Source organism: Bradyrhizobium sp. SZCCHNR1002, from assembly GCF_032381435.1.
Classification (GTDB): Bacteria; Pseudomonadota; Alphaproteobacteria; order Rhizobiales; family Xanthobacteraceae; genus Bradyrhizobium; species Bradyrhizobium aeschynomenes.
On sequence record NZ_JAUHIS010000011.1, the window covers coordinates 112,559 to 170,229 of the forward strand.

At 64.1% G+C, this 57,671-nt stretch carries 41 protein-coding genes, 3 tRNA genes and 3 pseudogenes (2 of these 47 running past the window's edge); 32 read left to right on the forward strand and 15 right to left on the reverse strand.

The window, feature by feature from the left end; all coding sequences use genetic code 11:
- A protein-coding gene (locus tag QX108_RS33025) for a S10 family serine carboxypeptidase-like protein (protein WP_315786497.1) crosses the window boundary here: on the forward strand, window positions 1-1,080 show its 3' portion. Its footprint begins 492 nt before the window's first position; 1,080 of the gene's 1,572 nt are visible here — the last part of the coding sequence; the start codon falls outside the window, past its left edge; it ends in the stop codon at window positions 1,078-1,080.
- A 58-nt stretch (window positions 1,081-1,138) separates the two neighbouring features.
- Here the strand turns inward: QX108_RS33025 and QX108_RS33030 are convergent, their stop codons facing one another.
- Together QX108_RS33030 and QX108_RS33035 are read right to left on the reverse strand one after the other, a co-directional pair.
- The gene (locus QX108_RS33030; RefSeq protein ID WP_315786499.1) at window positions 1,139-2,527 is read right to left on the reverse strand and encodes a serine hydrolase domain-containing protein; all 1,389 of its coding nucleotides are present in this window, start codon (window positions 2,525-2,527) and stop codon (window positions 1,139-1,141) included.
- A 171-nt stretch (window positions 2,528-2,698) separates the two neighbouring features.
- Window positions 2,699-3,241 (reverse strand): tetratricopeptide repeat protein, encoded by a 543-nt coding sequence (locus tag QX108_RS33035; RefSeq protein WP_172107946.1) that lies wholly within the window; start codon window positions 3,239-3,241, stop codon window positions 2,699-2,701.
- A gap of 291 nt (window positions 3,242-3,532) precedes the next feature.
- Here QX108_RS33035 and QX108_RS33040 point away from each other — a divergent pair, with 291 nt between their 5' ends.
- The 4 genes from QX108_RS33040 (at window position 3,533) to QX108_RS33055 (ending at window position 6,030) form a co-directional block, all read left to right on the forward strand.
- Window positions 3,533-3,934: a hypothetical protein gene (locus QX108_RS33040; protein ID WP_315786502.1), complete on the forward strand. Its 402-nt coding sequence runs from the start codon at window positions 3,533-3,535 to the stop codon at window positions 3,932-3,934.
- 202 nt (window positions 3,935-4,136) lie between these two features.
- Window positions 4,137-4,577 carry a hypothetical protein gene (locus tag QX108_RS33045; RefSeq protein WP_315726110.1) on the forward strand — a complete coding sequence of 147 codons (441 nt, stop codon included), beginning with the start codon at window positions 4,137-4,139 and terminating at the stop codon, window positions 4,575-4,577.
- Window positions 4,578-4,867: 290 nt separating this feature from the next.
- Window positions 4,868-5,596, forward strand: coding sequence for a porin family protein (locus QX108_RS33050; protein ID WP_315719513.1), 729 nt, complete (start codon window positions 4,868-4,870; stop codon window positions 5,594-5,596).
- Window positions 5,597-5,790: 194 nt separating this feature from the next.
- Entirely contained in the window at window positions 5,791-6,030 is a 240-nt protein-coding gene (locus QX108_RS33055) for a DUF6719 family protein (RefSeq protein WP_172107952.1), read from the forward strand.
- Between the two features lie 274 nt (window positions 6,031-6,304).
- Here QX108_RS33055 and QX108_RS33060 read toward each other — a convergent pair whose 3' ends face one another.
- Both QX108_RS33060 and QX108_RS33065 read right to left on the reverse strand, forming a co-directional pair.
- Window positions 6,305-6,553, reverse strand: coding sequence for a hypothetical protein (locus QX108_RS33060; protein WP_315719514.1), 249 nt, complete (start codon window positions 6,551-6,553; stop codon window positions 6,305-6,307).
- Between the two features lie 343 nt (window positions 6,554-6,896).
- On the reverse strand, window positions 6,897-7,334 hold the full coding sequence (locus QX108_RS33065; RefSeq protein ID WP_315786600.1) for a hypothetical protein: 438 nt from the start codon (window positions 7,332-7,334) through the stop codon (window positions 6,897-6,899).
- Between the two features lie 318 nt (window positions 7,335-7,652).
- Between QX108_RS33065 and QX108_RS33070 the strand changes: the two genes are divergently transcribed.
- The 3 genes from QX108_RS33070 (at window position 7,653) to QX108_RS33080 (ending at window position 9,862) form a co-directional block, all read left to right on the forward strand.
- Window positions 7,653-8,225, forward strand: coding sequence for a TetR/AcrR family transcriptional regulator (locus QX108_RS33070; protein WP_315786504.1), 573 nt, complete (start codon window positions 7,653-7,655; stop codon window positions 8,223-8,225).
- Between the two features lie 205 nt (window positions 8,226-8,430).
- The gene (locus tag QX108_RS33075; RefSeq protein WP_315786506.1) at window positions 8,431-9,093 is read left to right on the forward strand and encodes a DUF3313 domain-containing protein; all 663 of its coding nucleotides are present in this window, start codon (window positions 8,431-8,433) and stop codon (window positions 9,091-9,093) included.
- 178 nt (window positions 9,094-9,271) lie between these two features.
- Window positions 9,272-9,862 (forward strand): DUF2147 domain-containing protein, encoded by a 591-nt coding sequence (locus QX108_RS33080; protein ID WP_315786508.1) that lies wholly within the window; start codon window positions 9,272-9,274, stop codon window positions 9,860-9,862.
- Between the two features lie 66 nt (window positions 9,863-9,928).
- On the opposite strand, the gene QX108_RS33085 is transcribed toward QX108_RS33080, so the two are convergent.
- Window positions 9,929-10,003 (reverse strand) — tRNA-Thr (locus QX108_RS33085).
- Window positions 10,004-10,172: 169 nt separating this feature from the next.
- Window positions 10,173-10,637, reverse strand: a complete 465-nt coding sequence (locus QX108_RS33090) for a hypothetical protein (RefSeq protein ID WP_315719519.1) — start codon at window positions 10,635-10,637, stop codon at window positions 10,173-10,175.
- A gap of 165 nt (window positions 10,638-10,802) precedes the next feature.
- Between QX108_RS33090 and QX108_RS33095 the strand changes: the two genes are divergently transcribed.
- The 3 genes from QX108_RS33095 to QX108_RS33105 all read left to right on the forward strand — a co-directional run bounded on the left by QX108_RS33095 (window position 10,803) and on the right by QX108_RS33105 (window position 12,628).
- Window positions 10,803-11,498, forward strand: coding sequence for an urease accessory protein (locus QX108_RS33095; RefSeq protein ID WP_315786510.1), 696 nt, complete (start codon window positions 10,803-10,805; stop codon window positions 11,496-11,498).
- Window positions 11,499-11,652: 154 nt separating this feature from the next.
- Window positions 11,653-12,111 (forward strand): hypothetical protein, encoded by a 459-nt coding sequence (locus QX108_RS33100; protein WP_315719521.1) that lies wholly within the window; start codon window positions 11,653-11,655, stop codon window positions 12,109-12,111.
- A gap of 55 nt (window positions 12,112-12,166) precedes the next feature.
- Window positions 12,167-12,628 carry a hypothetical protein gene (locus QX108_RS33105; protein WP_315786512.1) on the forward strand — a complete coding sequence of 154 codons (462 nt, stop codon included), beginning with the start codon at window positions 12,167-12,169 and terminating at the stop codon, window positions 12,626-12,628.
- Between the two features lie 57 nt (window positions 12,629-12,685).
- Here QX108_RS33105 and rlmB read toward each other — a convergent pair whose 3' ends face one another.
- Window positions 12,686-13,528, reverse strand: a complete 843-nt coding sequence (gene rlmB, locus QX108_RS33110; protein ID WP_315719523.1) for a 23S rRNA (guanosine(2251)-2'-O)-methyltransferase RlmB — start codon at window positions 13,526-13,528, stop codon at window positions 12,686-12,688.
- A 218-nt stretch (window positions 13,529-13,746) separates the two neighbouring features.
- Here rlmB and QX108_RS33115 point away from each other — a divergent pair.
- From QX108_RS33115 to QX108_RS33145, 7 genes are all read left to right on the forward strand, one after another.
- Window positions 13,747-13,832, forward strand: a tRNA-Tyr gene (locus QX108_RS33115).
- A gap of 202 nt (window positions 13,833-14,034) precedes the next feature.
- Entirely contained in the window at window positions 14,035-15,558 is a 1,524-nt protein-coding gene (locus QX108_RS33120) for a TolC family outer membrane protein (RefSeq protein WP_315786515.1), read from the forward strand.
- 140 nt (window positions 15,559-15,698) lie between these two features.
- On the forward strand, window positions 15,699-17,996 hold the full coding sequence (locus QX108_RS33125) for a type I secretion system permease/ATPase (protein WP_315786517.1): 2,298 nt from the start codon (window positions 15,699-15,701) through the stop codon (window positions 17,994-17,996).
- A 1-nt stretch (window position 17,997) separates the two neighbouring features.
- Window positions 17,998-19,332: an HlyD family type I secretion periplasmic adaptor subunit gene (locus QX108_RS33130; protein WP_172130871.1), complete on the forward strand. Its 1,335-nt coding sequence runs from the start codon at window positions 17,998-18,000 to the stop codon at window positions 19,330-19,332.
- A gap of 309 nt (window positions 19,333-19,641) precedes the next feature.
- Complete coding sequence (locus QX108_RS33135) at window positions 19,642-20,625, forward strand: transglutaminase-like cysteine peptidase (protein ID WP_315786520.1); 984 nt, start codon at window positions 19,642-19,644, stop codon at window positions 20,623-20,625.
- Window positions 20,626-20,705: 80 nt separating this feature from the next.
- The gene (locus QX108_RS33140) at window positions 20,706-21,056 is read left to right on the forward strand and encodes a hypothetical protein (protein ID WP_315719527.1); all 351 of its coding nucleotides are present in this window, start codon (window positions 20,706-20,708) and stop codon (window positions 21,054-21,056) included.
- 410 nt (window positions 21,057-21,466) lie between these two features.
- Window positions 21,467-37,075: a VCBS domain-containing protein gene (locus tag QX108_RS33145; protein WP_315786522.1), complete on the forward strand. Its 15,609-nt coding sequence runs from the start codon at window positions 21,467-21,469 to the stop codon at window positions 37,073-37,075.
- 95 nt (window positions 37,076-37,170) lie between these two features.
- On the opposite strand, the gene QX108_RS33150 is transcribed toward QX108_RS33145, so the two are convergent.
- Window positions 37,171-37,647 carry a hypothetical protein gene (locus QX108_RS33150; protein WP_315786524.1) on the reverse strand — a complete coding sequence of 159 codons (477 nt, stop codon included), beginning with the start codon at window positions 37,645-37,647 and terminating at the stop codon, window positions 37,171-37,173.
- Window positions 37,648-37,908: 261 nt separating this feature from the next.
- Between QX108_RS33150 and QX108_RS33155 the strand changes: the two genes are divergently transcribed.
- Complete coding sequence (locus QX108_RS33155) at window positions 37,909-39,813, forward strand: acyltransferase family protein (protein ID WP_315786603.1); 1,905 nt, start codon at window positions 37,909-37,911, stop codon at window positions 39,811-39,813.
- A gap of 162 nt (window positions 39,814-39,975) precedes the next feature.
- Window positions 39,976-41,874, forward strand: a complete 1,899-nt coding sequence (locus QX108_RS33160) for an acyltransferase family protein (RefSeq protein ID WP_315786606.1) — start codon at window positions 39,976-39,978, stop codon at window positions 41,872-41,874.
- Window positions 41,875-41,889: 15 nt separating this feature from the next.
- Here the strand turns inward: QX108_RS33160 and QX108_RS33165 are convergent, their stop codons facing one another.
- Entirely contained in the window at window positions 41,890-43,773 is a 1,884-nt protein-coding gene (locus QX108_RS33165) for an acyltransferase family protein (protein ID WP_315786526.1), read from the reverse strand.
- Between the two features lie 312 nt (window positions 43,774-44,085).
- Between QX108_RS33165 and QX108_RS33170 the strand changes: the two genes are divergently transcribed.
- The 3 genes from QX108_RS33170 to QX108_RS33180 all read left to right on the forward strand — a co-directional run bounded on the left by QX108_RS33170 (window position 44,086) and on the right by QX108_RS33180 (window position 46,257).
- Entirely contained in the window at window positions 44,086-45,012 is a 927-nt protein-coding gene (locus QX108_RS33170; protein ID WP_315786528.1) for a hypothetical protein, read from the forward strand.
- A gap of 125 nt (window positions 45,013-45,137) precedes the next feature.
- Complete coding sequence (locus tag QX108_RS33175) at window positions 45,138-45,740, forward strand: TMEM175 family protein (RefSeq protein ID WP_172107985.1); 603 nt, start codon at window positions 45,138-45,140, stop codon at window positions 45,738-45,740.
- A 443-nt stretch (window positions 45,741-46,183) separates the two neighbouring features.
- A tRNA-Gly gene (locus QX108_RS33180) sits at window positions 46,184-46,257 on the forward strand.
- Window positions 46,258-46,314: 57 nt separating this feature from the next.
- On the opposite strand, the gene QX108_RS33185 is transcribed toward QX108_RS33180, so the two are convergent.
- From QX108_RS33185 to QX108_RS33195, 3 genes are all read right to left on the reverse strand, one after another.
- On the reverse strand, window positions 46,315-47,568 hold the full coding sequence (locus tag QX108_RS33185) for a hypothetical protein (RefSeq protein ID WP_315786530.1): 1,254 nt from the start codon (window positions 47,566-47,568) through the stop codon (window positions 46,315-46,317).
- A gap of 576 nt (window positions 47,569-48,144) precedes the next feature.
- Window positions 48,145-48,525, reverse strand: a complete 381-nt coding sequence (locus QX108_RS33190; protein ID WP_315786532.1) for a hypothetical protein — start codon at window positions 48,523-48,525, stop codon at window positions 48,145-48,147.
- Between the two features lie 93 nt (window positions 48,526-48,618).
- Window positions 48,619-48,810 carry a hypothetical protein gene (locus QX108_RS33195; RefSeq protein ID WP_315786534.1) on the reverse strand — a complete coding sequence of 64 codons (192 nt, stop codon included), beginning with the start codon at window positions 48,808-48,810 and terminating at the stop codon, window positions 48,619-48,621.
- A gap of 85 nt (window positions 48,811-48,895) precedes the next feature.
- Between QX108_RS33195 and QX108_RS33200 the strand changes: the two genes are divergently transcribed.
- The 4 genes from QX108_RS33200 (at window position 48,896) to QX108_RS33215 (ending at window position 51,117) form a co-directional block, all read left to right on the forward strand.
- The gene (locus QX108_RS33200; RefSeq protein ID WP_315786536.1) at window positions 48,896-49,165 is read left to right on the forward strand and encodes a hypothetical protein; all 270 of its coding nucleotides are present in this window, start codon (window positions 48,896-48,898) and stop codon (window positions 49,163-49,165) included.
- 7 nt (window positions 49,166-49,172) lie between these two features.
- Window positions 49,173-49,508 (forward strand): HigA family addiction module antitoxin, encoded by a 336-nt coding sequence (locus QX108_RS33205; protein WP_315786539.1) that lies wholly within the window; start codon window positions 49,173-49,175, stop codon window positions 49,506-49,508.
- 245 nt (window positions 49,509-49,753) lie between these two features.
- The gene (locus QX108_RS33210) at window positions 49,754-49,927 is read left to right on the forward strand and encodes a hypothetical protein (protein WP_315786541.1); all 174 of its coding nucleotides are present in this window, start codon (window positions 49,754-49,756) and stop codon (window positions 49,925-49,927) included.
- The gene (locus QX108_RS33215; RefSeq protein WP_315786544.1) at window positions 49,924-51,117 is read left to right on the forward strand and encodes a cupin domain-containing protein; all 1,194 of its coding nucleotides are present in this window, start codon (window positions 49,924-49,926) and stop codon (window positions 51,115-51,117) included. The genes QX108_RS33210 and QX108_RS33215 overlap by 4 nt, the downstream gene beginning before the upstream one ends.
- A gap of 566 nt (window positions 51,118-51,683) precedes the next feature.
- Here QX108_RS33215 and QX108_RS33220 read toward each other — a convergent pair.
- Window positions 51,684-52,424: pseudogene (locus QX108_RS33220) on the reverse strand (transposase); the annotation flags it as partial.
- 318 nt (window positions 52,425-52,742) lie between these two features.
- Between QX108_RS33220 and QX108_RS33225 the strand changes: the two are divergent.
- Window positions 52,743-53,243 carry a hypothetical protein gene (locus tag QX108_RS33225; RefSeq protein WP_315786547.1) on the forward strand — a complete coding sequence of 167 codons (501 nt, stop codon included), beginning with the start codon at window positions 52,743-52,745 and terminating at the stop codon, window positions 53,241-53,243.
- A 317-nt stretch (window positions 53,244-53,560) separates the two neighbouring features.
- On the opposite strand, the pseudogene QX108_RS33230 reads toward QX108_RS33225, so the two are convergent.
- Window positions 53,561-53,773 (reverse strand): annotated as a pseudogene (locus tag QX108_RS33230) (DNA-directed RNA polymerase subunit alpha C-terminal domain-containing protein); the annotation flags it as partial.
- A gap of 93 nt (window positions 53,774-53,866) precedes the next feature.
- A pseudogene (locus QX108_RS33235) lies at window positions 53,867-54,517 on the reverse strand (DNA-directed RNA polymerase subunit alpha C-terminal domain-containing protein); the annotation flags it as partial.
- Between the two features lie 5 nt (window positions 54,518-54,522).
- Here QX108_RS33235 and QX108_RS33240 point away from each other — a divergent pair.
- The 4 genes from QX108_RS33240 to QX108_RS33255 form a co-directional block, all read left to right on the forward strand.
- Window positions 54,523-54,663, forward strand: a complete 141-nt coding sequence (locus QX108_RS33240) for a hypothetical protein (protein WP_315786550.1) — start codon at window positions 54,523-54,525, stop codon at window positions 54,661-54,663.
- A 134-nt stretch (window positions 54,664-54,797) separates the two neighbouring features.
- Entirely contained in the window at window positions 54,798-54,971 is a 174-nt protein-coding gene (locus QX108_RS33245) for a hypothetical protein (RefSeq protein WP_315786553.1), read from the forward strand.
- Between the two features lie 591 nt (window positions 54,972-55,562).
- A complete protein-coding gene (locus QX108_RS33250) occupies window positions 55,563-57,308 on the forward strand; it encodes a hypothetical protein (protein WP_315786556.1) in 1,746 nt (581 codons plus the stop codon).
- A 301-nt stretch (window positions 57,309-57,609) separates the two neighbouring features.
- On the forward strand, window positions 57,610-57,671 hold the start of the coding sequence (locus QX108_RS33255; protein ID WP_315786559.1) for a hypothetical protein. The gene runs 1,249 nt beyond the window's last position; 62 of the gene's 1,311 nt are visible here — the first part of the coding sequence; its start codon is at window positions 57,610-57,612; the stop codon falls past the right edge of the window.

The window sequence follows — 57,671 nt, forward strand, 5'->3', positions numbered from 1 at the left end:
CTGTTGCCCAACGCTGACACCTGGCTCGACTTCACCGATCTCGTGTTCGTCGATCCCGTCGGCACCGGATACAGCCGCTTCGTGGCGTCGGGCGACGAGGTCCGCAAGCGGTTCTTTTCGGTCGACGGCGATGTGCGGTCACTGTCGCTGGTGGTGCGGCGCTGGCTGGAGAAGCACGATCGCCTGGCGTCACCCAAATACATCGCGGCCGAAAGCTATGGCGGCATCCGTGGGCCGAAGATCATCCGCAATCTGCAGCACGACCAGGGCATCGGCGTGAGCGGCCTGATCCTGCTGTCGCCGCTGATGGACTTCCGCGACTATTCCGGCTCGAGCCTGATGCAATATGTCGCGAGCCTGCCGAGCTATGCCGCCGTCGCCAGGCAGACGAAGGGGCCGGTGACGCGGGCCGACCTCGCGGACGTCGAGCGCTACGCGAGCGGCGACTTCCTGCTCGATCTGGTGAAGGGCGAGGCCGATGTGGAAGCGACCAACCGGCTGGCCGACAAGGTCGCGAGCCTGACCGGGATCGATCAGGCGGTCAGCCGGCGACTCGCCGGCCGCTTCGACGTCTCCGAGTTTCGTCGCGAGTTCGACCGCAAGAACGGCCGCGTCACCGGCCGCTACGACGGCTCGGTGCTCGGGATCGATCCCTATCCGGATTCGAGCCATTCACGCAGCTCCGATCCGTCGGGCGAGGTGCTGAATGCGCCGCTCACCAGCGCCGCGGTCGAGCTCACGACGCGCAAGCTGAATTGGCGCCCCGACGGCTCCTATCAGTTGCTGAGCGGGGCCGTGAACATGAGCTGGGATTTCGGCCGCGGCATTACTCCACCGGAATCGGCCAACGACATCCGCCAGATCCTCGCGCTCGATCCCAAGCTGAAGCTGCTGGTCGGGCACGGCCTGTTCGATCTCGCCACGCCGTATTACGGCTCGAAGATCCTGCTCGACCAGTTGCCGGCTTTCGCGCGGCCGCCGCGGGTGAAGCTGGTGGTCTATCCGGGCGGGCACATGTTCTATTCCCGCGATGATGCCCGCAAGGCGTTCCGCAGCGAGGCCGAGGCGCTGATGAAGTAGGGCCGCGCGGCGCGATTTCTGCACGCGTCGTTGCGATCAGGTCGCGGCTACTTACTGTCTATGCGTCCTTCCTCCGGCGCCCCTTCGGATATTTCCGTTCCATCTCCGCCCTGACCACGCGTTCCGGGCGCACGCGTGCTCCGGCGAGCCAGATCTCGCTGACACCGGATTTGGTCCGGACGCGCCTGACGGCTTCGCCATGACTGGCGTAGCCTGCTGCCTGCACGATGTTGCCGGTGTCGCGCCCGGTCACCTCGATGCGGGCGGCATCGATGAAGGGGTTGAGGAAGACGGGATTGGCGACCATGACCTGCTCGCCGAACGGGACGAGATCGACGGCGCCCCACAGCGTCCACCAACGCCCGGTCCAGTCACGCGTCCGGCGTGACGGCGCGCCATGGGTGGCGAAGGCCTGCAGGATGAACTTGATGCCGTTGGCCCAGCCCGGCGCCCAGCCATCGACGGCGTTGGTCAGCACGGTGATGGTAATCTCGCGCGCCGGAATCACCGACGTCCGCGAGATGTAGCCCTGGAAGCCGCCGCCGTGGCCGAACCAGTCGAAGCCGGCGGTCGTGCCGCTCATCAGCGCCAGACCGTAATGGGCTTCTTCGGCGTCCTGGGGGACGCGCCACTGCCGGCGGATCATCTCGCGTCGGCTCGCGACCGTCAGCAGACTCTTTTTGGCATTCGGCGCGAGCTGCGCGAAGAACCGTGCGGTGTCGGCTGCGGTCGCGACCACGCCGGCCGCAGCCATGATGGCGTTGGTCGGGTTGTCGCCGGGAATCACGACGCGGTGTCCCACCGGCACGATGCGGGAATGGCCGCGCGCGAACGGCACCGACTTGCCGAGCAGCGTCATGTCCGGCGCACTCTCGCGCAGGGACAGCGGCGTCATGATCTCGCGCTGCAGCCAGGACGGGTAGGGCTCACCGGTAATGGACTCGATGACCAGGCCGAGCAGGCCGTAGCCGTGGTTGGAGTATTTGAAGCGGCTGTTCGGCGTGATCGCCGGCGGCAGCTTCAATTCGGCCAGCAACTCGTCCTTCCCCAGATAGGGCCGGCCATCGGTGAACTGGCCGGAATCCTTGCCGTCGCGGATCAGGCCCGCCGTGTGCGAGAGCAATTGCCCGAGGGTGGCCGCGGCGACGTCCGGATGCAAATCCGCGACATGATCGCCGACGGGATCGTCGAGCTTCAACCGCTTCTGCTCGCGCAGACGCATGATGCCGGCGGCCGTGAATGCCTTGGTGTGAGAGGCGATGCGGAAGCGATGCCGCGGCGTCAGCTTCTCGCCGCTGTCGAGATTGGCATGACCATAGGCCGCCTCCAGGACGATCTCGCCGCGATGGGCGATCGCGACGATGCAGCCGGGCTGTCCGGAGACCTCGACCTGGAACGCCAGCCAGTCCTTGATGTAACCAATCGCTGCGCCAAGCCAGGGCTCCACGATGCCGTCTCCATCTGGTGGCGCGAACGGTCGTGCGCCGATGCATCATCATGACCGGAGCACCGGCGCTGGACAAGGAGGGCTACGAGATCGACGAGATCGGCGCAACGAAAATGGCGCAACCCTTTCGGGTTGCGCCACTGTCGAGATCGGATCTGATCCGATCGCGCGTCAGTAGACGAGGCCGGTGCCCGGCTGCTTCTCGAGCGCGTCGGCCAGCGAGCGATATTCGGCGCTGTTGGTGCCGGCGAGCTGCGCCACCTTGTCGAGGTGGTACTTGGCCTGCTCGCGGTTGCCCTGCTCGAGCTGCCACAGGCCGTAATACTGCCAGGTGCGCACGTGGTTCGGATCATCCGCCAGGGCCTGCTCGTAGTACTGCTTCGAGGCCTGGTAGTTGCCGAGCTTGCGGTAGGAGTAGCCGATCAGGTTGGCAACGTCGGCAACGTCCTCGCGGTTCAGCGCCTTCAACTGCTGGATCGCAGTGGCATAGTCGCCGCGATCATAGATCGAGGTGTAGGCCGTGCGATAGGCGGCGAGGAACTTCGGATCTTCGATGCTCGAGCTCTTGTCCTTCTTCTTCTTCGAATCCGAGGCGGGCGGCGCTGACGGGGTCTCGCTGCCAGCCGCGTAGGCCTTCGACAGAAGCAGCGGCCCGGAGGCCACGGCCATGGAGAACAGTGCCAGCGTGGCGATCCTGAGCGCAGACTTTTTCATTCGTATCTCCCGAGTTGTCGATCCAACAGGTGACTGCATGCGGAGAAGAACTTCCGCAGCTGCGAAATATTCCCGGCCCTTTGCGCGGATTTTGCGCCGCGATCGGTGCATTATACTGGCCACATAATGACAGGCTAGTCATCTCGATGACTATCCCTTCATCTCAATGAACCGAAAGCCCCGCTTTACTTCAGAGGGGGTTCAGTCCCGGTTCCTTATGGTCGTCGTCATGATCACGAGCCCATCCACTCTGGATGGTGCCTCGCAGATCCTCTCACCACGGAGACGACCATGCTGAAGTCAATGTCCGTTGCGCTGCTCGCCGCGTCGATCCTGGCTGCGCCCGCTTTCGCCGCGGGCCCTGCGAAAACCGAGACGCCGGCGAAGCCGAACCAGATCACCGGCTCGACCACGGGGACCGGGAAGGCTGATGCGACGAAGACCGATGCGACCAAGACCGATGCGACCAAGTCGGATGCGACGAAGCCGGGCGGCATGCAGTCGGGCAACAAGGCCAACGAGATGAAGCCGGCCGACGGCAAGGGGAAGGGCAAGCCCCACGCCTCGCTGCTCCGCCACACGCACCGGCATACCGCGCATCTCCGCCATCACGACAAGGTGAAGGTCTCGCATGCGATCAGCCACAAGAAGGTGAGCTTCAAGCGCGTCACTCCGGCGACCCGCCGCGGGTGAGCTCGCGTCGCCTGCGATCGCCGACGCCTCGGCGCGTCGGCGATCGCGACACGCTGTCCCTTGCCGCAGTCACCGGTCGTCGCATCCGCCATTGTCCTTCGCAGCTTCCACGTCCGCTCCTGCGGGCCGATTTCCCTCATTGGCCGCTTTGAGCTAGAAGCCGGGTGACGCGAGAGGGATCGGGCGAGACGGGCGCGTGGCGATGGGGACGAAGAGCTGGTGGCCGGCAGTTGCGCTGGTGCTGTTGCTGGCAGGTTGTGCCAGCGGAGGGCCGGCGGCCTTCGTGAGCGAGGACAATCGCAGCATTTCCTATACGGGTGATCGCGGAGTGTCGGGCCAGCCGTTCCCCGCGAACTACCGCAGCGAGGTCTTGGCCTATCTGCGCACCTACCTGAACAATCCGGTCGGCGTGCGCGACGGCGTCATGGCCGAGCCGGTGCAGCGGACGGTCGGTGGCCGGCTGCGCTATGTCAGCTGCCTGCGCTACGCGGCCCGTGATTCCGACGGCAGCTACCCACCGGCAAAGGACCGGGCGGCGATCTATGTCGACGGCCGGTTTGACCGGCTCATCGAGGACGCCGGCGAGCTGTGCGCCGGCTCGACCTATGCGCCGTTTCCCGAGCTGGCCAGCCTGACGCGGTAGGTGTCGGGCCCTGCTTTCCGCACACCTGCCACGACGTCGCAGCGGGTTGCGGAGGCGTCGCGGCGATCACAAGTCAGGGATGGGTTCAAACGCTTTGCCGCCTCACTGCGACCAAATGTCGGGCGATGCGTGCAGCTTCACGAAATCTTCGGGAAGCCTATGGAACAAAAGGCCTTTGTTGCTCGCTGGTGACACGCATTGGTTAATCACAGCTGCGTCACCGCCATCGGGCAACCCAAATGCGGCCACGATGTTCGATAGATGTCGCAAATGAATAACGGGGACGTCCCATGAAACGCGTTTTCTCGAGTGCAGTCGCTTTGAGCGCTCTCGCTTTGACGGCGGGCGCCGTTCCGGCTTTCGCCGCCGACATGCCCGCGCGCACCTACACCAAGGCGCCGCCCATGACGCCGCCGCAGGCGATCTATAACTGGACCGGCTTCTATGTCGGTGGCCATCTCGGCGGCGCCTTTGCCGGCGGCAACGGTCTCGAAGGCAACGACGGCCGATTCCTCGGCGGCGTTCAGGGCGGTTTCGACTACCAGTTCGCGCCGAACTGGGTGCTGGGCATCGAGGCCCAGTACAGCTGGATGGACCGCAACACGACCAATTTCGGCTTCCCTGGCGCGACGACCGTGACCTCGACCGGCGCCAACCAGCTCGGCTCGGTGACCGGCCGTCTCGGCTACACCTGGGGCCCGGCGATGGTCTATGCCAAGGGCGGTTATGCCTGGCGCGACGGCAACGCACTGGGCGTGAACGTCGCAGGCGTTCCGGCTGGCTTCACCACATCGGGCAATGCCAAGGACGGCTATACTGTCGGTGCCGGCCTTGAATACATGTTCGCGCCCAACTGGTCGGCCAAGGCCGAGTACCAGTACTACAATTTCGGCAACACCACCTTCACGGGTGGCCCGGCTCCGGTCGTGGGCAGCCGCTTCAACAACGAAGACCATACGGTCAAGGTCGGTGTGAACTACCGCTTCGGCTGGGGTGGTCCCGTCGCCAGCAAGTACTGAGCAGTCGGCCGGTCTGGCCGGCGAACGACAGTTTGTCACACGCCCGCGCCTCGGTGCGGGCGTTTTGCTTTGAGCGCGGTGAGGACGGAGTGGTTTCGAGACCGCTCACGCAGTGCAAAAAAATTTTCAAACCTTCGTGAAACTTTCGCCATCAGTCGTTATTATGAGTCCGCCGGTTTGATGGATCATCCCACATGCGTATCTTGTTGTCCGTGCTGTTGTTGTCGGCGGCTGTTTTGCCGTGCTCCGCCCAGACCGTTCTGAAGTCCGAACCGTTGATGCTTGCCCCTTACGAGGTTGCGCTGGTGCAGACCGCGTCCTGCCCGTCGGGAAAGGTGCTGAAGGTGACCGGCGCGATCCGCGGCGTCAGCCGCAAGCGCGCTTGTGTCGCACTTCCGTCCGAAACCGCCTCGCTGGCGACGGCAACGCCGTAAGTCAACTCGGACTTCATGACCAGGCTACAGCGAGCAGCCTCCGGCTGCCCGCTGAGCGCCGTCCGTCGCTAGATCATGTCGTCAAGAGCCTGCCGCAGGGGCCTGCCTTGGGCCATGGCAAGGCCTCGGTCGCAGTCGCGCAGACAGACAGCGAGTCTGGTGATCGACCGCATCCCGGATGACCTCGCCCTCCAATTGAAGCGATCGCCCACGGTTTTTCGATCGCGACCGCTGCGCGAAATCCCAGGCAAAGGCCCGCGGCCTGCTTCTGCGATCACGACGCGAACGGGATGTTGAACTCCTGCTCGGCTTCCGCACGGTTCCGCCAGGGATCTTCCTCAGGCTCGGCGGCGCAGGGGCGAATCTCATAGTCGTTGTCGAGCTGTAGATACCCGGCCGAGCGCCGCGCATTGATCATCACGTCCACCACCAGCCCGCTTTGCCGCGCCAAGCGCCAGACATCACCCTCGGTCGGATAGGCCTTGCTCAACTTGGCCTCATTGCAAAACAGGGCATAGGGCATTCCAAGCAGCTCCAGAGAAGCGAAGGATGAACCGACGATGAACAGGGGTTGTAGCGAGACACAGGCGGGTTCGCGGCCGGAAAGCGGCCTTTTCGGATCGGTCGAGTCGTAAACGAGTCCTAAATTTTTGGAAAAAGAATCCGTGGGACTCCGGGGCTAGAATCGCCAGATGGTTAAGTCATGGGAACCGATCTCCACATCTTTTGCGGGCGGATCCAGCTGACACTCACCTGTGGATTGCTGCTCGCTTTCGTTGCCAATGTGGCGCTGCTGTGCGCCTGGCTGTGAGCCGGCATGTCGACTTGCCAAGACACTCGACCATCCGCGGTGGCGCTCCGGGCCTTCAGTCCTCGGGGAGCACCGTACCCTCGGCAGAGGCCTTCAGACGGGCCAGCGTTGCGCTGAAATATTCCTGGCGCTCACGGTTGAAGCGCTCCTGATGGGCGCGGAAGCGGGCGACGCGGGCGCGAATCTCGGCCTGCATGTCGCGCTGCAGATCGAGCTGGGAGGCGATGCTGGTGAAGCGCTCAGGGGCGACCGGGCCGGCTCCGGCGACAGCGGTTTCTGGCATTGCAGGCGCTCGCGGTCTGTCGGCCACGGTCGGGGACGCGATTTCCGGTGGCGCCGTTCCTCCGCGCGCGAACGCCGTTTGCTGGGCCGGAGTCACGGCCGGAACGGCAGGCAGCTCGAACTGGGAGAAATCCGCCGGCTTCCCGGTGACCGACTGCACGAAGGCCATGGTCTGCGCGATCAGCGCATCACGCTCTTCCTTCCACGTCATGGCCAGCATCCCCCAGAAGCCGCAATTGCAACAAATGCTCGTTGTGAAATCAAGCTGTAAGACCAGTGACTTCTGGGGATAAGTGAGAGTCCTGGTTGAGATGTGGCAACAATATTGCCACAGTCTGGGCCTGTTTCGTCCCGCCCCCGGAAATCGATACCGTCAATCCGCAGCCGCGGAGAACGTTCCCAGGGCAGGTCGACCGAGCCCGGCTTGACAGCGCGGGGTAGCTCCCGCCTATGACGCCACGGCAGCGTCGGCGTCCGGCCTTCACTGCTTGCAGCCCCTGTACCGCCCCGCGAAATCTCGCAGCTTCTGATGGACAATCCCTCGCGCTCCGAGCGGTCCCGCAAGGCCGCCCTCACTGCCGCCCTTGCCATCATTGCCAGGGATGGTCCGGGGCGGTTGACACTCGACGCCATCGCGCGCGAGAGCGGACTCAGCAAGGGCGGGCTGATGCACCAGTTTCCCAACAAGGAAGCGGTGCTCAAGGCTCTGCTCGAGCAGCAATTCACGCATTTCGACGAATTCGCCAACAGCTTCAGGGTCGAGGCGGGCAGGGCAACAAGCCAGCCTGAGCTCGCCACCCAGATTGCGATCTCGCGCGAGCTGATTGCGCAGCAGAATTCGGTCGCGCAGGCGATGCTCGGCGCACTCGCTCAGGAGCCTGGCCTGCTGGCCGATGCCCGCGCCAAGGACGCCGAACGGGTGCTCGAGATTCGCGATCAAGCCGTCGACGCCGATCTCGCCGTCTTGCGCTGGGCCGCCGCGCGCGGATTGGCGCTGATGACCCTGCTGCGCGTCTCGCCGCTGGAGCAGGGGGAGATGGATCGCCTGTTCGCGCGTCTGCTCGACGATCGCCAGTGGACCGGGTTCGAGCACAAGACCTGAGCCCGAAATTGGCCCGGGGCCGCCGTCCCTTTCTCGAGCCGCGCTCGCCCATCGTCTCGTCTGAAGCTCTCGCCTGAAGCGCCACTCCCGCGGCGCCGCTCGGCGTTAACCGCACCTTCATCAAACCTATTTACAAACCGTCCGGTCGGTTTTATTTAGGGCTGCTTGTGGCTCGCAACAACCAAGGACAAGCGAGGAGAAGGTGATGACGGTCCGATTTCGGGCGGTAGGCTGTTTGGTGATCGTTGCGGCCGGGCTTTGCGCCGGCTGCAACACGGTGACGCCTGTCGCCTATTCCGAGGTGGCCTCGGCGCGCTATCTGGCCCCCAACACGTCCGACGCGTCCGGACGGATGCCCTACCGTTATGCTGCCGTCGCGGAGTGGCGCAGCTACGACAGGATCATGCTCGATCCGGTCGTGGTCTACCGTGGCAGGGATCACCAGTTCGCCGACATGTCCGATGAGGACAAGGCAAGGCTCGCGCTCTACATGCGCTCGCGCTTTCTGGAAAGCCTGTCGGCGCGCTTTCAAATCGTCAATCAGCGCGGGCCGAACACCTTGCGCGTGCGGCTTACGTTGACGGGGGCCGTCGCCAACACCCCGGTGCTCGGCACCGCCTCGCGCTTCGATCTTGCCGGGGCCGTCTACAACGGCGTGCAGACTGCGCGCGACGGCGAGGGGCTGCTGACGGGCTCGGTGTTCTATGCCGCCGAGATATTCGATGCCGCCAGCGGCCGGCTGCTGAAGGCCTTCGTCAGCAAGCAATATCCCGCGCCCTACGACATCAAGGCCAGCGTCGGTGCGCTCGCGGCTGCCGAAGCGGGGATCGACAAGGGCGCCGACGCGCTGGTCGCACAGCTCCAGTGAGCAGGCGGTGCGGATCCTCGCGACGGGGTCGCGGCCGCCACGGCGGGGCACCGCCCTTGCTCGTTCGCTTCGGAATCGAGGGCACCGGCGAGCGCCGGGTTGCCGTCACCGCCGTCATCCCCGTCGCGCGAGCGCCTGGCTCGAGGCCGTCGAGACAACGAGGTCCCTGGACATGACAATGAGATTCGTTCTGCGCGTCGGCTTGCGCATCGTGGTCAGCCTGGTGCTGACGATCACCGAAGGCCGCGGTCACGCCGCTCCCCTCGGCGATCCGCTCGGCACCTGGCTGACCGAGGACGGCCGCGCCCGCATCCGGATCGAGCGCTGCGGCGCGACGCCCGACCGCATCTGCGGCTACGTCGTGTGGATGAAGGAGACCGCCGACGCCAAGGGGCAGCCGTTCCGCGACCGGCTCAACCCCGACGCGAGCAAGCGGGGCCGCGTCCTGCTCGGACATCAGATGCTGCTTGGTCTGAAGCTGAACACCGACGGCCGCCATGCGGGCGAGGTCTACAATGCCGAGGACGGCAAGACCTATGGCGTCTCGATCTGGCGCGAGGGACCGAGGATGCTCGCCGTCAAAGGCTGCCTGATGGGATTGTTCTGCGCCACCCAGGGCTGGGTGCAGGTCACGGATCTGTTGCCCGGCCAGCTCGTGGGGGCAACCGGCCAGGGGGGTGGGCCGGTGCCGGATCCCGAATGGGCCGCGCCCAAGCCGGCAGCCGGGGCCGAGGCGCCGGCGGCGGGAATCAAGACGAGGGCAAGATGAGCAGCGATGCGCGCCGCCGCGACGGCTCGAAGCGCTGCGATCGAGAAAGAGCAACTTGACGGTCGATGGTGCCGGCTGAGGGGATTGAACCCCCGACCTTCGGTTTACAAAACCGCTGCTCTACCGCTGAGCTAAGCCGGCGAATGCCCCGCGAGTGGCGGCGGAGCGCGGCGAGTTGCTCCGAGGCGCGGTGTTCCTACCAGAGTTGATGCGGTGAGGCTACTACCGTCGCAGCTCCCGGCCGACAACTCTGCAGGCGCAAAAAGGGCGGCCGTGGGGCCGCCCTTGTCGACGCGATCGAGGTCCGAGCTTACTGGCAGATGTGCATTGCGCCGTCGCTGCCCTTGAACATGGTGCCGGGGCGGCAGACCAGGCCGTTACGGGTGGCGTAGCTGTTCCAGTCGCCGTAGTAGCCGAGCTGACCACGATCATAGGTCGGCTGGCCATAGCGGTAGGGACCGGGATCGTAGGCATAAGCATCGGCCGTGCGGAACGGTGCGGTCGCGATCGCGCCGGCGGTGCCGATCGCGGCGCCAGCGACGCCCGCGGCAGCGCCGACCGCGCCGGCGGCAACGTCGGCTGGCCAGAAGCCGGTGCCGCGGCGGTTCCAATCATTGTTCCAGCCGTTGTTGTTCCAGCCGCCGTCCGCGCGGTGCTGCATCATCGCGGCGTCCTGGCGGGCCATGTGGTGGCGGTGGTGCATGTCGCGCGCCATGGCCGGGCCGGCCAGCGCGGTTGCGAGCACGGCAGCCCCGAGAATTGCAGATCTGATCATGAATCACTCCGTCGTTGCGCCCCGAATCTTAAGTTCATCCAGCCCGTGGCGTTCCGCCGCGCCTCGGATGTTTTTCCGCGCGCATGGGCTTGGGCAGCTCATCTGGCCTGCCGCTTGCTGTGGCCGCGAAGACTGGTAGGCTCGCGAGCAGGGCAGGCGGGGTTGATGCTGGCAATATTGTTTCTGGGTTTTCTGTCGGGCTTGCAGCATGCGCTGGAGGCCGATCACATCGCAGCGGTGTCGAGCATCGCAGCCCGCCGCAGCAACGTGGGTGACATCGTCAGGCACGGTCTCACCTGGGGCCTCGGCCACACGCTGACGCTGTTCGGCTTCGCCGGTGCCGCATTGCTGCTCGGTCATGTCATCCCGGAGGAGCTGTCGCGCCGGTTCGAGGGCGCGGTCGGCGTGATGCTGGTCGGGCTCGGCGCTCACCTGCTGTGGCGGTTGTGGCGTGAGCGCATCCATTTTCACCGCCACAGCCATCGCGACGGCTCGGCTCATTTCCACGCCCACAGCCATGCCGGCGAGCGGGGATCGCATGGGCGTGCGCCGCACGACCATGTCCACGGGTTTCGCTGGCGCAGCCTGCTGGTCGGCCTGATGCATGGCATGGCCGGTTCTGCGGCGCTGCTGCTGCTGGTTGTCGCAGAGGCGCCGACGCCAGCCGCGGGTCTCGCCTATATCCTCCTGTTCGGCATCGGCTCGATGATCGGCATGGGTGCGCTCTCGACCCTGATCGCAGTGCCGATTGCGATCTCCGCGCGGGGGCTGACGATGGCCAATCGCGCACTGCAGGGCGGCGTTGGGCTCGTCACCGTCGCGATCGGGCTGCGCACCATCGCTGCCACCACGCTCGGATGATGAGCAGGCGTTAACTGTCCCGTGTGAACCCGTCCGGCGTCTTAACCCGAACGAACGACCTGCGCGTTAGCCTTACCGTCAGATTGACCCGCGCGCTTAACCCATGGCGGGACGCGTTGCGGTATTAGTAGGTTGGCAACCGGGGCGTGAATTCATGCGTTTTGCAACAGCTCTCGCGATTCTGATCGGGTCGACGTCGGCCGCGCTGGCTGCCGAAGGCTTCGAAATCGTGATCCCGCAGCGGCCCGGCGTGCCCGTCGTTATCAACGGCATCGATGCCTCCTATGCCGTCGTGGAGGGGCAGTACGGACTCGGCAAGGGGCACCATATCCAGCCCAGGGTCTATGGCGGTCGCCCGGTCGAGCCCGAGCTCTATGTCGGTCACTACTATCCCACGCTCGGCGCCAAGCCCGGCTATGGCCGCATGGAGATCGAGCCGCCGCCCGATCGCAAGCTGCCGAAGCCTGCCGAGAGCTTTTCCCGTTCTTGGGGCGCTCAGTCCATGATGCAGCCAGCCGAACCCGAGGTGCCGATGTATCCGCCGGCGGTGATCGTCGCACCGCGGGACGGCGGTCCCCGCAACTATGTCAGTCCGCCGCCGGCCTATCGCTAGCGGCCATCCTCGCCAACGAGACCACAATAAAAAACCAGATCATCAGGAGAGAGTAATGCGTGGAGTGATTTCAGGACTTGTCGCCATTGCCGGCCTCGCCATCGCGGGCAGTGCGCCCGCCGCGGCCTGTGGCGCGACGGCCTGCGCGCCTTGCGGCTATGCCAGCCCATGCGCGCCGACTGTGACCTATCAGCCGGCCTATACCTATCAGCCCGGCTACAGCTACGGTCACGCCGGATGCGGCGGCTGCAGCGCCCATTATGAGCGGCTGCCCGAGCCGACCCGGCAGTACTACTACGTCAACCAGGGCCCGACCTACAGCGGTCCCGGCGCGTTCGCGCCGTACCCGGCCTATGAGGAGCGCGCGCTCCCGGTCTATCGCTATCACCATCGCCACCACGCCTATGAGGCGACCCGTGTCGCCCCCGAAGTGGTCTACGCCCAGCCGCACGGCGGCTATCGCTGGGGCGCTTCGTCCTATTATCACGGCCGCCGCGTGCTGCGCCGCTACTACTGATCGATCGAGCCAGCCATCGTCGCGAACGCCCGTGCGCATCAGCGCGCGGGCGTTTCATCATCTGGACATCAGCCCGAGCCGGCTCGCGCCGACATAGAGCGCGAGCACTGCGGCGTTGGAGACGTTGAGGCTCTTGATCGCGCCGGGCATGTCGAGCCGGGCCACCACGCTGCAGGTCTCCCGGGTCAGCTGGCGCAGACCCTTGCCCTCGGCGCCGAGCACGAGCGCCAGCGGCTCGCGGAGGGTGACGGCGGCGATGTCCTCAGCACCGGCGCTGTCGAGTCCGACCGTCTGGAAACCGCGCTCGTCGAGCCGGGTCAGCGCGCGGGCGAGGTTCTGCACCGTGATGATCGGCACCAGCTCCAGCGCGCCCGAGGCGGACTTGGCCAGCACGCCGGTGGCCTCCGGGCTGTGGCGGGCCGTGGTCACGATCGCCTTGACGTCGAACGCGGCCGCCGAGCGCAGGATGGCGCCGACATTGTGCGGATCGGTGATCTGGTCGAGCACCAGGATCATGCCCTCCGGTTCGAGCGTGTCGATGTCCGGTGAGGGCAGGGGATCAGCCTCCGCCAGCAGGCCCTGATGCACCGCATCGGGACCGAGCCGCTGGTCGATCTGGCCAGGGCGGACGATCTCCGGTGTCACCTTGGTTTCGATCCGCTCGTCAGCGAGCCGGCGCGCGGCGTTCTCGGTGACGTAGAGCTTGCGAATCCTGCGCTTCGGATTGGCGAGCGCCAGGGTGACCGTATGCCAGCCATAGAGAATGACGGGACCGTCGGGACCGGACTCGCGCTCGCGCCACGCCTGCTGCCGCTCGAAGCCGCGCGGCTTGCCGGAGAATTTGCCGGGAGATTTGCCGCCTTGGCGGCGAAAAGGGGGCTTACGGTCGCGTTCGCTCATGCACGAGCTTCTGTCACGCCTTCCGGATTCTGGCAATTTGGCACCGCCGAGAGGGGAAAATTCGTCGTCCCTTGGTTGACTTTGAGGGGCCGGTTCGATCATAAGGGCCCCGGTCGCGCGCGCCCCTTCATCCGGGCCCCCGCGGTCTTACCGTCTCAATGGCGCCGCTGGTCGCTCAACCGCTGTTCTCGCGGCCGATCGTCGACTGCCATCGATACGGGGGAGTGTCCCGAGTGGCAAAGGGAGCTGACTGTAAATCAGCCGCCTCATGGCTTCGCAGGTTCGAGTCCTGCCTCCCCCACCATCGGCTTCCCGCGATCTTCTCCCTACTTTCTTGATCGAGTTTATGAATTTTCCGGAATGTGGCAGGGAGTCGCCATTCTGCAACATCGGGTCGATTTTTCGCCGGAAGTGTGGCGAGCTCCATTGCGAGCTGATCGCGGCTTTGTTACCGATACTGTATGTTGAAGATCATACATTCACTCGGTTTCATTTGTGTCGTGGGAATGGGCTTTAGCCCGGCGTTTGCGGCGGAACCCTTCACGATTCAGGACGCCATCAATCAGGCGGTGAAAACCAATCCGGGCGTGGGCGAGGCGGCAGCCAACCGTCGCGCGACGGAATCGGAGCTTCGCCAGCAGCAGGGAACCCTGCTCCCGCAGGTCCGTCTCGATGCGAGCGCCGGCCCTGAAATGCTCAAGCAATATGTCACGCCTGCGCCGAACAATAATGGCCGGTACCTGCGCGGCCGTGAGGCCAGCGTGGTCGTGCGCCAGCTGCTGTTCGATGGATTTTCCTCCATCAACGAGGTGTGGAGACAGGCTGCGCGCGTGGATGCGGCTGCATTCCGCGTGCTCGAGCGCACCGAGCTGATCGGGCTCGATGCCGCCGAGGCCTATGTGGACGTGGTGCGCTACACGACGCTGGTCGGCCTCGCCGAGAAGAATCTCAAGGTCCATCTCGAGCTGCGCAAGAACGTGCTGGCGCGCTTCCAGGGCGGCCGGGCCGGCGAGGGTGATACCCAGCAGGCGGAAGAGCGCGTCGCTGCAGCCCAGGCCGTGCTCGAGGAATTCCGCCTCAGCCTGGAAGTCGCGCGGGCGAAATATCGCAAGGTCGTCGGCGTCGAGCCGTACAACCTGCGTTTCCCTGGCCGTCTGCCGGACCTGCCGCGTGACAAGGCGGAATCGCTCGACATCGCCTACAAGTTCAATCCGACGCTGCGTGCGGCCGCGGCGGACGTGACCGCCGCCAAGCGCGGCTTCGACGCCACCACCGGCACCTTCCTGCCGACGGTCTCGCTCGAAGGCCGCGCGACCACCGGCAAGGAGTCGATCACCTACAACAACCGCTACGACGAGGTGAGCGGCAAGGTCGTGGCCTCCTGGGATATTTTCAACGGCGGCCAGAATTCGTGGCGCCGTGAAGAAGCCGCGCAGCGGATGATCCAGGAGCAGCAGAAGCACGCGCGGTTGCAGCGCGATGCGCTGGAGTCGATCGACAAGGCCTGGGCGGCCCGCATCATCACCGCCGATCGGGTTGCGGCCCTGGTGCGCGACGTCGAGGCGGCACGCCGCACCTTCATCGCCTACAACAAGGAATATGAGCTCGGCCAGCGCACGCTGATCGACCTGCTGAACTCGCAGAACCAGTACTTCAATGCCAACGTGTCGCTGGTGTCGGCGCGCGGAGTCGTGGTGTTCGCGGACTATCAGCTGCTCGCCGCGATGGGGCAGATGCTGGCCTATCTGAAGACCGGCCATCCGCCGGAGACCGTACCGCTCGACGCCTCTGGCGGCTTCGTCGGGTACCGTCTGCCGCCGCTGCGGCTGAGCGCACCCTCGCCAGGTCCGGCACCGCTGAGCGCCGCAGGTCCGGTGCCGCTGTTCGGCCTGGAAGACGGTGGATCTAAGCAACCTACGCCGATCACCTTCGGTGATCGCTGGGCCTCGAGCGATCCGGCTGATACGTCGCTGTTCGTCGTGTCCGGAAAGTATGGCGGCATCGGATCGGGCGGGCCGGCACCGAAATGAACCTCACGAAAAGCTGGCGCATACCGCGCCAGCTTTTTCGCATTTACTCTGCGACGATATTGTCACCCTGCTACCGGCAAAGACCCCGAAAAACACGGGTCCCGGCCACAGAATTGGGCTAAACGAAAATCATTAGCAGAATGCGCTGGGTGCAGCCCCGTGTTGCCTGGTTGGCCCGCTGGATTTCCGAGGCATCGTTGAATATTCGTCCGACCAGGTTCGAGCTGGAAGAGGCGCCCGTGCTGCCACAGGCGAGCGCGGCCCCCCCGGCATCCGATCCGCTCAGCGACAGTCTGCTCTACCTTGCAGCTCATCATGGCCGCGCTCTCAGTCGCAGCGCGCTCTTGTCGGGTCTGCCGCTGGAAAGCGGCATGCTCAGCATCGGCCTGTATGATCGGGCCGCGCGCCGGGCAGGGCTCGAGGCGCAACTGGTCGAACGACCGCTGAGCGAGATTCCCGCGCTGGTGCTGCCCTGCGTGCTGATGTTTCACGACGGCACCACGCGCATCCTGCTGACGATCGACGAGGCGGCCGGCCGTCTCACCATCGTCGATCCATCGCACCGCGAAGCGCCGGCGATCGAGCGCATCGAGACGGTCGCGGCGCAATATGTCGGCTTTGCCTATCTGGTGCGGCCGGCTGCGATCGCCGATGCCCGTGTCGATGCGGCGGGCGAGCTGCCGAAGACGCACTGGTTCTGGTCCGTCGTCAGCCGCTTCGGCGCCAATTACAGCCATGTCGCGATCGCAGCCTTCATCGTCAACATCCTGGCGCTGGCGGCGCCCTTGTTCACGATGAGCGTCTACGACCGTGTCATTCCGAACGGCGCCATCCCGTCGCTCGTTGCGCTCGGCGTCGGGCTGGCGCTGGCGATCGGATTCGACTTCCTGCTCAAGGTGGTCCGAAGCCGCATCATCGACATGACCGGCAAGAAGATCGACGTGGTGCTCGCCGCCAACATCTTCGAGCACGTCATGGCGCTGAAGATGGACAAGCGGCCGCCCTCGGTCGGCATCCTCGCCAACCAGCTTCGCGATTTCGATTCGGTGCGCGAGTTCTTCACCTCGGGCACCGTGGTGTCGGCGACGGACATGCTCTTCGCCGTCGTGTTCATCATCGTGCTGTTCATCATTGCCGGTCCCGTCGCCTGGATTCCGCTGCTGATGCTGCCCGTCATGATCGCAGTCGGGCTGTTGATCCAGCGCCCGCTCGATCGCGCGATGCGCAAGATGCAGGCGCAATCGGCGGCCCGGCACGGCATCCTGGTGGAATCGCTGAACGGGATGGAGACGGTCCGCGCGGTGGCCGGCGAGAGCCGGGTGCAGACGGTGTGGGAGCGCTCGGTGGCGGCGCAGGCGCGCTCCAGCGAGGACGTGCAGTTCTGGGCGTCGATGGCGATGACCGCGGCGAGCGTCGCCAGCCAGTTCTGCAGCCTGCTGCTGGTGGTGGTCGGCGTGTTCCTGATCCTCGACGGCAAGCTCTCGGTCGGCGCGCTGGTCGCGGCCAACATGCTGTCCGGCCGCGTGCTCGGTCCGATCGCCGGCATCGCGGGCCTGATGACGCGTTTCACCCAGACGACATCGGCGTTGCGTTCGATCGACCGGCTGATGTCGCTCGATCGTGAGCGCCCGCCGGAGAAGATCTATGTCGCGCGCGAGATCAAGCAGGGCCGGATTCAGTTCAAGAATGTCAGCTTCGCCTATCCGGGAAGCCAGGCCAAGGCGCTCGACAACGTCTCCTTCGACATCAAGCCGGGCGAGAAGATCGGCATCATCGGGCGCGTCGGCTCGGGCAAGACGACGGTCGGCCGCCTCGCCACCGCGTTCTATCCGCCGACTGAAGGCAGCATCCTGATCGACGGCATCGACATCGCGCAATACGACCCGGCGGATTTGCGCGCCGGCATCGGCTTCGTGCTGCAGGACACCGACCTGTTCTACGGCAAGCTGCGCGACAACATCACGCTCGGCCGTCCGGCCGCGACCGACGAGGAGGTGCTGGAAGCGGCGCGGCTCGCCGGTGTCGAGACCTTCATCGCCGGCCATCCGCAGGGCTACGAGATGATGATCGCCGAGGGCGGCCGCAGCCTGTCGGGCGGACAGAAGCAGGCGATCGGGCTCGCCCGCGTCCTGATCCGCAAGCCGCGCGTGCTGTTCCTCGACGAGCCGACCGCGCATTTCGACGTGCGCAGCGAGGGCGAATTCCTCGAGCGGCTGAAGGTCCTGGCCAAGGGCGACAGGGCCGGCGAGATGTCCATCATCGTCTCGACCCACCGGCCCTCGCTGTTGTCGCTGGTCGATCGCATCCTGGTGTTCGATTCCGGCAAGATCGTCGCCGACGGTCCGACCGCGCAGATCCTCACCATGCTGCGTCCGCAGCCGCCCGCAGCGGCGCCGGCCGCGAGCCCCGCCGTGAAGCCGGTCCAAGGGACGAGGTGACATGGCGCAGAGTGATTTCGCATTCTCCAACGACATCCGCGCGGCGGTCGAATTGCGCACGCCGAAGACGGCGCGCATGCTGCTGTTCGCCTCGCTGGGCCTGTTCTTCACCTTCCTGATCTGGGCGCATTTCGCCGTGCTCGACGAGGTCAAGCGCGGCAATGGCAAGGTGGTGCCGTCCAGACAGACCCAGGTGGTGCAATCGCTGGAGGGCGGCATCATCGCCGATCTCCTGGTGCAGGAAGGCGCGATCGTCGAGAAGGATCAGCCGCTGGCGCGCATCGAGGACACGACGTTTGCCTCTCAGTTCGGCGAGATTCGCGAGCGCCGTGGCGCGATGGCGGCGCGGGTGATCCGGCTGGCGGCGGAGACCGAAGGCCGCAGCAAGGTCGAATTTCCCGACGAACTCGTCGCCGATGCGCCGCGCGCGGTGCAGAGCGAGCGCGCGGTGTTCGACGCCCATGCCCGCAAGCTGGCGCAGGACGTCGACGTCGTGCAGCAGCAGGAGCAGCAAAAGAGCAAGGAGATCGACGAGCTCCGGGCGAGCGAGAAGCGGTTCTCGGAGACGCTGGCGCTGCTCAATCGCGAACTGGGGCTGACCCGCAAGCTCTACGAGCAGAAGGTGGTGCCTGAAATCGAGATGCTGCGCGCCGATCGCCAGGCCACCGACATGCGCGGGCAGCTCGCGGTCGTGCAGGCGAGCATCGTGAAGACCGAGTCCGCCGTGCAGGAGGCGCGCGCGCGCCGGCTCAACATCGTCACCGCCTTTCGGGCCCAGGCCGAGGACGATCTCGCCAAGTCCCGCGGCGATCTCGCCGTGCTCGACGAGAACATCAAGTCGGCTCAGGACCGCGTTCGGCGCACCGAGCTGCGTTCGCCCGTGCGAGGCATCGTCAACCGGCTCAACGTCACCACCATCGGCGCGGTCGTCGCGCCCGGCGCCAGCCTGATGGAGATCACTCCGCTCGACGATACGCTGCTGGTCGAGGGCCGCATCCGTCCGCAGGACATTGCCTTCATCCGTCCGAACCACGAGGCGGTGGTCAAGCTCAGCGCCTATGATTCCTCAGTGTACGGCTCGCTGCACGGCCGCGTCGAGCGGATCAGCGCCGACACCATCACCGACGAAAAGGGCGACAAGAACGAGCGCGGCGAGACCTTCTATCGCGTGATGGTTCGCACCGAGAAGAACCACCTCGGGACGGCCGAGCAGCCGCTCCCGATCATCCCCGGCATGGTGGCGACCGTCGAGATCCTCACCGGCAAGAAGTCCGTGCTGGACTATCTGGTCAGGCCCGCCCGCATGCTGCGCGACGAGGCCCTGCGCGAGCGCTGAGCGCGCAGCACCTCGCTCGGGTGAGCGCAAGCGCGGCTGGCTTCTCCTGGAAGGCTCATGCGATCCCGGATGTACGCTGCGCCGATCGAGGCAGCAGCCGGGACGCGCAGCGTTACCAAACCCTGAATCGATCAAATGCAACGCGATCCGGTGGGCTGCGATTAGTTGCGTTGCCAGCTTGGCCGCGGGTTTGACCGCGCCTTAACCGGCCCGAAGCGGCGCCGGCTCTATCCCTGATCCCATAACAACCGGGACGGGGACCGACACGATGATGTCGGCCGATGCCCCGGAGCATACGGGGCGTCAGTGATGTTGCGGATCGATCGGCCGCGGGGAATCCCGCGTGCGCTGGGGCTTGCGCTTGCCTTCTCGGTGGCGGCCGGTTGCGCTGGGGCCGCCTTCGCCGAGACGTCGAGCCGCAGATCCCAGCGGGACAATGCTGATAGTGCATTGTCGGTGCCGCCGCCCGTTCGTTTCTTCACCATCAATGCCGTGCTCGCCAAGCATGATGGCCTGCGCCGCGCCGCTTCAGGCCCGATCGAGGTCGCATCCACCGGCACCGCTGTGCACGCTGGAATCGGCAGCGATGCGCCACAGGGGCCTGCGGTCCCGGCGCCCAGCGACGAGCCGTTCGGGCTGATGACGTTCCGCGCGCCCGAGGGCCTGCTGTGGATCAAATGGCGGGGAATCCAGGGCGCGATGAGCAGCGAGCGGCTGTCGATCGAGCGCTGCAATGCCGATGATGCGCGATGCTCGGCGTCGGAGCGCATCTTCATCGCGCTCAAGCGTTCGGCTGTGGCGGCCGGCGACGAGCGGGCGCGCGCGGAAATCGTCAATCGCGGCGTCAATCAGGCCGTGCGTTATGTCAGCGACGATCAGCAGCACGGCCTGCCGGACGTCTGGAGCGCGCCACTGCAGACCCTGCGGAGCGGGCTCGGCGACTGCGAGGACTACGCGATCGCCAAATACGCCTTGTTGCTGGCGGCAGGCACGCCCGAATCCGATCTGCGGCTGCTTTTGGTGCGTGACCTCGCCGTGCGGCAGGATCACGCGGTTCTCGCCGTGCGAATCGACTCCAAATGGCTCGTCCTCGACAATCGGCGGGCCACGCTGATGGAAGGTCGTGATCTCCAATCCTTCATGCCGCTGTTTGCGATCGACCAGCGCGGCGTCAGCCTGTTCGCGGCGCCCTATGCAGAACGCCTGCACCACGAGAGCGAGAGCGATCTCGCGCCGGCGGCCGAGGCGGAGACCGGCGGCGGCTGGCAGCCGGGCGCCCCGCTGCTGCTTTGACTTGCGTCGCCACGACGACTTGTCGTCGCGGCGATTTGCGGTCTTAATGCGCGCGGGAAGCTGGCGAGCGGAGGATTGCAGTGAAGATCAAGCAGGTCATGATGTACGGGGCGTTGGCCCTCGCGGCGGTCGGTGGGTCTGTCGGCAGCGCAGCGGCGCATGATCTCATGTTGCCCGGCGCAGCGTTCGCGATCTCTTGCGACAACGGCGGCAACTATGTGCTGCGTTCTCGTCCCGTGCTCGCGCCCGGGCAAATCGTCACAGGCGAGCTGCGTCTCAGCGCGCATCACGCCATCCCTGTTCGTCTGATCCCAATGGGCAATGGCTACCGCTATGCGGGCCGCGGTGTGTGGCTCGACGGCATCAATGACCAGGCGATGTTGTACCTGCGCAAGTACGAGCCGATCCCCTGCGTCGTCAGCCGGATCTGACCGCTCCGGTCTTTTTCAATCTTTCAGAAGAATAACCCCCGTCTCCCGCAAATAATTCGCGGGAGGCGGTTCCATTTCGTCGATTTTGAGGCGTTCCTGCCTTATTCGCGCGCCGCGCGCCGTGCCCTTCGACAAGTATAGCCGGCCCGAATACCTGAGAGCCCGGCCCAGATTAATAGAATAGACCCGTTCTATTCTTGAGTCCGATCCCGGACGTCCCGCAGTCCCCAAGCATTTCCGCCGGCCCGTTGACCTTGGTAAACGCGGCTGCACTTGACTGCATTTACCCAAAGTCCCTAAAGTCCGGTTAAGAGACGCTGGTAATATTGACCCGAATTAAACTTTAATAATAGTTTAATCGCAGAAATGGGAGCGCCACCAAGGCGCCCCGACTTTGGAGATTTTGGCGCATGAACGCTCCTGTCTTGCTGGCCCAGTTGACCGGCACGTCCTCGCAGCCCACCAGCGCCTCTGCAAAGCACATCAAGATTGGCAAGCCGCAGGGCAGCCAGTCCGTTACGGTCCAGCTGAACGGCCAGAACCAGATCGATCTCAGCGAGATCGCCAGCGAGCGGCTGACATTCGTCAAGATCGGTAGCCGCCTGATCATTCTGTTCGACAATCAGTCGACGGTGGCGATCGAGCCTGTCTTCGACAACAACGGCGCGCCGCTGAAGGACGTCAGCTTCGAAGTCGGCCCTGACCGAATCATCAACGGCGATCAGTTCGCTGAGTTGTTTCCGATCACGACCGACCAATCGGTGTTGCCGGCGGCCGGAACGGCGGGTGCGCCGGGCGTGCCTGCCGGCGCCAATTTCGGCGCCTTCACCATCGACCAGCTGACGGGCGGCACGCCGCTGGCTCTGTTGGCCGGCGAGTCCACCGGGACCAATTTCGGCGACACTCCGACCACGCCGAACCCGACGCCGATCCCCGGCGGCGTCCAACCCGCGCTGCTGAACGAAGATGGCTTGTCCGAGGGGCAGCCCGGCGGCAACGGCGACGTCGGTGGCGTAGCCACGAGCTTCACCGGCTCGCTGAACGTCGATTTCGGCACCGACGTGATCGGCCGCGCCTTCGCGTTTGCGGCCTCGCAGCCGGGGCTGGCGGGGCTGACATCCGGCGGCGAGGAGGTGCATTTTGCGATCACCACCATCAACGGCCAGCCGGAGCTGATCGGCTATATCGGCAGCGATCCGTCGATCGCGGCCAACCAGGTCTTCACCATCACGCTCGACGCCAATTCGACGATCGCGGGGACCTATACCGTTACGCTGCTGCGCCCGCTCGACCATCCGGTGTTCGGGACCGAAGACACGCTGAACCTCACCGTCGACGTCATCGCGATCGATGGCAGCGGCGACACGGCGCCGGTGACGATCGTGATCGGCGTGAACGACGATTCTCCGGTCGCGTCGACCGTTGAGACCACGGCACTGGCCGAGCAGACCAACGGCGAAGGCGGATTCGTCCAGACCACCGAGACGGTAGACCTCGGCATCTCCTGGGGCGCCGACAGCGGCAACAACAAGGTCGACGGCGGTTCGACCGGCACGGTGGTCGACGGCGACCGCTCGCTGGTGTTCGCGTCGTCCGAGATCGCGACGCTTCAGGCGCTCGGTCTGACCTCCAACGGCGAGGCCATTTCGTACAGCCTCTCGGCCGACGGCACCGAAATCATCGCCACCGCCGGCAGCGGTGAGGGCGAGCGCACCATCTTCACGGTCACGCTGTCCGACACGGGATCCGGCAGCTACACCTTCACGCTGTCCGACAACATCGACCACAACGGCGCCAATGGCGCGTCGCAGCCGCTGACGTTCAATGTGGTCGCGACCGACGCCGACGGCGACCCGGTCGACAGCGCCTTCACGGTCAATATCGGCGACGACGGCCCGAGCTTCGGCGAGCGGCCGAGCTACTCGGTCGTCGATGAGGACGGCCTCGGCAATCCCGGCGACAGCTACCATTCCGGAGGCGAGGAGGGCGGCGAGGGCGACAGCTTCAAGCTCGCCGTCATCAAGAGCGGCGATGCCGATGGCGAGGACCTCACGGTCACCGAGACGCTCGGAATCCGCTGGGGCTCCGACGATGCGAACATCAACGTCGACGGCGGCATCGACGGTGCGCCGGTCAACGGCGACCGCGCCGTCACCTTCTCTGCGGACGTGGTGTCGACGCTCGAGGCGCAGAATCTCACCTCCGACGGCTTCACGCTGCGCTACGAGCTGTCGTCAAACGGCACGGTGCTGACCGCCTATCGCTACGATGCCGAACACGAAACCTATGTCGGCGCCGACGGCAAGCCGCTGAACGTCGAGGGGAGCGAGGGGCTTTCGGGCGCCGTGGTGTTCACGGTGTCGCTGTCCGACGTGGACCGCGGCTCCTACACCTTCGCGCTGTCGGGCAATCTCGATCATCCCGAGCATGGCGCCGAAGACGACATCACGCTCGATCTCGGCTTCGTTGCCACCGATTCCGACGGCGACCAGATCACCGACACCTTCACGGTGAAGGTCAACGACGACGCGCCTGTCTTCGGCGAGAGGCCGAGCTATTCGGTGGTCGACGAGGACGGCCTCGGCAATTCCGGAGACAGCTACAAGGGCGGCACCGACGCTTACGGCGAAGACCTGACCGTGACCGACACGCTCGGCATCCGCTGGGGCGCCGACAGCGCCAACAGCCATGTCGACGGCGGTATCACCGGCGCGTCCGTCAACGGCGACCGCGCCGTCACCTTCGCGCCCGACGTCGTCGCGACGCTCGAGGCGCAGAATCTGACCTCGGACGGCTTCGCGCTGCGCTACGAGCTGTCGGCGGACGGCACCACGCTGACCGCCTATCGCGCCGACGCTCTCGGCGAGGGCAGTGAAGGGGGCTCGGGCACGCTGGCGTTCACGGTGTCGCTGTCCGATCAGGGCTACGGCTCCTACACCTTCACGCTGTCGGCCAATCTCGATCATCCGCAGCATGGCAGCGAAGATGATCTGACGCTGCATCTCGGCTTCGTTGCCACCGATTCCGACGGCGACGCGATCACCGACACCTTCACGGTCAAGATCAACGACGACGCGCCCGTCATCGGTGCGGAGCAGAGCTCCGGCCAGGTCGACGAGGATGGCCTCGGCAATGTCGGCGACAGCTATGTGGAGGGCAACGACGCGGCCGGTGCCGATCTGACGGTGACCAAGTCGCTCGGCATCCTCTGGGGGGCTGACGGCGCCAACAGCCATGTCGATGGCGGCATCGACGGCTCGCCGGTCAACGGCGACCGTGCCGTCACTTTCGATTCCATGGCGATCCCCTCGCTCGCCGAGCTCGGGCTGACGTCGAACGGCGTTGCGCTGACCTATGCTGTGACCGAGAACGGCACGCTGCTGACCGCGTACCGGTTTGACGGCGAGCACTACATCGACGCCAACGGCCAGCCGACGGAGGATCTCGCCGGCGCCGCGGTATTCACCGTGTCGCTATCGGACCAGAATGCCGGGTCCTACACTTTCACGCTGACCGGCAACCTCGATCATCCGGTCCATGGCAGCGAAGACAATCAGGCGCTGTTCTTCAGCTACACCGCCACCGACTCCGACGGGGATGCGATCAACGGCAGCTTCGTCGTCGAGGTCAATGACGACGCGCCTGTGCTCGACGGCAAGCCGAGCCACACGGTCGTCGACGAGGATGGCCTCGGCAATGACGGCAACAGCTATGAGGATGGCGGCGATGCGGCCGGCGCCGAACTGACGGCGACCGGCACGCTCGGCATCGTCTGGGGCGCTGATAGCGCCAACGGCAATGTGGATGGCGGCATCAACGGCTCCCCCGTCAACGGCGATCGCGCCGTCACTTTCGCCGCGAACGTGGTGGCCTCGCTCGAGACCCAGAACCTCACCTCGGACGGCTTCGTGCTGCACTACGAGGTGTCGTCGAACGGCACGGTGCTGACCGCCTATCGTTACGACGCGGCGAACGAAACCTATATCGGCGCCGACGGCAAGCCGACGGAGCAGGCCGGCGCCGCGGTGTTCACGGTCTCGCTGTCCGACAAGGACGCCGGCTCCTACACGTTCGAGCTGACCGGCAATCTCGATCATCCGGTGCATGGCACCGAGGACGACATCACCCTCAATCTCGGCTTCGTCGCCACCGATTCCGACGGTGATGCGATCACCGGCAGCTTCACTGTCGACGTCAACGACGACGCGCCGACCTTCGGCGAGCGCGTCTCCTATTCGGTGGTCGACGAGGACGGGCTCGGCAATCCCGGCAATTCCTATGCGGACGGCAAGGATGCCGCCGGCGTCAATCTGACCGTGACTGATTTCCTCGGCATCCAGTGGGGTGCCGACAGCGCCAACGGCAAGGTCGACGGCGGCATCAGCGGTTCGCCGGTCAACGGCGATCGCGCCGTCACCTTTGCCGCGGACGTGATCGCGACGCTCGACGCCAAGAATCTGACGTCGAATGGCTTTGGGCTGACCTATGTCGTGTCCGAGAACGGAACGCTGCTGTCGGCCTATCGCTACGATGCCGCACACGAGACCTATGTCGACGCGAATGGCAAGCCGACGGACGATCCGGCGAGCGCCGCGGTGTTCACGGTGTCGCTGTCCGATCAAGGGCAGGGGGCCTACACCTTCACCCTGATCGACAATATCGATCATCCCGTCCGCAACACCGAGGACGACGTCACGCTGACGCTGGGCTTCGTCGCCACCGATTCCGACGGAGACGCGGTCACCGACACCTTCACCGTGAAGGTCAATGACGACGCGCCGGTGCTGAACCGGGAGATCGCGACCGGTGTGGTCGACGAGGACGGACTGGCGACCGGCATCGCCGGCGGTCCGAACGACGTGCCCGGCCAGAACACGGTCGCGACTGGAAATCTCGGCATCTTCTGGGGTGCCGACAGTGCCAACAATCTCGGCAATGTCGGGATCACCGGCGCCTCGCCGGTCGCGGGCGATCGCGCGGTCACCTTCGCGTCTGACGCCACCACCACGCTCGCAGGTCAGCATCTGACCTCGAACGGCATTGCGCTGACCTACGCCGTCAGCGAAGGCGGCACGCTGATCACGGCCTACCGCTTCGACGGCCAGCACTATATCGACGGCAACGGCAACTGGACCAACAGCAAGGCCAACGCCGCTGTCTTCACGGTCAAGCTGTCCGACGTGGATTCCGGCTCCTACACCTTCACGCTGCTGGACAATCTCGACCACCCCGTTCCGAATACCGAGGACAACATCGGGCTGACGCTGAAGTACGTCGTCACCGATTCCGACGGTGACCAGGTCAGCGGCACGTTCAAGGTCAGCGTCAACGACGACAGCTCGGTGGCGCAGGCCGGCACTGCCAAGAGCATCAGCGAGGCCGCTCTCAACGCCGGCGGCGATTGCGACTTCGGCGGACATGACGATGACGAGCACCACGGCGATGGGCATGGCGGCGGCAGCGATCCGCAGGTCACCGGCGCGCTCAACATCAATTGGGGTGCCGACAACAACGACCGCGGCGCGGCCGATCGATCGGTCAGTTTCGCCAACACGTCCAATGCCGCGGCCGATGTCCATGTGACCAACGGCAACGATGTTGCGCTCAGCGGCCTGACGTCGGACGGCCAGACCGTGAAATACGCCTTCGATCATGGCGTGCTGGTCGGCTACACCGGCAGCAACCTGGCCTTCGGCCAGCGCGTGTTCGAGGTCTCGCTGGATGACGACGGCACCGGCACCTACACCTTCAAGCTGCTCGGCAATCTCGATCATCCGGCCGGGCAGGGCAGCAACGTCGTCAAGCTGACGTTCGACTATACCGCGACCGATTCCGACGGCGACTCGAGCAGCAGCACCTTCACCGTCACCGTCGTCGACGATGTCCCGACGATCGGGCATGCCGACAATGAGACGGTCAGCGAATCCAACCTGCCGACCGATCTCTACGATGTCGCCTTCCCGGATTCGCCATATTCGACCGTCCAGACCGGCGGGCTCGCCATCTCCTGGGGAGCCGACGACAACGACTCCGGCGCGACCAACAACCGCTCGGTGGCGTTCTTCAACACGACCGCACCGGATGGCCTGACCTCGAATGGCTATGCGGTCAGCTACGTGATCTCGGCCGACGGCACCACGCTCACCGCCGTCACCACCGACCATCGCACGGTCTTCACCGTCACGCTGAGCGACGACGGCGATGGCAGCTACAAGTTCACGCTGCTCGACAACATCGACCACAACGGCGCGGGCAGCGACAGCCGAGCGCTGAACTTCGGCTTCAAGGCGACCGATTCCGACGGCGACAGCGCCACCAGCAGCTTCACGGTGCAGGTCAACGACGATGTGCCGACGATCGGCTGCGCCGACGACGAGACCGTCAGCGAAGCAAGCCTGCCGACGACCAGCTACGACACCAGCCATCCCGATGCGTCGAACTCGACGGTGCAGACCGGTGATCTCGACATCTCCTGGGGCGCCGACGACAACAACAGCGGCGTCGGCCACAACCGGTCGGTGGTGTTCACCACCGCCGCCGGTGCAACAGGCCTCACCTCCGACGGTTCGGCAATCAGCTACACGGTGTCCAGCGACGGCACGCTGCTGACGGCCGTCAGCGCCGACAACCGTACGATCTTCACCATCCAGCTGTCCGATAGCGGCGACGGCAGCTACAAGTTCACGCTTTACGACAACCTCGATCACCCGGCTTCGGGCGCGAACGACGACGGCCTGCCGCTGACCTTCGGCTTCAAGGCGACGGATTCCGACGGCGACGGCGTCACGAGCACCTTCAAGGTCAACGTGATCGACACTGCGCCGGTCGCGGCGGCCGGCGACTCCCGGACCGTCGACGAGGACGATCTGTCGAACGGCACCGATTCCTCCAAGGAATCGACGACCGTCAACGGCGATCTCAACATCAGCTGGGGCAGCGATGACAACAACAAGACGGCCGGCGGCGGCCTCGGCGACCGGTCGGTCTCATTCCGCTATTCGAGCGCCAGCGCCAACGTCGACGCGGAGGACAGCTCCGGCCGCAATCTGACGCTGACCTCGGACGGACAGACCGTCAAATATGCCTTCGAGAACGGCGTGCTGGTCGGCTACACCGGCACCGATCTTGCTCACGGCACCCGTGTGTTCGAAGTGTCACTGAGCGATCAGAACGACGGCTCCTACAGCTTCAAGCTGCTCGGCAACATCGATCATCCCGCCGGCTCCGGCGAGAACCTCGTCAATCTCTCTTTCAGCTTCACGGCGACCGACGGCGACGGCGACACGTCGAGCAACAGCTTCACCGTTTCGGTGAAGGACGATGTGCCGGTGGTGGGGACGCCGAGCGGCGCGACGCTGACCGAGAATACCACGGGTGCCGCGGGTGCGGAGGCGTTCGAGACGCAAACGGCGTCGAATGTCGCGCTCAACATCAACTGGGGCGCCGACGACGGCAATGCGGGCACGGCCAACCGCGCCATCGCGTTCGATCCGACGATCGACAGCGGCGACATCGTGCGCACGACCGGCTCGGGGAGCCCGGCGCTGACCTCGAACGGCATGACCGTGCAGTTCATCCGCGTCTCGGATACGGAGATCTGGGGCGTCGCCAATGACAATGGCGGCTCGCTGAGCCTGAGCGACCGCAAGGTGTTCCACGTCACCCTGTCCGACAACGGCTCGGGGAACTACACTTTCGAGCTCCTGGACAATGTCGATCACATCGGCTCCGGCCAGACCAACGCGCTCGCGCTGAAGCTCGGCTTCACCGCGACCGACGCCGACGGCGATTCAGCCACAGGCAACTTCACCGTCACCATCAATGACGACAACGGCCGTCCGGCGATCGGTACGCCGGTGGCTGGCACCGTCGATGAGGACGGTCTGTCCGGCGGCAACACGGCAGCGGCAACCGGCGACGTCGCCGGCGCCAATATCGCCGCAACAGGCTCGCTGGCGATCTCCTGGGGCGCCGACGACAACAACAGCGGCTCGGCCAATCGCGCCGTTGCCTTCTCCGGCTTCACCAACGGCGCGAACGCGTCGTCGGATGCAGGCCTGCTCAAGGTCAATGGCGAGCAGGTCAAGTACTGGGTGGTCGGCAACACCCTCTACGGCTACACCGGCTCCAATCCGGTTAGTGCCAACACCGCGCCGGCGGCCTCCAACCAGGTCTTCAAGGTCAGCCTCGATGATTCCGGTTCGGGCAGCTACAGCTTCACGCTGCTGAAGCATGTCGATCATCCGGCGGGCCAGAGCGAGAACGACATCAAGCTGACCTTCGGCTTCACCGCCACCGATGCCGATGGCGACAGCACCAGCTCGTCCTTCGCCGTCACGGTCAACGACGACAGCCCAGTGGCGACCGCGACCGTGCAGTCTGTTGCCGTCTATGAGAGCGAGCTGCCGAACGGAACGGTGACCGTCGCTAACGGCGGCTTGCATGGCGGCGACCTCAACGGCGATGCCAATGGTAACGATTCCTACTATACGGGTAATCTGACCTCGCTGGTGTCGTTCGGCGCCGACAAGCCCGGCACCTACACGGTCGAGAAGACCAACCTCGCGCCTGAGCTGCTGTCGCTGACCTCGGGCGGCGTGGCGCTGACGTACAGCATCGATACCGCCAACAACATGCTGGTGGCGAAGGCCGGCAGCGTGACGATCTTCGAATTCCAGGTCGACGCCAACACCGGCCAATATTCGTTCCGCCTGAAGGGTGCGCTCGACCACGTCGGCACCGGCCATGACAACGCGCTGACGCTCGACATGTCGACGGCCGTGACCGCCGTCGATTCCGACGGCGACTCGCTTGCGCTGCACGGCCAGATCATCATCACCGTCAACGACGACAGCGCGCAGTCGCAGGACGTCGAGACGGTCGGCATCTCGGAGGCGGCCGGCAGCGTTTCGACGGGCGCGGTCGATCTGCAGATCACCTATGGCGCCGACGGTGACAGCTCGGGCCCGTCGGTGACGTTCCCCGGCGCCTCACCGGTGCGCGTCTACGACGCCGCTCATCACCAGATGTCGGGGCTGACCTCGCTCGGCTTCGGGCTGAGCTACGTGCTCTCGGCGGATCACACCACGCTGACCGCCTATCGCATGAGCGGCAGCGACTATATCGGCCAGAATGGCCAGGTCACCGGCAATGCCGCTGACGCCGCCGTGTTCACGGTGACGCTGTCGGAGGCCGGCAGCGGCTCCTACAATTTCACCCTGCTGCAGCCGCTCGATCATCCGGCTCCGATCGGAACGGCGAGCGCAGCCGACCAGTATCTCGACCTCAACTTCGCCTTCGAAGTGGAGGACCGGGATCACGACGTCTTCGCCAACAATTTCACGGTCCGGGTCGATGCCGCCGGCACGGTGACGACGACGCGCTACGATGCGGCGAACTCGCCGGTGTTCATCAATCTCGGCGACAGCTCGGCAACGATCCTCGGCGAGACCGTCGGGGCTCACAGCGTGACCGACCGTGCCTCGGTGACCGACAAGGTGGTCGGCATCGACAAGCTCGGCGGCGTGACCGAGGCGCACGGCTCCGGCGGCGACGACATCCTGGTCGGCGGCAGCGGGGTCGACAAGCTGTTCGGCGGTGCGGGGAACGACGTCATCAAGGGCGGGGCAGCTGCGGACCAGCTGTTCGGCGGGTCCGGCAACGACACCTTCCTCCACACGGTCGGTGACGGCGACGACGTCGTCGATGGCGGCTCGGAGTCCGGCTCAGCCTTCCCGGACTACGACGTGCTCGCGATCTCTGGCGATGCGAATGCGCGGAACTTCACCATCGGCAAGACCTCGTCCGGTACGGCCATCGATCCGACGCTGAATGACGCAGCGGCGAGCAACGCCACCGACATCCTGGTGCGCTATGACGGCCCGAACGGTGCGACCATCCGCGCCGACGAGATCGAGCGCGTCACCATCACCGGCGGCGGCGCCAGCGATACGGTGACGATCACCGATGTCAGCGGCACCGCGATTTCGCCCTCGACCATCGTGTTCAACGGCGGCTCCGGCAACGACACGCTCGACCTGACCCGGTTCGCCGGCAACACCAGCGTGGTCTCGGACGGCGGCTCCGATAGCGACACCGTGAAGTTCGGCTTCAAGCTCGCCGACGCGACCTACACCAAGGTGTTCGGCTCGGATGGTGTGACGCTGATCGGCGTGCAGGTCACCCATGGCGGCCTGACCGACACCTTCACAAACTACGAAAGCTTCACGTTCACCGACGGCACGCGCACCCTGACGGGCATCTTCAACACCCCGCCGGTCGCGCATGACGACAAGGTGGATGCGTCGGAAGATTCCCCGCTCACGATCAACGCGCTGTTGAATCTGCTCAACAACGACACCGACGTCGACAACGACACGCTTACCGTCACCGGCGTCGGCAATGCCACGCACGGCACGGTTTCGCTGAACAACGGCAATCCGCTGTTCACGCCGGACAGGAACTTCTCCGGCGTCGCCGGCTTCGACTACACGATCAGCGATGGCGATGGCGGCACCGCGACCGCGCATGTCACGGTCGATGTTGCGCCGAAGGCGGATTCGCCGACAATAGGCTTCTTCGAGGTCGGGCCGGCCACGGGCGCCGAGGACAGCGCGGTCGCCCTCAAGGTGATGACGGCCGGGGTCAGCGATCACGACGGCTCCGAAAACCTGCGGATGCTGATCACGGGATATCCGGACGGTGCGACCTTCTCGGTCGGCCATGCCGGCACCGGTGCTGATGCCGGCAAATGGGTGATCGACGACCAGACCGCGATCGTCAACTTCAACAGCCAGCCGCTCAAGGTGACGCCGCCGGCAAACTACAACGGCACCTTCACGCTGTCGGTCTCCGTGGAGGTCACCGACCAGGCGACGCTGTCGGACGGCCAGGTTCACAGGGACGTGGCGATCACTGATCTGCAGACCATCGACGTCACCGTTACTCCGGTCAATGACGCGCCCGAGATCCACGCGCCGACGCAGGTGACCACGAACGAGGACACGTCGTTCCAGTTCACCGGCGCCAACGCGTTCAACTTCTCCGACGCAGACGGCGATGTCGTTGCGTTCGTGAGGTTGGACATCGTCGGCGGGACGCTCTCGATCCCGTCTCTCGGCGTCTTCGACGCCAGCCACACGCTCACGATGAGCGGGTTCAAGATCAGCGATCTGAACAACTATCTCGCGTCCGCCGTATTCACGCCGGCCGCCAACAATGACGTGGCGGGATCGGTCACGATCACCATCAACGACAACGGTAATATCGGCAGCGGCGGCGACTTGAGCGCGACGCAGACGATCACGATCAATATCAACCCGATCGAGGATGCTCCGATTGCCGGCGATGACGCGGCGACGGCGACCGAAGATGCGACGTTGACCGTGTCCAACCCGGTGCAGGGCGTCCTGCACAACGACCGCGATCCGGACACCGGCGACACCTTGAGCGTGGTCGCGGGCGACTTCACGACGGCCAAGGGCGGCACGATCCACTTCAACGCCGACGGCACCTATGTCTACAAGCCGAAGGCCGACTTCTACGGCGCCGATACTATCGACTACACCGTGCGCGATGCGGCCGGGCAGACGGACACCGGCACGCTGACGATCAACGTGACCCCGGTGAACGATGCGCCCGAGGTCCATGCCCCGACGCAGGTGACCGCCAATCAGGGTGTGGCGTTCGCTTTCAGCGGCGCGAACGCGATCACTTTCTCGGACGCGGACGGCGATGTCGTCGCGTTCGTGAGGTTGGACATCGTTGGCGGCACGATCTCGATCCCGTCGCTCGGCGTCTTCGACGCCAGCCACACGCTCACCATGAGCGGGTTCAAGATCAGCGATCTGAACCACTATCTGGAATCGGCCGTGTTCACGCCGAACAGCGACCAGCCGGGCTCGGTCACGATCACCATCAACGACAATGGCAATGTCGGCGGCGGCAGCCTGAGCGATTCCCAGACCGTCAGTATCGCGGTCATCCCGGCCAACGATCCGCCGGTCGCAAACTCCGATACCAATGCGGTGCTCGAGGACGGCACGATCAACATTGCGGCGGCCAATGGCGTCGTCCGCGGCTCGACGGGCGGCTCGGTCGCCGACACCGATGCCGACACCGGCGTCTCGTCGCTCGTGGTGTCCGGCGTCGTCGCCGGCACCGGCAGCGTGACGCAGGGGACGGGTGTGGGTACCTCGATCGAGGGCGCCTACGGCCATCTGACCTTGAACGCCGACGGCTCCTACACCTACGTCGCCGACAAGGCCGCTGCGTTGGCCGCCGGCGTCAATGCGATCGATACCTTTACCTACACCGACAAGGATCCGTCGGGCGCGGTGTCGAACACCGCGACCCTGAAGATCACCGTCACCGGCGTGAACGACGCGGCCGTGATCACCGGCGATTCGACCGGCACGATCGCGGAGGAGGGAGGCGTGGGCAACAGCCAGAGCAGCCCGCTCTATGCCATCGCCCGCGGCGACCTCAATGCGACCGACGTCGACGGCCACAACGACGTGTGGCAGGCGGCCGCTTCCAACACGGCCAACGGCTATGGCTGGTTCGACATCGGCAGCGACGGCAAGTGGACCTACGGCCTCTACAACAACAATCCGACGATCCAGGCGCTGAAGGAAAACCAGACCACGCTGACCGACAGCTTCACGGTCTACACCGAGGACGGTACTCCCAAGACGGTGACGATCCAGATTATCGGCAACAATGATGCGCCGACCCTGCAGAACGCGATCGTCGACCACAATTCGGCGGAGGACCAGCCGTTCAGCTTCACCATTCCGGCGAACACCTTCGCGGACATCGATGGTCGTTTCGACGGTACCAACGGTCCGCTGACGCTGGAGGCGGTTCAGCAGGACGGTAGTGCGCTGCCGGCCTGGCTGCACTTCGATGCGGCGACGGGCACCTTCAGCGGGACACCGCCGGTGAACTTTGCCGGCGCGGTCAACGTCACCGTGTATGCCGGCGATGGCGAATATGCCGCCTCGGACACCTTCACGCTGACGATCACGCCGGTCAATGACGGCGCCGCAACGGTGACGGTGACGGGCACGGCGAACCAGGGCCAGACGCTGACGGCCAATCTCGGCAGCGATCCGGACGGCGCGGCATCCAACGTCGTTTATCACTGGCTGCGGGATGGTGCCGTCATCAACGGTGCGTCCGGGACGACCTATACGCTCGGCGCCAACGATGTCGGCCACAAGATCTCGGCCAACATCACCTATATCGACGGCCAGGGTTTTAGCGAGAACGTGACCAGCAGCCAAACCGGCACTGTCACGGTGCCGAACCACGCCCCGACGTTCGGATCGGGCACCACCGCGGGAAGCGTCACGGAGGATGCCTCCTATGCCGCGAACACCGGCAATCTGATCCAGAACGACTCGTTCTTCTACTACAATGGCAGCTTCTACACGCTGTCGGCCTGGACCGTCGGCGGTGCCCAGGAAGTGATGGTGATGGGCGGCCACACCGATGGCGGTTCGGCCTATTTCTATGACGACCCGACCTCGCTGAGCCAGACCATCACCACGGTCGTCGGCGCGACCTATGTCGTCGATTACTACACGTTGAATGGCGGCAGCCTGAGCCTGAGCGTCAACGGCTCAACCGTGCAGACGAGCGGTTCCAACTTCGGCTGGACGGAGCACTCCTACCAGTTCACGGCGACCTCGACGTCGACGGTGATCAAGTTCACAGGCTCCGGTGACGTTTCGCTGGACGACATCTCGGTGCAGATCGCTGGCGTGACGCCCGGCGTCGAAAAGGCGTCCGGCGCGATCGCCTTCACCGACGTGGACGGCGACGTCCAGACCGTGACGTACAGCACGCCGAACGGCAGCAATTACTACGGTTCGTTCAACGCCACGGTTGACAACGCCAATCACAAGGTGAACTGGACGTTCAGCGTCAACGATGCCGACATCCAGTCGCTGCGCGCCAGCGACCACATCGATCAGACCTACACGGTGAAGATCGACGACGGCCATGGTGGGACCACGACCCAGACCGTCACCATCACCGTGAACGGCGTTAACGATGTCGCGTCGATCGCGGGCACCGCGGCAGGTACGGTGAAGGAGGACGGCACGCTGACCGCCGGCGGCACGTTGACGGTCTCCGACGTCGACAGCGGCGAGAACCAGTTCCAGACCCCGGCCTCGCTGGCCGGCACCTATGGCACCTTCACCTTCAACGCCGTGACCGGTGCGTGGGGCTACACGCTCAACAATTCGGCCGCCAACGTTCAGGCGCTCAACGACGGCGACGTCAAGCACGACACGCTGACGGTGAAGTCGGTCGACGGCACCGCGAGCCAGGTCATCGACGTCACCATCAACGGCACCAACGAGCCGGCGCCGCTGGCTGTCGTCGACACCACGAGCGTGGACGGACGGTATGCGCTGTCCCAGAATACCGATTCGCCGAACACGATCAGCCTGAATGCTGCCTCGCTGTTCTCCGGAGGCTATGGGACGGTCACCTACACCTATGCCCTGGTCTACAGCTCGACCGGCGACGATGGCTGGATTCAGCGCAGCGGGAGCCAGTTCACCGGCAATCCGGACAACAACGATGCCGGCCTGTACGTCTACAAGGTGACGGCGACCGACTCCGTGTCGTCGGTGTCGACCTATCTCGCCTTCAACGCGCTCGACAACGGAGCGTTGAATCTTACCATCAACTCGCTATCGAGCAATTCGAACGTCGTCGGCTCGGCCCCATGGCTGTCCGGCTACAGCGCGAACGACGGCGACGCGATCACCGCCACGGTGGACAACCCGCTCGAGGCCAACGCCAACAACGGCTACGACGTGATGATCGGGTCGAGCGGCGGCAACAACTTCAACGGCGGCGCCGACGATGACGGCATCTACGGTCTCGGCGGCAATGACACGCTGCTCGGTGGTGCCAACACCGATTACATCAATGGCGGCGCCGGCAACGACTCGATCCGGGGCGGCAGCGGCAACGATTTCACGATCGGTGGTTCCGGAAATGATACCTTCTATTGGGGGGTGAACGACGGCGTCGACATCGTCGACGGCGGCATCGGTACCGACACCTTCACGATCGAGGGCACCTCGTCCCAGGATCTGGTGTGGGTCACGCTTGCCGGCGGCGTCATCACCGACGTCAACGGGACCAAGCTCAGCAACATCGAGGCGGTGACGGCCGATCTCGGCAGCAGCAGCAGCGATACGCTGACCTACGTCACCAGCGAGGACGTGACGGTCAATCTCGGAGCCGGAACGGCGACCGGCTTCAGCTCGATTGCCAATATCGAGCGCGTGACCGGCGGCTCGGGCGACGATACGTTGATCGGCAGCGGTGCCAACAACACGATCAATGGCGGCGATGGTGACGACATCATCCGCGGTGGTGGCGGCAGCGACACCATCGACGGCGGCGTCGGCCTCGACCTGCTCGACTTCTCCGATGCGACGGCCGGCATCACCTTCACGCTGGCGCAGAGCAGCTCCAACACGACAGGACCGACGTTGGCCGGGATCGGCCAGGACACCTACAAGAACATGGAAGGCGTGATCGGCTCGAACTTCAACGATACGATCGTCGGCTCGAGCAGCGCGGACGTTCTGATCGGCGGCCGTGGCGGCGATCAGCTGACCGGCAATGGCGGCTCTGACACCTTCAAGTGGCAGGCCGGCGATCTCACCGGCGGTGGTCTCGACAGCATCCTCGACTTCCAGTCGGGCAGCGGCGGCGATGTCATCGATCTGTCCGGCCTGCTGTCCGGCGTGTCCGGCAACCACGCCGACGCGGTCCGCTTTGTCGATGGCGGTGGGCACTCCAGCCTCGCATCGGCAAACGGCAGCGGCGTGCTGAACAACGGCGATCTGACGCTGCAGGTCAATCTCGGTTCCGGCTGGACCAATGTCGCGACGATCAAGGACACCGGCACCAACTTCACGGGAGGTGACGACGTGATCAAGATGATCCTCGACAACAGTCACGCTCAAACCCAGGTCCACGTCTGATCCGAACTGGACAGGCGAGACGAGAATCGAAAGGGCCGCCCAAGGGGCGGCCCTTTTTCATGGTCGGAACCATCGCCGAGCCATGGTGTGGACGATCAGATTTTCTGCCCGGCGGGCCCGACGCCGACGCTGACCGTGATCCGCTGCAGTTCGGTGCGGCCCTGCGGAAACTTCACCTCCAGCGTGACCGTGTCGGTGCCTGCGAAGTCGGCCTTGGACTGGTAGAAGGCGATGAATCCGGGCACTTCCAGGGCCAGACACTGCTTGTAGTTGGTTGCGGAGATCTTGCCGCGCTTGATCGTCACGGTTCCGTTGCCGGGTGGCGTCACCAGCCGGATCGAGGGAAGCGGACCGGACGAGCAGTCCGGCTGCACGTTGAGATACACCCCAACCTGGATCGCCTTGCCGGCGACACCTTTGGCGCTGCGCTCGACTGTGGTCTGGGCAGGAGAGGGTGTGGTCGGCGCAACCGGCGCTTGTGCCAGGGCTGCGGGGGCCGAGACGAGCAGCCCTGCGATGGCAAGCCCGAGCAAGCTGCACCATCCTTGCCTCGATCGAATTGTCGCCTGCATCAGTCCGTCGCTCCCTGCGTCGTCGCCAGATTGCCGCATTCGGCCGGATCGTTCAACGGATGGCCGGATTCCGACGGACCGTCGCATGCGCTTTCCAGAGCCTCCATCGCGCAGTCCTCAGCCCGTTTCTGAAACCCCGATGTCGTGCGCGCCGTCAGCCTTCAGCGGCGGATCGCTATCCCGCCGCCATGACTGTTTCTGATTGCTGCCATTCGTGTCTGTCCGTATCGTGCGGCGCGAACAGGCGTAGGGTGGATGGAGTTGGAAGGTCGTTATCGGGCGGATATCGATGGCCTCAGGGCGATCGCCGTCTGCATTGTCGTTTTGTTCCACCTGAGAGTTGGTGGCTTTGGTGGCGGCTTCGCCGGCGTCGATATCTTCTTCGTCATCTCCGGCTACCTGATCACCGGGCACATCCTCCGCGATATCGAGCTCGGCACGTTTTCGTTCGCCGGATTCTATGCGCGCCGGGCCCGGCGCATCCTGCCCGCGCTCATCGTCACCATCATGCTGACCGTGGCGGCTGGCTGGCTGTGGCTGCCTCCGGACGAGTTGCGCCAGCTTGCCAAGGAGGCGACGCACGGGCTGCTGTCGATCGCCAACGTTCAATATTGGCGTGAGGCGAACCAATATTTCGCACCGAGCGCCGACAGACTCGGGCTGTTGCACCTGTGGTCACTGTCGGCGGAGGAGCAGTTCTATCTCGTCACGCCGTTGATCCTGGTGCTCCTCAGCCGTACGCGTCACGTGTTCACGGGCATCGCGCTGGCGGGGCTTGCGTCGCTCGTGGCGGCCATCATCTGGCTTCCCAGAGATCCCGAGGCGGTTTTCTTCCTGACGCCGTTTCGTGCATTCGAGTTCGTCCTCGGTGCATTGACCATCGTGTTGGAGCGACGCGTTACGGCTTGGCAGGCGGCTCGGACGGCCGCGGCGTGGATCGGGTATGCCGGGCTTTTCTCGAGCCTTCTGGTGATCGAGCGCTTCCAGCATGACGCCGGGCTCGGCGCACTGCCGCCCAGCCTCGCGACGGCTGTGATCATTGCGGCGAACCGACCGCTGCGCCTGTTCGCAAATCGGGCGGTCCTGGCGATCGGACGCTCGTCTTACTCGCTCTATCTCGTGCACTGGCCGGTGATCTACTTCGCGAGCTTCATTTTTGGCGAGCGGGCCGGCGGCACGGCGGGTCTGGCCGGGCAATTGCTGGTCATGGCGGCGCTGACCGCCGCGATGTTCTTTCTCATCGAGCAGCCCATCCGCCGGGTCCGCAGTGCGCAGTGGAAGCAGGCAACCGCGTTCGCGACGGTGCTCGGCCTCTGCATCGTCGTCACCCACGGAACGTTCAAGGCAGACGGTGTCGCGTGGCGGCTTCCGGAAGAGCAACGTGCCCGGCTGGAGTTGCAGCGGTTTGGCATGAGCCCCTGTATTCGCTCGGGGGATCATTGCGAGTTCGGCGCTGCCGCCGGCTCTCGCATGCTGGAGCTGCTCGGTGATTCCTACGTTCAACAATACGTCGCCGTGTTGGACGACCAGCTCAAGGCGCATGGCATTCGAGGCAAGACGTCGACAGTCGGCGGTTGTCCGATGCTTGTGGGTGTTGCCCCGCGCCCGCCGCGCGTGGCCGAATGCATTGCCCTTCGCGAGCGCGAGCTGGCGCGTGTCCAGGCGTCGGCGGCCGATCTCGTCGTGATCGGGCAAGCGTGGCAGCTCTATCTGAATGGGGACGGCGAGCCAGACGAGCGAACGGCCGCTGACATCCGCGATGGCCTGAACGCGCTGCTTCGTCTGCTCGATCGGCCGGGCCGCCGTTTCCTGATCATCGGCGGCCAGGTGAGACCGGTGACGTGCAGCTTCGATCACATGCGGATGCAGCCCGGTCCGTTGTGGCATGCGCCGCCTCCGCAATGTACCGCGCTGGACTCGGCCAAGGCGCGCGCAGATGCGCGCGAAATCGATCGTCTGCTGGACTCCGCATTGACGGGGATGCGCAACGCCGTGCTGCTGCGGCCGACCGATGTGTATTGCGACCAGGATTGCCCGGTCGTGCGCGACGACGGCGTCTGGCTGTTTCTCGATCCGGGCCATTTCACGGTGGCGGGCGCCAAGTGGATGGGGCAGCGCGCCGCCCCGGTCATCTCCCAATTCCTTTCCGAACAGTCCAAGCCTTAGCGAAGCGAGGGCTGGCAGCGAAATTGGCCTTTCCTGGGCGCCGCCACGCCGCCGCCTGCCGGAGGTCATCGGATGGGTCCGATGGCGTCATGACTGTTTCCCGCTGTTGCCATTGGTGTCTGCGCATCTCGTTTGCCTCGAAGCATGCGCGGGGTGACCACATTGGAACGCAGTCATCGTGCTGACATCGATGCCCTCAGGGCGATCGCCGTCGTCATCGTCATTATGTTCCATCTCAAGATCAGGGGCTTCGAGGCCGGTTTTGCCGGCGTCGACATCTTCTTCGTCATCTCCGGTTATCTCATCACCGGCCAGATCCTGCGTGACGTCAGGGCAGGGCGGTTCTCGCTATCCGAGTTCTATCTGCGGCGGGCGCGGCGCATTCTGCCCGCGCTGGTGACGACGATCGGCCTGACCTTCGCCGTCGGCTGGCTGTTCCTGTCGCCGGAGGCCTTGCGCCAGCTGGCCAAGGAGGCGACGCACGGGTTGCTCTCGATTTCCAACATCCAGTATTGGCGCGAGGCGAGCGCCTATTTTGCGCCGACGGCGGATCAGCTGCCGCTGCTGCATCTGTGGTCGTTGTCGCTTGAGGTCCAGTTCTATGCACTGGCGCCGCTGCTTTTGATGTGGACGGGCGCCGGCCGGCACGTCTTCCGCCTCATCGCGGCCCTCGGCCTGCTGTCGCTGGCCGCCGCTGCGCTCTGGCTGCCGCATGATGCGGACGCCGTGTTCTTCCTGACGCCGTTCCGGGTGTTCGAATTTGCGCTGGGCGCGCTTGCCATTCCACTCGAGGCGCGCCTCGCATCGTCGCCGCGCGCGCGGTCGCTCGCGGCTGCCTGTGGCGACGTCGTCCTGGTCGGCAGCCTCCTCGTCATCGGCCGCATCCAGGCCTATGCGGGTGTGGCGGCGCTCGTGCCCTGCGTTGCCGCGGCCGTCATCATCGCCGCGAATGCGCCGACCTCGCTGCTGATGGCCCGTCCGGTGCGTGCGGTCGGGATCGTCTCCTATTCGCTCTATCTCGTGCATTGGCCGGTGATCTTCTTCGCCGGCTTCCTCTTCGGCGATGCCGCGCAGACGGTTGCGGGGCTAGTGTCCCAGCTTGCGCTGATGGGCGCGTTGGCGGCGCTCATGTTCGTCACGGTCGAGCAACCGCTGCGACGGCTGCCCTGGCCGCGTTTCGCGCAGGTGGCAAGCTTCGCGACCGTGCTCCTCGTCGGTGCTGGCCTGACCCATGTGACGTTCCGCGCCAACGGGGTGGTGTCACGGCTGCCGGACGATCGGCTCGCGCTGTTCCAGCTGCAGGGCTTCGGCCTCAACAAATGCGGCCGGACGATCGGGCGCCTATGCGCGTTCGGCGATCTCCAGGGCACGCGCGGCGTCGAGCTGCTCGGCGATTCCTACGTCCAGCAATATGTCGCCGCGCTCGATGAGTCCCTGAAGACGCGCGGCATGATCGGGCATGTCTCGACGATGAGCGGCTGCCCGACGCTCGTCGGCCTGACCGCGGAAGGCCCGCGCGCGCGCGTCTGTGCGGAGCTGCGCGACAGCGAGTTGCCGCGCATCCGGCAGTCGCAGGCCGATTTCGTCGTGATCGGGCAGGCGTGGCAGAACTATCTCGATCTCGGCGACGGGCCGGCGGCCCAGGCCCGGAACGCCGAGGTGGCCCATCATCTGGCCGAGACGATCCGCCTGCTCGACCGTCCTGGCCGCCATTTCCTCGTCATCGGCGGTCAGGTTCGGCCGGTGAACTGCGCGTTCGATCCGTTGCGCATGCTGCCGGGTCCGCGCTGGCACGCGCCGGCGAAGCCCTGCGATCCCGTGCCGAAGGGCGAGGCCGTCGCGGCCAACCACACCATCGACGTCGTCCTGAGCGAGGCGATCAGGCCCTTGCAGAAGGCGACGCTGCTGCGGCCCTCGGAGGTTTATTGCGACCAGGATTGTCCGGTCGTGGAGGACGGCGTCTGGCTGTTCCAGGACGCCGGCCATTTCACGGTGGCCGGTGCGCAACGCATGGGCGAGCGGGCAGCGCCGATCTTTGCGACATTTCTCGCCGACGATTAGGACAAAGCGCCGGACTCAGTCGCGCTCGTCCGGAAGCGATGCCGCCAGTGTCGGCGATCCCCGGACGATGCCGATGGCCGCGAGCTCCGAGCCTTGTGCGGTGAAATGGCCCTGATCCCAGGCGATCGGCGCGCCATCGGGCGCCTGCAGGATGCACGCACCGCCAGGGCAGAGCAGCGCGAGCAGCGACACGTAGTCCGTTCGTGGCCGGTCCTTCAGCTGCGCCCGCAGAAAGCCGTCGACCTCGCCGAAAAGGTTGGGCATGTGTCCCTCGGTGGTGACACCGAAGCGCGTCGCTGCGATCAGGAGGTGCGGCAGAGCGCGGTCGAATTGCGGGCTCGGTCCGACGACAACGACCCTGCTGCCGGCGTCCGTGATCGTCCGGATGGTTGCCAGCAGACTGGTGCGCGCCGACGGTGCCATCGCAGTGCGCGTCCAATTGCCGGAGAGGATCACCGTGTCCGGCGCGAGATTGCGGACGAGGCCGGGCAGCCGGCGATTGAAGGCTGTGCAGGCCGCCGATTGGCCCGGCTCGTCATGGGGGACACACTGCGCCATCGTCGCGCGCAACAGCGTGGCCTGCGGCAGCGCATGCTTCAAGCCGTGAGCCAGATGTTCGGCATGGCTGTCGCCCCACAGCAGGATGTTGGGACCCGGGCCCTTGGCGAGGCAGGCGGGCTGCAGCGCCTCGACTGTTTGACCCGGGGCGAGGAAGCAGCGGCCTTCCTCGTAGATGTCCCTGTGGTCGTAGCTGAGGAAATCGGCCATGGCTCGTTGCTGCGGGGAGAACCGGTTGGGAAAGCCGGACGCGGAGATCATGACGACGCTGGCGGCGAGCGCAGCTGCGCCGGTTGCCGCGAGGGCGCGCGCCGTTCCCGGCCAGTCGGCGCGGCGGGCCGGCTGCTCGATCAGATAGAAGCTCGCCAGCGCCAGGATCGTGCAGCCGCCGAGCAGCGCGAGCTTGCCCATCGCGGTGCCGGGCGGCCCCCAGATGGCGGTTGCGAACGAGACCACCGGCCAGTGCCAGAGATATAGCGAGTAGGACCACAGGCCGACGGCCATCATGGGCCGCGCTAGTATCAGGACGGTCCTCGGCAGGGCCGGCTTGCCCCAGATCACCGCGGCGGTGCCGAGGCAGGGCAGCAGCGCCGCCGTGCCGGGATAGAGCGTGCGCGGTGAGAAGATGTTGACCGAGGCGCCGAGCGCGATCCACCCCAGCGTGGTGGCCGCGATCCTGAGCCGCTCGCTCCGCAGCGCCGGCAGCGCCTCCACCGCCAGCAGTGCGCCGAGCGCAAGCTGCCAGGCCCGCGCCGGCAGCAGATAGAATGCCGCCGCCGGCTGCATCCGGGTCTGGACGACGCAGAGCAGGAACGAGACGGCGCAGGCTGCGATGAGGATCGCCAGCATCTGTGCGCGCCGCAGCGCAAAGACGGCCAGCGCCAGCGCCGGAAACAGCACGTAGTACTGCTCTTCGACGCCGAGCGACCAGGTGTGCAGCAACGGCTTGGCGATGGCGGCGCTATCGAAATAGCCCTGCTGCGACCAGAACAGGATGTTGGAGCTGAAGGTCAGCACGGCCACCGCCTGCTGCGCCACCGATACCGTCTCCTGCGGCAGCAGGATCAGGCTGGCGCCGACCAGGGTCGCGCACAGCATGGCGAACGCCGCGGGCAGGATACGCCGGGCGCGGCGGCGATAGAATGCCGCGAACGAGAACGTGCCCGCGCTAGCCTCGTCGTGGATGATCCGGGTGATCAGAAAGCCAGAGATGACGAAGAACACGTCCACGCCGACATAGCCGCTGCGGAATGGCGGAATGTCGTAGTGGAACGCGATGACCGAGATGACCGCGAAGGCGCGCAGGCAGTCGATGTCGGGACGATAGTCGGTTGAGCTCAAGGTCCAGGTCCGAACGGCGCGCGCGGCTGGCGTCTTCTCGAGCGATCAGCGCGGGCGGAGCGACCTGAGTAAGCGCCGATTGCAACTGCATTGAGGGATTCCTGTGGTGCAACCGGTCGTGCAGACATGACACAACGCCACTGAATTGACATCGCTGGGGCTCAGCGCGGCTTTCCTTCACAGACTTGCCTCAATGGCGTGTTGGCTTCGCAAGTAGTTCATGCGTTGAGCGAGCGTGTCATGCGTACATTGGGGCGGAAGACCGGCCGGGCCGGCTTGTTGTGCGGCGTTGTTCTATTACAGGTTGCGTCGATGGCTCCCGTTGCGCAGGGGGCGGAGGCGGGGGGAGCGAGTGCGGCGCCTGCCACCGATGTCGCCAGGGACGTGCAGAAGGAGAGCGGTCCCTTTGGCGGATGCGAGCCGATCGGGCTTACTGCATCCGGCGAGCTGGTATTTCCGCTCGACTGCAAGAAGCTGATCAAGAAGCCGGCCGAGGCTCCGGTCGCGGCTGTCGATAAGACCGCCGACGACAGGACCGCATCTACGGATGCCAAGACAGACGCTAAGGCGGACCCCAAGTCGGCACAATCGAGCTCATCGGCCACTGCCGAGGCCAAGCCGGCGGCCAATGACGCGGCTGCGGCCGCCCAGCCCGTGCCCGCCGCAGAGGAGAAGCAGGCGACTGCCTGGGACAAGGCGGAGGCGGTCTCCAAGGCTGCTGCCCTCGATCCCGCGGCGGCTGCCAAGCCTGCGTCGAGCAACCCGGCAACCGGCAAGGCCACCCCGGCCAAGCCTGCGGCAGCGAAGACCATCTCCGGCCGAGCATTGTCCGTGACCGCGGCGGCAGGTGGTGCGGCGCCGAGCAGAACGGCCTCAGGCAACGCACCCGGCAAGCCTTCGACCGAGAAGCCTTCGACCGACAAGCCTTCGGCCGGCAAGGCGACATCCGCCAAAGCCGTGGTCGTTGCCGTCAAGGATGCGGCGCCCAAGGGGGGACAGACCGAGCAGCCGAAAGCCGCCGGCAAGGAGACCGGCAAGCCCACGACGATGTCGGCGATCCGATCGATGATCGTGATGGCGAAGCCGGCCAACACCGGAACGCCGGTTGCGGCCCGCTCCCAAACCGAGGAGCGGCCACGGCGTACCGCCGGCTTGCCGCCTTGCGTGCAGTTCCGCAGCTACAATCCGGCTACACGGAGCTATCGCGGCTTCGACGGTCACACCTACGCCTGCCGCTGAGGCTGGGAGAGGGGGCTGCAATGGGCGGCCGCCCCCGTCGCGTGCGGCTCGGACAATGCCGTCCGAGACCTGCTATAGATCGGAGCTGACTTGTCCCGCACGCGTGCCGATGCCTCCGATCTGAAATGACCGAGCCCCAATCCGACCTGTTCGAAATGCGCCGCCTCGAATCGCTCTCCAACACCATCTTCGGTGTGGCGATGACGCTTCTGGCCTATGACCTGCCGAAGCCCCATTTCGCGCAACTGCCGGACTGGGTGGATCTGGCACACACCTATTCCGGCAGGCTCGCCGGGCTGGCGCTGAGCTTCATCATCGCCGGCGTGTTCTGGATCAGCCATCACCGTCGGCTGGCGCGGCAGCCGTTCGGCAGCCGTCCCGTCGTGCTGCTCAACCTGTTCTTCCTGCTGTCGATCGTGCTGCTCCCGGTCACCAACGGTCTGTACGGCGGCTATCGGCTGTCGAGCGCGGTGGCCGTGCTGTACGGCCTGCATCTGACGGTGATCGCCGCTCTCAACGCCGCGCTGTGGTGGCTCGCACTGCCGAGCGGCCGCCATGCCGAGATCGCCGGCGCGGTCTTCCCGGTGGTCGTGTTCGTGCCGGGCATGGTGATTGCCGCCTACGCGCCGGAATATGTCCAATATTTCTGGATGCTGGGCTTCGGCGGAATGTTGGTGCGGCGCTTCGTGCGCTCGGCGCCGGTGCAAGCCGCAGGCGACCGTCCTTGAGACAAAAAAACGCGGCGGGCCATCAGACCCGCCGCGCCTTCCGATCTTGAACTCGCTGGTCCAGGGCCGAGACCGCCCCGTTGCCAAGCCGCGATAGCGCGATCGCTGACGAATCACGCGCTCATCGAACGTCGCTCATGAAGAGCTGCTCAGCGGGCGATCCCAGCGAGGTGACAGCGCTTGGTGAAAGACACTGGATCACCTCCTTTCGTTGTTGATGGAAATGTCAATATAGGCCGGGGTGGGCCGGGATGGTAGGGGGGCCGAATACGGAACTTCCCGTCGTGATCCATGCTGCATTGCGGTTCGGAACGGACGGATCCTTCGAAACGCGCCGTTCGGCCGCGGCCTCAATCACCTCCGGTGCCCGGACTTGGCCTGAAGCGGTCCTGAGCCCGAAGAGGTTGAGACCGGCGCCGGACCATGTTAGGGAACGCGCCGATGCGGGTGTAGCTCAATGGTAGAGCAGCAGCCTTCCAAGCTGAATACGAGGGTTCGATTCCCTTCACCCGCTCCAACGATTTCAGGCACTTGTCGCGCCGTCAGCTTTCCATTCGGACAAGCAGGCTGATGCTCATTCGGACAAATGTCCTTCCTTTGTTCGAGCTGCCCGCCGCTTCCTGGCACCATTGACGATCTGCCGCGTCGTACGTTTGGTGTACTTTGGCAACACTTTCACGGTCGTGTGCCGGCCCTGTGCCAGCATCTCGCGGTCAGTCAGTTCGGCGTCGCCGCCTTCAGTGAAGCCGCCATGCCGGAACGATGTGAATGACAATTCATCGCGAAGGCCAGCAGCGCGGATGACTTCTTTGACCTTGCGGCTCACGTGCGTGAAGTCCGGCTGATCCGGCTTCGGCCATGTCGGCCATGGTCCGCGCTCGCCCCAATCCCGGCTCAGCATCAAGCCGCCGATGCGTTCGCGTTTGATGGCGTCGAGCTCCGCCATCAACTCGGGATAAACCGGTATACCTGCATCGTCGAACAGCGGTATCCAGCCTTCCTGCCTTGTCTTTTCATCGATGACGCGGACCATATTCGGGCGCTCTTTCGGGCGATAATGCGACACGTCGAAAGTCGCAAAAATGTCAGTCTCGCGCTGTAGCCATTCCCACCCTATCAGGGCAGCGGTCGCCAGCGACGAAAGCCCGAGCTCGATGGCCTTGCTACGGAAGGCTATCAACTCCTCGTACGCAGCAGTCGGTGTTTCACGATTTGATGACCGAAGTCCCATCCGCGAGAATGGGTTGACCAATGGCAGCTTGCCAGGATGCCGGCGTGCGACCACGTTCCACGCGCGGCGACATGACTTCATCGCGTGGTTCACCGTGGTGCGGCGCTCGCGTTCGACTATCTTGCCCTCAGCATCGGTGAACTTGAGGATCAACAACTTTTCATAGAGGTCGTCGATCAGAGCCGTATCGATCGCGGTTAGGCGCTTCTCGCCCAGCCGCTTGCCATCTTTCAGGACGTAGCCGCCGACGAGCTTGAAGCCGACTTCGTGATTGCGCTTGGACTTGGGATCGAGCTTGGTGTAGCGGCGGTCAGACCGGTATTCGGCAAACATCCAGTCGAGCGTTCCGAACGCATTGGGAGGCGACGCTGCCAGCGCCTTGCCGCCGGTCCGCCATGCATCGAAGGCGGGCAAGAGCATTGTTTCGGCGCGCAGGACCGCGGTTTGATAGTCGGTGCCGAGCCGCTCGCTATGCACAGTGCAACCTGCCTTCTTCGCCCACGACGGCACGTGAAAGAAGTAGCCCCAACCATCATTCTTGAGCGGCTTACGTTCAACGTAGCGAGGTAAGGGCAGGGCACTGCGCGGCGGCTTCATAGCAGCTTTCTAAGATCCTCAGATGTCTCGTCGCCGACGTGTTGCTCGGTCTCCGGTTCCGGTTTGCTCAGCTTAACGGCTGCGACGCTGCCATCAGAATTGTAGAACAGATGGGCAGCAAGCCCATATTTTGCTACGTACTTGCACACGCTCGCTTCGGGCGGCGGCTTTGGCGCCTTTCTAGACATATGCACCGTCAACCTTCAATGGAAGCTCACTTCGGCCCGAGCCTGCGAGCACGCGCCAATCGTAGAATCGCTTCTTCTGGACTCGCCTACAAGGACAATTTGACGGCTTCGGTCCGTGGTCTTCGCTCAGTCGCCAACCAAAGCATGTCGGACGACTTGTCCATCCAGACATCCTGCAATTATCGATGCCGAAGCAAAATAGTCGTCGAAGGCGCGTCGTACAATTGGATACTGAAGCAAGCAGAAAGGAGAGGTGACCAAGACTTTTCGCTTTCGTCGATTTTGCCGTCATCCGAGCGATAGTCGCCTTGGGTAAGTTGCGGGGCTAGGGCAAGCCGCCACGACTTATTGTTTGTTCGCTCACCAACATCGGATCTCACCCTGACCGTTATGAGCGGCGGAAAATCGGGTGCCCATCGCCGCTCGGGACTTGACGGGTGTAATGATGTGCATTACATCGTGTCGAATGATTGCAAATGCCAATCTTAAAGTCGAATGGGCCCCCAACCACGCCGGCATGAGCGTGGTGCTGGACACGGGCGCGTTTGTTCCGCAGGGGCCGGACCTGTTCCGCTCTGTTGGGCTTGCGATCCTCGGCGGCCACCACGACCGGCTTGCCCTCGCCCTGAGGCTTGAGCTTGAGGCTATCGATCGCGGTATCAAGGCGGTCTATGCGAGCGCCCACGAGCAGGCACATATCTTCGCTCACGAGCTGTTCTCCCAGAAACGGTTCTGGCGCCTCTATCGCGACATCGACGACGCGGCCCATGGGCTCACGGGGCGCAGGACCTTCGGCCGGAATGACGTGCCAGCCGGTCTGACCGGTCCACTCCCGGAACTCGAGCTGTCGTCTCGCCAGATCTCACTGATCTTGCGTCGAATGCTCGCCGGCCTCAGCCAATCCGACCAGGACGGCCTGTCGCTGGTCACCTTCCTTCGCACCATCCTCTTCAAGCAGGTCGCGTCCCTTGCCGCGTTTAAGGCGGCCCGCATGCGCCGCGAGCCGGTCGCTGCCGGAACGTTGCGCGATCGCGTCCTGTCGTTCGAAATCCACACTGGAAGTTCACCCCCGGCAACGGCTGCCATCAGCCTTGCCGCGTGCAAGGCAACGCTCCCGATTGCAGCCTTGCAGGTGAACTATGAAACGATTTGCCAACAAGACCACCGAACTCATCGCAACGACCCGCTTCGGCGGCGGCATCCGCCAGCACATTACGGTGACAGCCTACGAAATCATGCAGCTTCTCGTCGCCTGTCACTCCCATCAGGACATCGGCGTCATCGGTCCGATCAACCGTTTCACCAAGTCCGATGGGCTTTACGGCCTGCACGTCGAGGGCAAGTGGTTCGTCACTTTCCAATGGTCGGAGGATTTTGGTGCTTACCAGATTCGTCTCGAACGGCGGTAGGCTTGCCATGACGGTGGCGAAGTTTGTTCTGGCGCCCCCAGTGACACCGGGGGATGTGCTCAGGAAGCGCATCCTCGGCGCTGACATCACCCAGGACACGCTCGCCAAGGCGATGAACGTGTCGCGCTTTTCTGTGAGCCAGATTATCAACGGCAAGCGCGCCATCACGCCCGAGATGGCATTGCGTTTGTCTCACGTCACCAGCACAACGCCGGAGTACTGGCTCGACCTTCAGCGGGCGGTCGATCTCTACGCTGCGCGTCGCAGGCTCGCAGCCGAGCTCAAGCGTTTACCGGTTATCCGTGCGCCTAAGACTGAGTCCGAGCTCTATAAGGACGCCTAGAGCGACGAATTCAATTAGTAGGCGGGCAGGACATGCAAACGCTCGATCCTTGCTCTATACTTGAGCCATGGATACCCGGCGCGATCAGCACATCGGCGACTGACGGACGGTCGAAGGCATCATCACTCAAAAACCCAAACAGCATGTCGGATAAGGTTGTTGCGGTAGCGGGGTGGGTCTGAGGGAGGGGTGACTTGGAGTAATTTTCTGGGTAGAATGCCACCACAAGATGAGTGGAGAACCCAATGGACCGACAACGCAATAGCGACACACCTCCGACCTCGGAAGATCCCACCACCGTTTCGGTATCCGAGGAGGAAATTGTTATTACCCGCAACGTGGTGGAAAACAAAACGCCCAACGGCCCGCGCTACGCGACGAAAAACAGCGTCAATCAGCAAAATTATCAAAACAATTGATAGCCCGGGCAGGAAATAGCGCCTTCACAAGGCTCATCGAGCCCATTCGGCTCGATGAATTTTTCGATTCTTATGATGATAAAACTTTTCTTTTGATCGATGGGCGCGGCAAAGAGTCATTTGAAGAATTCATTTCGGTAGCTGAAATCTCCGATTTTTTAACTCGCACTGACATTCGCTATCCGAGCATTCGCCTGGCTAAGGATGGCGCAGAGCTGGTGCTAGAATCTTACGCTCGTGAGCTGAAGATTGGCCCGCATGTTTCGCACGATTTGATCGACAACGAAAAGATGTTCTGTTGTTACAACGATGGAGCGACGATCATAGTGCAGTTGCTTCAGAATAATCTTCCGAGGTTTGGTCGTTTTGTCGACCAATTGGAAGAGGCCTTCGCATGTAATGTTCACGCCAGCGCTTTCATCACTCCCCCAAACGCCCAGGGGTTCACGACTCACTACGACACATACAGTTTCTTCGCCTTGCAGATTCACGGCCGCAAGACGTGGAAGCTTTATCCGCGAACGGAACTGAAGCCAATTCGCGAGGATCGTCTGACCGAGCGTCCTTGGGTGCCTTGTGATCCGATTGCAGAGCTTACCTTGGAAGCGGGAGATCTTCTCTATGTACCGCGGGGCTTGTTTCATGCGGCGTCTACCGAAAGCGAAGCCTCGATCCATATTACGATCGGACTTTTCCTGCCGACCTGGTTGGACATAATAAGATCGGCCATAACCGAAATTGAGCGGGAAGAAAAGATCCGCGAAACGCCGGATATCAAGTCAGGCGAACTAGACGCTTCCGCATTGTTGTCGGTGAAGGAATTTCTACTCAGCCGCCTAGATTTGCAGGCCGGGGCCAATCAATTGCTAGAAAGGCAATTCGCACGGCGCACCGATTTACGAGATGGCCGATTGCTTGATCTCCTCGCCCTTTCTGAGGTTGACCTGAATACAAAGGTCGAAATCTTTCCAAACGTCTCATTCAGGATCGTGAGTGATGACAATTCGGTGCTCCTGCTATTCGCCGATAAGAATATTCGTTTGGCTGCTCGCGTCGAAGACACTTTGAAAGTTTTTGCGGCTGGGGTCTGCGCTTCGATAGGAGAAGTGCAGGATCGATTAGATAGTCAATCTCGACTCAAGATCGTCAAATTGCTTATCAAGGAAGGTTTTCTGCGACGCGCTCGATGAGCACCCAGGATCCCTCCGGGACGAAAACGGACCGCTTCTGTTGGTATTCTGGGGGTGACGGATCACCTGCTGCGCCCGATGAACTATTTGAAATCGTGGTGGGCCCTGGCGGGACTAGAAACCTGCAACAAGACCGTTATGAGCGGGCCTGCTCACTCGAAGGTCTCGGAGAACATTGACGTTTTTCGTGGCATGGCCTGACCAGCTTCCACGTTCGTTCACGGTGTATTGGTGGTCAATCGGTGGCTCGAGGCATGAAGAGAGGCGCTTAACTTCGGGCGATCTTTGGCCGACAAGTCCGGTTGCAGTCGAAAAAGTCGGTTGGGACGCGACCGCTTTCTCGGACAAGGCTCTTGTGAACCGCGCCGTAAGAGCGTCGCGGCCCGGCGGCATCGATCGTTCGCAAGAGCAGATCATGCTCTTCGGGGCAGAAACGAAAACCGAGCCTTTATGCAGTAGCCACCTGCACAAGTTCCGGTTTTATCTTGCCGCTTTAATCGGCCGGATGTTCTGCCTTTTGGCCACGATCGTCTTCGTCGCTCTCGCCATCGGTGCTCTCCATCTTACGCGGCGACGTCGCGTGAACGCCTAAATCGCGATGGATCGTCAATCGCCGTCATGAAGCTCAGCGCGGCGATCGGCCCGACACCTGGAATCTGCATGAAGCGCCGGCACAGCTCGTGTCCGGCGACCAGCTTGACGACCAGGCCGGGCAGCCGGCAGTACTCCTTCCACAGCGCGGCGCGCGCATTGAGCATGGCATCGATCAGCTCGCTGATCAGCGCGTCGCCGGCGACCGCCTCGCGCACGGCCTGCGCAAAGGCGCCGCGGCCGACGCGGTTGAGCCTCATGCCGAACGCCTTCAACGAGTGCGGATCGCGTTCTCGAGATCAAGGAATTTGCGCTTGAGATTGCGGCGATGCGTCAGCAGCAGTCGCAGCCGATAGCACGGCGCGGTCTTAATGTGCGCGCGCCGGAACCAGCCGGTGCGCATGATTTCTGCGATGCCGAGCGCGTCCGCACGGTCGGTCTTGTTGCGCTGCGCATTCAGCGCGGCGCGCACATGCTGGGGTCTCCAGACAGATCGCCGGCAGGCCGCGACGGAGCAATTCGGGAAGCAGCCACGGCGACAGCGCCCCGGCCTCGTGGCCGACCCGCCTCAGGCGGCCGAGATACGGCGCCAGTGCTGCCGTGATTGTTGCTGGGTCGGTCACCACCGCGACCTCCAGCAGCACGGCGCCCTTGTCATCGACCACGCAAATCGCGGTCTGATCCATGCCGACATCCAGTCCGCAGAAGAACTCCATGGCGCGCCTCCTGTGTTGGTGAGAGCAGCTCATTCTGCACAGCCGCCGCTGCCGCCTCAGCAGCTGGACGGTCAGGCCGATTACGGACGGCATTGCCGCGAAACCGTACAGCTGCAAAGGACGTTTCAGATCTTACGGGAGGGGTTTCGCTTGACGTCCGAGGCAAAGCGTAGCAGGTCGCGTCGGCGAGGCTCGCGCCTCCGATTGTGCTTGATCGCAGAGCGGATTGCCTCCTCCTTGCTCCCACGTCTCGGTTTCTCGAACTGCCCTGGACGGCGACTCGGGTAGCCTCGCTGCGTCCCACGATGCGGCGAGCCAATGGTTACCGACCCGACGCGGAAGGTACCAAGGAAAACGAAGCGGCGGCGCAAGCGGCCCGAGGAGTTCGTTGACTACATCGTCGAGATCGAAAGCTGGGATTTCCGCTATTGGCTGGCGCTGAACACGGTGCGGAACCAGATCGATCCCTACCATGAGCACAGGCACGTGGAGATGAAGGGACGGCTGCTGCGGCCGCTGGGGCTGCAAACCGACCGGGTAGAAGTATCGCTGTTTCTGTCAATGAGCCTGATGGAAGAACGGCGAAAGGAATTCAAGCCTATCGCGGTCGGGGCGATCGAATCTTATCTGGACAGGTTGGACGCCGGCATCGGGATCCCGTCCGACGCGTTGGAGCCCATTCTGGAGGTACTGATCGCAGGACGACCAAATTTCTTGGTCATGCGAGGATCGAAACTCCGCGAACGCAGCGCGCGCCTCCATAGCTACAGCTTGGGCACGAAGCTCGAGGAAGATGACCTTGCACAATTGGATGTGTAAGGGCGGACTTTAGGAGAGTGTCGGATGCGATCTGGATGCGGGTCCTGGTGGTCGCGGGTAACGCCCTGATGACGGGCCTCGCATACAGATCGTGGTCGAAGAAGTTGGACAAGCCGACATTGGCATCGGCTCCGGTCGTGCGGAGCGCATGACGATGATACGAACGGGCCCGATAGCGCGGGTGTTTGGCATGCGCTTCAATCCTTGCCGGCCCGGGTGACGCCACAACTTGTAGAGCGGCGGCCGCAATTCGGCGACGGTCGCCCCGGATCGAGAGACGGTCACTCCCGTCTTCACCCGGCGGCGTCCGTGAGCGCTCAGGGCCACCTGGACAGATCCATGCTGAAGCGCAGACCGGACGTGGCCAGAAGCTCCTTGATCTCGTTCAGACATTTCCTTCCGAAGTTGGGCGTCCTCAACATTTCGGCTTCCGACTTCTGCACCAGTTCGCCGACGTAGTTAATGCCTTCGTTCTTCAGGCAGTTCGCCGATCGCACTGACAGTTCGAGTTCGTCCACGCGCTCCAGCAGTTTGGCTGCCTGCTGTGACAGGACGTCGATGCCCGGCGGAGGCCAGTCCGGGAGGTCCTGCCCGAGACGCAGCCCGACCCGCGCGAGGACCTCCTTCCATTCGTTGAGCGACTTCCGTCCAAAGTTGGGAATTCGCAGCAGTTCAGTCTCGCTTTTCTGGGCGAGCTGGCCGAGAAAGCGGATGCCTTCGTTCTTCAGGCACATGTAAGTCCGCACTGAGAGCTCGATCTGCTCAATGTCGCGGTAGAGGTTGATCGTCGGCGGTATGCCGACCGGCGCGACGTAAAGGGGCGGGGGTGGAGGAGGCGGGGTCCACCCGAATTCGTATTCGCTCGCCCGCCACGGCTTGGTTGCGCTGGCGCGCTGCGCGTCGTCCAGAAGTCCGGTCAACGCTTCCAGCGCGACGCCGAACCGGCACTTCACGATTTCGCGGCCCTTCTGGCGATGGCCTTCCTTGTCGTACATCCGCAGTTGACGATAGCGCTTCAGGACGCGGCGCGCGCCGTGTTCGATCCTTCCGCCTTCGGAGACCCAGACGTAGTAGAGCAGTCTCCAGTCGTCGATGCTGCCGTACGCAGTCCGGCGGAGGCGCCGCTCCTGCTGCCGGATGTTCACCGTCGTGCCGATCTTCAGGACGCGATGAGACAGCGACCCGGCGATGTAGACGTAGCCAGGGTCGTAGTGTCTGTCGCGGAAGGTGTCCGACCAGTCCATTGGGCATCCACGGGAGGGACCCCGAAACATATCACGTGCAGGTCTACGTGGTCCAGATCGACGGCTGGGATTGGGGTTACTCGCTGAGCCTCAACACCGAGCGGGATCCGGCCGACCCTTTCCACGAATTCCGCCATCTCCAGGTCCGGGGCCGGCTGCTGCACCCCAAGGGCTGAAGCCTAACCGGATCGAGCTGACGTTCCTGTCGTCGAAAGACCTGGAGCCAGAGGCGGGGACGGACTCGCGACCGCTGGGCGTCGGATGGCTCGACGCCTAAAGCGACCCGATCACGGGACTTTTCCCGTGGCCGATGGACGCGCTGCCGCCGATCTTGCAGATGATGGTCGGCGAGCGCTTCAAGTTCGTCGTGATGCACGGCACCAAGTTCAGCCGTCGGCGGGCTACGCTCCACGGGTACCGGTTGGAGATTAAGATCGACCAGGACGATCTGCCGGAGGGCGTCGAACTGCCGGCGCGAAGCTGAGCTGTCGGGTGAGGCAGGATCGCCGCTGCAGCAGGGCGAACTTTGCGACGAGACGCTGCCTCTGAGCACGATCACCGTCGGCTTTCAAGCGGGCAGACCTTGGAACGGGGGGCGCCGTTCCTCCCGCCGCGGGAGTGGACGGAATCATGGCGCGACGGAACGCCGCCGTCGAGCAGATGGGCGGAGAGCTCGACTGGATCAATGCGCCATAACGCGAAATCGGCGATTTACTCGCTCAAAAATTGAGTGCATATTCCCGGAATTCCGACGGCTCATTTTTACGGAAGCCGATTGTGTCTAAGCTGATTGTACGAGCCGGCGCACTCTCAGTCGCCGTTTTGTCGCTTTCAATCGTGCTTTACCTCGCGCTGTTCGTGACCGAAGCCAGCGCTTTTCGAAGCGGCTCGGACGTATGCGCGGTAACTCTTGCTATGTACTCAATCGCCGCATCTGCGCGGCGCGCCGAAGCTGCGGTCCGCGGCGGCTCGCAAGTTGTCTCAGCGTCGCGCCGCCGGTGAAGAAGCCGACCGGGAAGCGACTACCGCAACATCCGGAGTCGAAAAGTTGTAGTAGAAATCGAGGGAGACACGAGTGGCCGACGATTTGCTCAACGACACCAAGACGTATCCGCGCATGGCGCACTGGTTCGATCCAGTCCTGCTGCTGCAGTTGCTCAACAACGTGGTCGTCTCTTCGATTTTCGGGCAATATGCGGACAGACGTCTGATGATCGCGGCGCTCGACACTGTACCGCCCGAGGAACACGTCAGGCGCGCAGAGGATTTTCGGACCCGTCTGACGCCGGACGAGAAGGGCGGCATCTGGATCGATTGGGTCGCTGATCTCGGCGACGGGTTCGACAGCACCTATGCTGTGGCGAGCCTTCTGGCGAAGAAGGAACTGAACGTTGGCGGCACGCCGCTACCGCGCGGCGAAGCGCTTGTCATGGGCGGAGACGAGGTCTATCCCAAGGCCACACGGCAGGCCTACGTAAATCAACTTTGGCAGCCCTACGCGTGGGCCGCTCCCGATGCCGACAAGAAGAACGACACGGGAAGGCCATTACTCGCCATCCCCGGAAACCACGATTGGTACGACGGCCTTGTTCTTTTCCTTGCGCTCTTCTCTCGCGAGAAGGCGTGGCATGTCGGTGCCTGGCGATCCTACCAGCGTCGCAGCTATTTCGCTGTCCGTCTCACCGAGACGTGGTGGCTGTGGGCTACAGATATTCAGCTCGCCGACAACATGGACCAGCCTCAGTTCGACTACTTCAAGCACATCGCGGCACACATGTCGGAGAACTCGAAGATCATTCTGTGTAGCGCCGAACCGGGCTGGCTCTACACGGACACGAATCGCAATTCCTGGGAGATCATGGAGTACGCCGCCGGGATCGCGACGAACGCCGGTCGCGGACATGCGGTTCCAATCCTGCTGTCCGGCGATACGCACCATTACAGCCGGTATGTCGGAAAAGACGAACGCCAGTACGTAACGTCCGGCGGAGGCGGGGCATTCCTTCATCCGACGCACCACCTTGAACAAGACGTCTCCTTGAATTTCGTCAACCATCGCGAGGCACTGAAGCTCGGCACCATGCCGGATTCGAAGGAGCCGGCAAAGACGACGGTCGCTGTCTACCCCTCGTTCTCGACGAGCCGGGCGCTGACTCTGCGAAACGTCTTCTTCGCCTTCAAGAACTGGGATTTCTCGCTGCTGATGGGCGGCATCTATTTCCTTTTCGCGGTGCTGATCTCGTTGCGGGACCACCCGGACGTCTACGCGTTGATCATCGTCGTGTTCGGCGCTTCACTGATCGGCTACACGGTCAAGCAGGAAGTCTCGCGAAAATTCAAGATCTGGAGTACGGCCGCCGTGCATGCAGCCGCGCATGTCGTCGTGCTGATCTGCGCGGCGCGCTACGTCATCGCCTACAACAACGCCAACTTTGCCTGGAGCGGCGAGTGGTGGGAGATCTGGAAGTGGTACGGCCTTCTCGCGTTGGAGATGGTGCCGGTGGGATTTCTAATCGGGAGCACGCTGTTTGGGCTGAACATGCTGATCACCTGCCTGCTGTTCAGGATGAACCGCAACGACGCGTTCAGCGCGCTCCGGATCGGGGCTTACAACAACTTCCTGCGCTTCAGACTGACAGAGGACGGGTTCGACATGTACGTCGTGGGCCTGGAGCAGGTGCCAAGCCGGGAAGATTGGATTGCCAACAAGAAGCACGACAAGAACAGGCCGGATCCGGAGATTCCGGTATTCATTCCGACGCACGATCTCGCGCCACACCTTGTCGAAAAAGTCTCGATTTCCTTTAAGGGTGTGCGATAGCAAACACTGAAGGCCACATAAGAACAGTCAGATATTATCGCGGCCGGCAGCAACGAACGCTTCGGCCGCACCGTACTTTCCACCTCGCGGCGACTACGGTTCTAGTCGCCGTAATCCGCAAAAAAATCGCAAGTCACTTCATATGGCGATCTCTGAGAGATCGCCAGCGTTCTTGACGCCGTGCGAAATCTTCTACATATAGTTGTAATATCACAAAAAGGTGCGTTCCGGCTGCATGCGGTCGGTGAACTTAATTTTCCAGTGCGCTCATCGGGACGCAGACCAGCAACAGGCGGGATAAATGAGCGATTTTCCGAAGGACATAACGCCCGGAAATGCCATCACGTTGAGGTCCATATCCGC

Coding starts and splice junctions, on each gene's coding strand:
- rlmB (WP_315719523.1), bottom strand. CDS start 13,528: ATGAGCGAACGCGACCGTAAGCCCCCTTTTCGCCGCCAAGGCGGCAAA.
- QX108_RS33105 (WP_315786512.1), top strand. CDS start 12,167: ATGCGTGGAGTGATTTCAGGACTTGTCGCCATTGCCGGCCTCGCCATC.
- QX108_RS33100 (WP_315719521.1), top strand. CDS start 11,653: ATGCGTTTTGCAACAGCTCTCGCGATTCTGATCGGGTCGACGTCGGCC.
- QX108_RS33225 (WP_315786547.1), top strand. CDS start 52,743: ATGGTTACCGACCCGACGCGGAAGGTACCAAGGAAAACGAAGCGGCGG.
- QX108_RS33210 (WP_315786541.1), top strand. CDS start 49,754: ATGGACCGACAACGCAATAGCGACACACCTCCGACCTCGGAAGATCCC.
- QX108_RS33035 (WP_172107946.1), bottom strand. CDS start 3,241: ATGAAAAAGTCTGCGCTCAGGATCGCCACGCTGGCACTGTTCTCCATG.
- QX108_RS33070 (WP_315786504.1), top strand. CDS start 7,653: ATGGACAATCCCTCGCGCTCCGAGCGGTCCCGCAAGGCCGCCCTCACT.
- QX108_RS33170 (WP_315786528.1), top strand. CDS start 44,086: ATGGCTCCCGTTGCGCAGGGGGCGGAGGCGGGGGGAGCGAGTGCGGCG.
- QX108_RS33200 (WP_315786536.1), top strand. CDS start 48,896: ATGAAACGATTTGCCAACAAGACCACCGAACTCATCGCAACGACCCGC.
- QX108_RS33050 (WP_315719513.1), top strand. CDS start 4,868: ATGAAACGCGTTTTCTCGAGTGCAGTCGCTTTGAGCGCTCTCGCTTTG.
- QX108_RS33065 (WP_315786600.1), bottom strand. CDS start 7,334: ATGACGTGGAAGGAAGAGCGTGATGCGCTGATCGCGCAGACCATGGCC.
- QX108_RS33125 (WP_315786517.1), top strand. CDS start 15,699: ATGCGCTGGGTGCAGCCCCGTGTTGCCTGGTTGGCCCGCTGGATTTCC.
- QX108_RS33190 (WP_315786532.1), bottom strand. CDS start 48,525: ATGGGCCGCGTCGTCGATGTCGCGATAGAGGCGCCAGAACCGTTTCTG.
- QX108_RS33145 (WP_315786522.1), top strand. CDS start 21,467: ATGAACGCTCCTGTCTTGCTGGCCCAGTTGACCGGCACGTCCTCGCAG.
- QX108_RS33095 (WP_315786510.1), top strand. CDS start 10,803: ATGCTGGCAATATTGTTTCTGGGTTTTCTGTCGGGCTTGCAGCATGCG.
- QX108_RS33045 (WP_315726110.1), top strand. CDS start 4,137: ATGGGGACGAAGAGCTGGTGGCCGGCAGTTGCGCTGGTGCTGTTGCTG.
- QX108_RS33245 (WP_315786553.1), top strand. CDS start 54,798: ATGGACGCGCTGCCGCCGATCTTGCAGATGATGGTCGGCGAGCGCTTC.
- QX108_RS33040 (WP_315786502.1), top strand. CDS start 3,533: ATGCTGAAGTCAATGTCCGTTGCGCTGCTCGCCGCGTCGATCCTGGCT.
- QX108_RS33205 (WP_315786539.1), top strand. CDS start 49,173: ATGACGGTGGCGAAGTTTGTTCTGGCGCCCCCAGTGACACCGGGGGAT.
- QX108_RS33080 (WP_315786508.1), top strand. CDS start 9,272: ATGAGATTCGTTCTGCGCGTCGGCTTGCGCATCGTGGTCAGCCTGGTG.
- QX108_RS33055 (WP_172107952.1), top strand. CDS start 5,791: ATGCGTATCTTGTTGTCCGTGCTGTTGTTGTCGGCGGCTGTTTTGCCG.
- QX108_RS33060 (WP_315719514.1), bottom strand. CDS start 6,553: ATGCCCTATGCCCTGTTTTGCAATGAGGCCAAGTTGAGCAAGGCCTAT.
- QX108_RS33135 (WP_315786520.1), top strand. CDS start 19,642: ATGTTGCGGATCGATCGGCCGCGGGGAATCCCGCGTGCGCTGGGGCTT.
- QX108_RS33090 (WP_315719519.1), bottom strand. CDS start 10,637: ATGATCAGATCTGCAATTCTCGGGGCTGCCGTGCTCGCAACCGCGCTG.
- QX108_RS33120 (WP_315786515.1), top strand. CDS start 14,035: ATGGGCTTTAGCCCGGCGTTTGCGGCGGAACCCTTCACGATTCAGGAC.
- QX108_RS33075 (WP_315786506.1), top strand. CDS start 8,431: ATGACGGTCCGATTTCGGGCGGTAGGCTGTTTGGTGATCGTTGCGGCC.
- QX108_RS33185 (WP_315786530.1), bottom strand. CDS start 47,568: ATGAAGCCGCCGCGCAGTGCCCTGCCCTTACCTCGCTACGTTGAACGT.
- QX108_RS33130 (WP_172130871.1), top strand. CDS start 17,998: ATGGCGCAGAGTGATTTCGCATTCTCCAACGACATCCGCGCGGCGGTC.
- QX108_RS33175 (WP_172107985.1), top strand. CDS start 45,138: ATGACCGAGCCCCAATCCGACCTGTTCGAAATGCGCCGCCTCGAATCG.
- QX108_RS33150 (WP_315786524.1), bottom strand. CDS start 37,647: ATGCAGGCGACAATTCGATCGAGGCAAGGATGGTGCAGCTTGCTCGGG.